Origin of the sequence: Cytobacillus sp. S13-E01 (genome assembly GCF_029193815.1) — a bacterium.
Classification (GTDB): domain Bacteria; phylum Bacillota; class Bacilli; order Bacillales; family Bacillaceae_L; genus Bacillus_BV.
In genome coordinates this window covers 57672-115342 of the sequence record NZ_JARFVC010000002.1, presented here as the reverse complement: position 1 = coordinate 115342, position 57671 = coordinate 57672, and the positions used below count along the sequence as shown (strand labels likewise).

Here is a 57671-nt window from a genome sequence, read left to right as displayed (position 1 = left end):
ATCACATGCCAAATAGTAAGTAAAATAGCACCCTAAATTGCACGATGACAATATCCATTGTCAAGGTGTTATTTGGGGTGCTTTTTGCTATGCTATTTTAGTATTACTATCTTATAAACATTGATAAAACAACATAAACAACCATTCGTTTTATGTGCTAAAAGGTATGCTAACTCATATGCCATTTACAGTGTTTCTCCAAGAAAACTGAACTACTTAGTAAAATATGGGTGGCTTTTTTATTGAAGCAATTGGCGAGGTAATGAATCTAACAACGATGATGTTAATTGTAATTGGTGTGAAATTTGGAATTATTGGGGGAAGTATTCCTGGATTTACAATTACAATGGCTATACTTGTTGCCTTTCCATTTACTTTTGCAATGGATCCAATCAACGGTTTGGCCGTTATGATAGGGGTATTTGTGGGTGGGTATTCTGGTGGCTTAGTTTCGGGGGTTATGCTGGGAATACCAGGCACACCATCTTCAATAACGACGGTCTACGACGGTTATCCGATGGCCACTAAAGGAGAACCTGGACGAGCGCTTGGCATAGGTGTAGCAGCCTCGTTTATTGGTACAATCCTGAGTGTTATTGTGTTAGTTGTTTTTGGACCTTTAATCGCGAAATTCAGCATGAATTTTCGTCCTTGGGAAATTACAGCATTGATTATTTTTGCTCTAACACTCGTTGCAAGTTTATCAAATGGCGCCATGATCAAAGGAATAATAGCGGCAGGATTCGGTTTATTTATTGCAACAATTGGGCTGGATCGAAGTGGAAATATACGTTTTGACTTTGGTATTCCTGAATTTGCTGGAGGGTTTGAAATGCTTCCAGTTATGATAGGTGTGTTCGCATTTGCTCAATTGATGGAAAATGTCCCGTCCTCATTGGTTCTATTTATGTTAGTCTCTTTGTAAGTGCTATTGTAATGCTTGGCTCACAGTTTCTATTAATAAGGTGGTTTGCAAAAATTTCCCTAGTGCCCCAACAAGTGTTGGTTCCTATTGTTTTAATGCTTTGTGCAGTTGGAGCCTTTGCACTAAATAATAATGTATTTGATATTTGGGTTTTATTTGTTTTTGGCATCATTGGTTATTTACTAGCAAAGGCGAAAGTTCCATTAACCCCATTAATTCTTGGAGTTGTACTTGGTAACAATCTAGAAAATCAAATATTTCGTGCACTTGAACTAGATCCAAGTTGGTTAACATTCTTTACGAGGCCGCTTTCAGCGTTGTTCTTCTTGTTTGCTTTGGCCTCTATAATTGTATCAATTAAGCAAAATAGAAAGATAAATCGATCTAAAATATAGATTAAGAAGTACGAATAAGGTTTGAAATGTTCCAATTAAACATTGCTAGCAACTACAGCTTTATAGATAAGGAGATTATAATTGTGTTGAATTTTGATTCTTTATACTACCCTTTTCCATCCAGAAGGATGACAGTATTTGGAGGGCGTGGCATGGTAGCGACTTCACAGCCGTTGGCAGCTCAAGTAGGACTTGATATTTTAAAGAAAGGAGGAAATGCAATTGATGCGGCAATCGCTACTGCTGCAACATTAACCGTTGTTGAACCGACATCCAATGGCATCGGGGGAGATGCATTTGCCATTGTCTGGATAAAGGGTGAAATCCATGGTTTAAATGCTAGTGGACCTTCACCACAGGCTATTTCTATAGATGCTGTTAAAGAGCGAGGCCATGTGGAAATGCCAAAACATGGATTAATTCCTGTCACAGTCCCAGGGGCTCCAGCTGCTTGGGCAGCGTTATCTAACCGCTTTGGAAAGCTCACATTAAAAGATGTATTAGAGCCTGCGATTGAATATGCGGAAAAAGGGTATCCAATATCACCTGTTTTAAGCCATATGTGGGAAGAAGCATATTCTCAATATATACAGAAAAAAGGAGAAGAATTTAAACCATGGTTCAAGACATTTGCACCTGAAGGTCGTTCACCAAGGGTGGGTGAAATATGGCATTCAAGAGATCACGCCCGGACTTTAGAGTTAATTGCTGAAACAAATGCGCAATCCTTCTATAAAGGAGAGCTTGCAGATAAGATAGATATTTTTTCAAGACAGAATGGAGGTTTTCTAAGGAAAGAAGATCTTGCTTCATATTCAACTGAATGGGTGGATCCTATTAAGGTGAACTATAAAGGTTATGATGTTTGGGAAATCCCTCCAAATGGATCAGGAATGATTGCACTCATGGCACTAAATATACTAAAAGAACTAAATATTGAAGAGAAAGACTCGATTGATACGTATCATAAACAAATTGAAGCAATGAAACTTGCCTATGTAGACGGATTAAAATACATAACTGAACGACATCATATGGGCGTTACGATTGAACAATTGTTATCTGATACCTATGCAAAAACAAGAAGGAGTCTTATTACCGAAGAAGCTATTAAACCTCTGCCAGGTACTCCTTTACAGAGTGGAACAGTATACCTTGCAACAGCCGATGATGAAGGTAATATGGTATCTTACATCCAGAGTAACTTTAAGGGATTCGGATCTGGTATTGTGGTACCAGAAACAGGAATTAGCCTACAAAACAGAGGATGGTCCTTTTCTCTAGATAAAAATCATTTTAACCGCCTTGAGCCTGGAAAAAAAACATATCATACTATTATTCCTGGCTTTTTAACCAAAGATAACCAACCAGTAGGTCCTTTCGGTGTGATGGGAGGCGCTATGCAGCCTCAAGGACATGTACAGGTGGTTATGAATCTGATTGATTTTAACTTGAACCCTCAGGCAGCCTTAGATACTCCACGCTGGAAATGGGTTAGTGACAACACGATTGAAGTTGAGCCTCACTTTCCAGACCACATAGCACAGGGGTTAAGTCGAAAGGGTCATCGGATAGTAAAAAAGGTTGATAGTCTTAGTTTTGGAAGAGGACAAATTATCATAAGAGATCCAGAGACAGGGGTGTTATCAGGTGGCTCAGAGCCTCGAACAGATGGAACAGTTGTTGCTTGGTAATATAAAAGGAAACTTAATAAATTAATATAAAGAAAACACTCCTTATCATAGTTGATTTTGAACTATGATAAGGAGTGTTTTCAATTTTTTGATTTATTGTAAGCAATTTGGAATACTGTCTTTTTTAATAATGAAAATAGGATAGATAAAACTATACCAATGAGCAAACCAAAAAATATGTCAACTAACAATGTACCAATAAAAGTGATGATGAAAATGAATGCATCGAAAGGCGTTGTTCTAACCAGTAAAACAAACTGTTTGAATTCAATCAAATTTGTAACAGCAACGATGATTATGGCTGCTAATGCCGCCTTTGGTAAATAAAAAAAGAAAGATGTAAATAACAATAAAGTAGTAAAAATTAGTAATGCTGTTATCAATGATGATAGGTTTGTTTTTGCTCCTGATTGATAGTTCACAGCGGTCCTAGACAGCGCACCTGCGACGGGGATTGAGCCGACTAAAGTACTTGTTATATTAGCGAGCCCGATTCCTACTAATTCATGGTTTGCGCTAAGTTGGGCATTATCCTTTTCTGCAACCGCTTTTGCGACAGCATACGATTCAAGGAATGAAATGAAAGCAATTGCAAAGGCAGTTGGTAGTAATAGCTGAAGGTCTTGTATAGATAAGATTGGGAAAGTAAACTCTGGTAAGCCTTTTGGGACATTCCCAACAATTTTCAGCCCTGCTTGATGTAACTGAAAGGTAGCAACAAATAATGTAGAGATTGCTATAACAAGTAAGGGTCCTAATGCTAATTTCAGATATTTTTTAAAAAGAACCAATAGAACAATGCTCCCCAGACCAATTCCAGTACTATAAAGGTTTAGTAGCGGAAGTTTAGCCAAGATTTCGCTTATAAACACATCGAAGCTTTTGTAAGATGATAGAGTGATACCAAGGATTGAATCAACTTGATTAACGGCTATAACAATAGCAGCTGCAGATGTAAATCCACCAATGACAGCGTGAGAAATATGATTGAAAAGATATCCTATATTAATTAAACTCATGAATAACTGAATGAATCCAACCATTAAACCTAGGGCAATAATGAAATTAATTAACTGTGTTGAATTAGGTTCAGCGATTGCTGCAACACCTGAAAAAGCAAGAATAGAAACGATTGAAACGGGGCCAACAGATAGGTGTCTAGAGGTCCCAAATATCACATAAACAAGTAGCGGAAAGGTCCCTGCATATAATCCTATAACTGGAGGGACTCCAGCAATAACAGCATAGGCCATACTTTGAGGAATAAATAAAATAGCAACAATTATACCTGCTGTTATATCGCCAGTTAAATAGCTCCGGCTGTATTGAGTAAGAATATTTAACCCTGGTAATAGTTTAGAAATCAATAAAATACCCTCCAAATCAAAAATATCATCTCATATACTTGTATATTTTTATAATTACTAGATTATTCACTAAGAGTGGCAATTGACTATTCTTATTAACTTTAAATAAACATTAATTAATTTTACAAAAAAAATAAAAAAACACTATTATTTTCTGAAATATCTAATAAAATGATGGTATACATACTAACCGTTTGGTATGCTAAAAATAGAAACAACAAATGAATGGGGATGATTTCATGTATTTACGGTTAACAGAAGAGCAACGGATGGTCCAAAAAACAATTCGCAAGTTTGTTGAAAATGAATTAATGCCTCTAGAAAATGATGTTTTAAGAAACGAAAGAGAAGGAAAACCAAGTCTACCTAAAGGTAAGATCGAAGAATTGCAGCTAAAAGCAAAAGAATTTGGTTTCTGGGGGATTAACACACCAGACGAATATGGGGGAGCTGATCTTGGCCAAATGATGTTAGCCATTGTCATGATGGAAACATCAAAAACCTTTGTTCCTTTTCAATTTGGAGGATCTGCAGACAACATCCTTTATTATGCAAACGAAGAGCAAAAGAAAAAATACCTCCTACCTACAATTAACGGTGAGAAAAAGTCATGCTTTGCAATGACAGAACCGGGTGCAGGTTCTGATACGAGAAACATTAAAATGACAGCTGTAAAAGATGGTAATGAATGGGTATTAAATGGTGAGAAAACGTTTATTACAGGTGGTAATGAAGCAGATTTTGTAATGGTTATTGCGATAACAGATAAGGAAAAGCATCAAGCAACTGGGAGAGATGGAGCTACGTGCTTCATAGTTGACCGTGATATGGGCTGGAAATCAGAATATATTCATACAATGGGTGAATGGGGCCCTGCTGGGTTAGTGTTTGATAATGTTCGAGTTCCAGAGAGTAATATATTAGGTGAAGTGGATGGTGGATATAAGCTTGGACTTGAATGGATTGGGTTTGCACGGTGGATCGTTGGAGCGCGTGCAGTTGGTGCAGCAGAACGTTTATTACAAATGGCAATCGATTATTCGAAGGAACGTGTAACCTTCGGGCAACCAATATCTGAAAGACAAGCCATTCAGTGGCAAATTGCCGACTCAGCAACAGAAATTGAAGCAGCAAAATGGCTCGTTCTTAATGCTGCATTTACACTAGATGAAGGGGAAGATAACCGCCACTTAGCGTCCATGGCTAAACTATATGGTTCAAATATGGGCAATCGTGTAGTGGACCGCGTCCTTCAAATCCATGGTGGAATGGGCTATACAAGAGAACTTCCAATCGAGCGCTGGTACCGTGAAGCCAGGCTTTGGAGAATCTATGATGGTACAGATGAAATTCAACGTTTAATTATTGCTAGAAATCTATTAAAAGGAAATGTAAAACTGGGACAATTTATCTAATAAGTAGGAATCCCGTGCAGGTACGTCGAATGGTTGTAGTACAGAAGATTACTAAGGAGGAACAGATCATGACAGGAAGATTTTCAGGGAAAGTTGCATTTGTTACTGGTGGAAGTAGAGGTATTGGACTAGCAATTGTTGAACAATTTGCCCAGGAAGGTGCAAAAGTAGCTATTATTGATATAAATGAGGAAGCATTAAATCAGGCTACGACTGAATTATTGGATAAGGGCTATGAGGTATTTTCAAAGGTTGCCAATGTTGTTGATGCAAAACAGATAGAAGCAGTAATGGAAGAGGTTGTTACGGAATTTGGTTCTGTTGATATCCTTGTTAATAATGCAGGGGTTATCAGAGACAATCTTTTCTTTAAAATGACGGATTCAGATTGGCAAACTGTTATGGATGTGCATTTAAAGGGTTCATTTAATGTTGCACGTGCAGCACAAAAATATATGGTTAAAAACCAATATGGAAGAATAATTAATATCTCTTCTACATCCGCACTAGGAAACCGTGGGCAAGCCAATTATGCAACTGCAAAAGCTGGTTTGCAAGGGCTAACCAAAACACTAGCAATCGAACTTGGTAGATATGGAATTACCGTTAACTCTGTAGCGCCAGGCTTTATCGAAACAGAGATGACAAAAGAAACCGCAGCAAGAATCGGTATACCTTTTGAGGAGTTAATTAAAGCGAGTGTAGCGACAATTCCAGTTGGTCGAAGCGGGAAACCAGCAGATATTGCGAACGCAGTGGCGTTCTTTGCGGATGAAAAGTCATCGTTTGTTAATGGCCAAGTTATCTATGTTGCAGGTGGACCAAAAACGTAAATCCTAAAGATGAGGTGATTACATGTTGAAAGAATGTATTGGAAAGAGATCGAATAAAGTTAAAAACATCGTAGAAAGTGGCGCTGTAAAAAAGTTCACTGAAGCGATTGGTGATTTTCATCCTATTTATACTGATGAAGAAACGGGTAGAAACTCAAGGTATAAAAACAATATTGCGCCACCAACCTTTCCTAGGGTATTCGATTACGGTGAGATTGAAGACTTAAAACTTCCTAATAAAGGGTTAATTCATGGAGAACAAATTTATCATTACAACAGACCTTTGCTTGTTGGTGAGGAAATAGTCTGTTATTTTGAAGTGAAAAATTTCTTTGAAAAAAAGGGAAGTAATGGATCAATGTTGTTCTTGGTTTTAAAAAGATATGGTGATGATGAACAAGGTAACAATATCTTTACAGAAGAAATGGTCGTCATCATCAATGAAACTGTTAGAAAGGTGATGGGACTGTGAAAAATGTAGAATTACTTCAAATTGGAGATTCACTTGATGATGCTGAACTATCACCAGTATCTAGAATAGATTTGATTAAATATGCTGGTGCTTCGGGTGATTATAATCCGATTCATACAATCGATGATGAAGCCATTAAAGCTGGTTTACCTGGCATTATTGCTCATGGAATGTGGACAATGGGAAATTTAGCAAAGCTTTTCACTCCTTATTATGAACAGGGGTTTATCGAAAACTATACAATCAGATTTAGAGGGATGGTATATCTAAACGATGTTATTACACTAAAAGCAAAAGTGCTCGAAACGGATGAAACTCGAACAAATTTTGCAGTAGTAGCAGTGAATCAGGATGACAAGGAAGTTATTAAAGGTAATGTTTCGTTTAAAAAATATTAAATGAAGCGTCGTTGCACTAATGTATTCGAAATTTAAGGATATAAATTCTAAAATAACCAAAAAAAGCGAGTGGTAAACTCGCTTTTTTTCTTTGTTTAGGAAATTACAAAATTGTAAGGTTGTGTATAACTTCGAGTCTTTGTCTATCTACGTCCAGCTCCAGGCGCCACCCGGCTCTATGGTATAAGCCTGTCTAGCTCCAGCGCCTAGAAACGAGGGGAAACTTCAACTCCTCCTACAGAAGCAAAAAACGCTTCTTTCGTCGGAGTCTCCAGTTTTATCGTTTCTGACCAAGGCGCTTACGCATTTCGAACAATCCGTCCGAAAGGTTAAAGAAGAACCTTCCAGCCGGCTTGTCTTATGCTTGTCGCCGATAAGCGGGCGCCTTGCGCTTTTGTTCATTGGTTTGCTTCATTCCAATCTGTAAACATACCACTTCCATAACACCCGGAACATTCGATTGGCTCTGAATAGTAGTATTCATACATTGAAAAGGAACTAAAGCCTTTCCCATTACAAATTGGACAACGACCTAAGTTTTCCATTTCCTGCATTCTCTTTTCATGTCGTGAAGAAAACCAATCAGACATAGAATTTAATAAACCCATAATAACACCTCTTTTTTATCCAGTTCTAAAAATAAACGAATGGTATGGTCCTTTATCTATCTTATGTTGTGGAAAATAAAGGGTTTTTATTCATAAAAGTAAGTATAAATTTTTGTTTAAACGACTATCCAAGTACTTAAAAAAGTGAAACAATAAAGAATTGGCCAAATCCTACTACGGTTTTGGTCTTATTTTGCTTCCAATATCTTTGTAATATGAATTCCGAAACTTTTCTCGTTTTTTTCCATTAATACTTTTTCAATAAAAAAAGAAACATAAGTGTGTAACATTACAAATCGAGTTAAAGGAGGCGTCAATATTGATAAAGAAAAAGATACTCATTACCATTACCATTACAAGCATCCTGTTTATTGGACTTGTGGCTTGTAATAATAATGCGGACAATGCCCTAGATGACAATATGAATAATGGATTTGGTGCCCTGGAAAACAGATACAACGATAACGATGATATACTTAACACAAGAGATAATAATGGTTTGATTGGCGATAGGCACGATGTTACTGATAATGACAGGTTGTTTGGTACGAGGAATACAAATAGTGATGATGGTATGTTTGGAACACGTAACAACAATATCGCTAGAAACAATGGAGATAATGGATTATTTGGTAACACTGACCGAAACAATGGAAATAATGGGTTATTTGGTAACAATGACCGAAATAATGGTGACGATGATGGATTATTTACAAATAATGCACGAAACAAAGGACAAGAAAACGGCAGAACTTTCACTTTCAATGACAGAGATTTAGGTGATAATTTCTTAACAGGTGACCAAAATCAAAATGGTACAATCTCAAGTGACAAGACACATATTCCAAGTTCGAAATACCCACATACAAAAGCAGTAAAAGTTCAAGAAGCAAAGTATAAATTTATAAAGCATGGTAAAGGAAACGATCAACAAAAAAACTTTTCATTTCAACGGCAAAAACAAAACAATAATACTGAACAACAACAATCTCAAGCACCAGCGCAGCAGCAACCTGCACAACCGAAGCAACAGGAACCAAAGCAACAACAGCAACCTGCCCAGCAACAAAAAGCGCCAACTGAACAGAATCAACAACAACAAGGTGGGGGGTCTGCTACTCCTTCAAAACAAACAGCTCCTGCACAAGGTATCAGTGCGGCAGAAGCAAAAGTTATTGAATTGACAAACGCAGCAAGACGTAAAAACGGCTTGCCAGATCTACAAGCAGACACTACTTTAAGTAATGTTGCTCGTGAAAAATCAACTGATATGCAAAAAAACAATTATTTCTCACATACCAGTCCATCATACGGATCTCCGTTTGATATGATGAGGGATTTTGGTGTGACATATAAAACTGCTGGTGAAAATATTGCACAAGGACAACCAACACCAGAACAGGTAGTACAAGCTTGGATGAATAGTGAAGGTCACCGCAAAAATATATTAAGTAAAGACTTCACACATATTGGTGTTGGCTACCAAAAAAGTGGGAACCATTGGACACAGATGTTCATAGGGAAATAAGAAAAATGGAATCGGTATTATTTTTACCGGTTCTTTTTCCTGAGATTTAATAAGAGAAATTGCTAAAATGAATGCATATGTACGAAGGAAGATGGTGACCATCCTCTCTTCAAGGTAAGCTGATTAATAGGTTTATAAATATAATCGTCTAATAACATAATTTTAGATGAATGGGTATAATGCTCTTCATATGATTGTAGCAGTTCTTGATGAATTGAAACAATAATGCCAATATTATCTATCGTTTGTTTTGAAATCAGAATTTTTGGCAATTGGTTTCACGAAAATTGCCGACTATTTAATCTCAGAAATAAAACGAAGTGAGGTTAAGCCAATTGCTGCTGCAGGAAATTATCCTCCTAACAAAGGATTATTCTTAATTCATAGTGTAAAAGATGGTGCGATTCCGTATAATCAATCACAGCGTATTCATGAGAGTTCGCAAAATAGTGAATTATGGATACCTCCAAAAGGTGGACATATCCGTACCTATTATTATTTTAAGGAAGAATATGAAGAAAAGGTTTTATTGTTTTTAGACAATTACTTTATTAGGGAAAACATCTTAGATCGTCCCTATTTTATTATAACATAATGCAAAAAATGCGGGTTTTACAAAGGTCTTAGTAGAAATAAATTACTAAGGTCCTTTTTTTATTAAATTTGAATTCTTATTTCATGTAATAAGAATGACAAATATTTAATTAAAGACTACTTATACTAAAGCTATAAAAAGAGAATTCGGCCAAGTTGTCATAAAGGAGACTTAAAATGGATCAATTAACCTCACTGTATCCAAATGCAGTTGAACATACGAAAAGAAAAGCGTTGGAAGACATGGAACATTATCTTGCCATTCAAGATGTACTCCCTCCCATTGAACAATTTCTTATAGACAGGAAACATTATCTTGATCAAATATGGATAAATGTATGGCTAAATAAAGTGACAAATGGAGTGTCAAAGGACGAAAAGAAATCATACCTTCAAGGAATTGGTTATGAAGTAGAAGGTGTAGACAGAAAACTTCTTACCAAATTATTTAGAGTTGAGATGAGAAAGTATCATCCTTTTAATGTAATTGAATGGTTAAATTCTTCAGATTATCTTAATCAAAACAAATGGGAAGACCAATATGAGAAATTTAGGAAAATCTATTTAAAACAAGAAGGGGAACGTGAACTTTTAGAGAAAACGGCTCGTGTAAAACAACGGACATTACAAATTGCGCAAAATCTTTTACGCCCAAATCAGACAGAGTTGTATCTTCATCTTAGATTCTATATCGCAAAACAACTTGTAGGTGATCTTCAACAGAAAACAAAATATCAAAAAATAGAGACTTTTAGAATTGAGGAAAAATTAGTAGAAGAAAACCACTTTGAAGCAGCAGACTATAAAATTGTTGATGAGTTTTTGTATGAATTAACTGGAGATATTCATAAAGTCTCTTTAGATTGGGAACCAAGACATTATGAATATGAAATGTTTTATTATGTCTACGAAAGGGTGGTATCAGATTATCTGTATGATTTTGTCCCCAAATGGATTATCGAGAATATTTCGTCTACCTTTCAAAACGACTTTAAAAAAACGGTGGGTGAAGAATTATCAGGTGATATACTGAAGGAACTGATCGCTTTGCCCCTGTACGATTTTATTGAAGAAGCTTTTGTAAAGATACAAAAAGAGTATATGTCAGACCTAGTAGTCCTAGCAGAGATACCATTTGAGTTAGCTGAACACCACGAAATTTATCTGAATAATCTCGAAGATCTAAAACGAAGAAAAGAAGAAGAATTGGCCGAAATCGAGCGGAAAAAAGCAGAAGAAGAACGGATGCTTGAAGATATATTTGGACGTGAATATAGTCCTCCGGCTGGAAGGAATATTCGTTATATTTTACATATTGGTGATACGAATACAGGCAAAACCTATCAAGCATTAGAAAGAATGAAAAAGGCAAAAAGTGGATTATATTTAGCGCCACTTCGCCTCTTGGCACTAGAAGTATATGATAAATTGAACAGTGAGGGGTTTCCATGTACCTTAAAAACGGGTGAAGAGGAAAAAGTCGTACCAGATGCTAGACATATATCCAGTACGGTAGAAATGTTTCATGAAAAGGACTTTTATGATGTAGTTGTTATTGATGAAGCACAGATGATAGCTGATAAAGACCGGGGGTTTTCTTGGTACAAGGCCATCACGAAAACAAATGCAAATGAGGTTCATATTATCGGAAGTAGGAATATAAAACAGATGATAATTCAATTGCTAGGGAATTCAGATATTGAAATCCATGAATATGAACGAGATACTCCGTTAGAAGTTGAACAAAAAAATTTTAAAATAACACACACAAATAAAGGCGATGCTCTTGTTTGTTTTTCACGCAGAAGAGTGCTTGAAGTAGCTGCTCACCTTCAAAATAATCGGCATTCGGTTAGCATGATTTACGGTAGTATGCCGCCGGAAACTAGAAAGAAACAGATGCAGCGGTTTATTAAGGGTGAGACTACCGTAATCGTCTCAACAGATGCAATAGGAATGGGATTAAATTTACCAATAAGACGTATCGTATTTTTAGAAAATGAAAAATTTGATGGTACGAGGCGGAGACGTCTGACCTCACAGGAAGTAAAACAAATTGCAGGACGCGCTGGAAGGAAAGGCCTTTATAATATCGGAAAGGTTGCTTTTACAGACGATAGTAAAAGGATGAGCAAACTTCTTGAAAAAGAAGATGTATTAATTTCCACCTTTGCTATTGCACCAACAAGCTCCGTACTAGAACGTTTCCAGAAATACTCCCGTAGACTAGGGACGTTCTTTGAATTGTGGGAGAAGTTTGAAAGCCCAAAAGGAACAAAAAAGGCATCTCTTGCGGAGGAACGTGAGCTTTACAGAGCAATACAAGATACCGAAATTGAAGCACGTCTCTCTATATCTGACCTATATGGCTTTTTACATTTACCGTTTTCTCCAAACGATCCAGGTCTTTTAGATCAATGGCGCGATACGATGTATGCCATTGTTAATCGTCAAGACCTACCGGAACCCATTATAAAAACCGGAAGTCTTGAGGAACTAGAACTTTCTTATAAAGTAGTGGGACTTCACTTACTGTTTTTGTATAGATTAGAGCGACAAACAGAAGCACTCTATTGGGAAAGGGTAAGGGAAGAAGTAAGTGACGGGGTTCATGAATCCTTAAGTACGGAAGTAAAAAACATAAAGAAGGTATGTAGAAATTGTCGCAAACCACTCCCTTGGAACCATTCCTTCCAAATATGTGACTCATGCCATTCGGATAGGGGAAGGAATAGGCATAATGTATATTACCATAGATAGTGTTGGTAAAATGTGTTAAAGATGGTAATGATAGGACGATATCTTAAATATCGTCCTATTTTTAAAAGATAAGTAAGTATAAAAATTTGTACCTAGTTTTAGTGTCCAGCTCCGGGCGGCCCTGCGCTTTTCTTATTAAGAGAAATATTTAGTAAAGGTGGGAAGAAAGATTAATAATACCATGAATCTAACAATCATCTTATTTTTCTTTTTCAGTACATACATGAATGGTCTAGATCAAGCAGTTGATACAAGTGTAAAGCCGGTATCATTGTCGATGCAACTTAATCAACTTCTAAAAAACGAGCCAAGTTTACAAGGTGCCATTGCAGGTGTGAGTATTCGTTCGGCTGAATCGGGTGAAATCATCTACAATTATAATGGTAATATTCGGTTGAGACCTGCCTCAAACATGAAATTGCTAACTGCAGCTGCAGCACTGTCGATACTTGGTGAGGGGTACAGATTTAAAACAGACATATTCTCTGACGGAAATGTTAACCGCAGAATGTTGCAGGGGAACCTGTATATAAGAGGAAAAGGAGATCCGACCCTTTTAAAGTCTGATTTTGATAAGGTGGCAGCAGAGCTAAAAAAACAAGGTATTGCGATTATTTGTGGAAATCTTATTGGTGATGATTCTTGGTATGATGATGTTAGATATTCGGTTGACCTACCATGGAGTGACGAAACAACCTATTATGGTGCCCAGGTTTCTGCCTTATCAGCTTCCCCAAATACAGACTATGACGCTGGTACAGTCATTATCGAAATTGTTCCTGGTAAGAAACTTGGTGAGAAAGCAACAATAGCATTAGTACCAAATACAAACTATATAAAAGTTATTAGCAATGTAAAAACTGTTTCAGAAGAGGAACAAAGAGAGATTATCGTTGAACGTATACATGGTACTAACACCGTTAGTCTTGAAGGGAGTATTCCTATCAATACACCAAAAGTCAAAGAATGGGTTGCGGTTTGGGAACCAACTGAATATGCTCTAAACTTATTTAAACAGTCATTAAAGGAACATGATATAAAATTGCTAGGGAATATAAAAGTAGGGAAGGCTCCAGAAAAAGCTACTATTCTAGCTACACTTCAATCAATGCCGCTAAAAGATTTATTGATTCCTTTCATGAAATTAAGTAACAATGGCCATGCAGAGGTCCTTATTAAGGAAATGGGAAGGGTCATAACAGGAAATGGAGATTGGGATAACGGGCTTGATGTGATGAGGTCAGAAATCACGAAGCTAGGAGTTAATACTAACACATTGGTAGTAAGAGACGGTTCAGGAATCTCCCATATTAACTTAATTCCAGCTAATGAAATTTCACAGCTTTTATTTTCAATTCAAAAAGAAGATTGGTTTCCATCCTATTTTAACTCTTTACCTAATGGAGGTAATAGTGAAAGGTTGGTAGGAGGAACACTAAGGAACCGTTTAAAGACAATTGATAATGTAAAAGCGAAAACAGGATCAATCACCACAGTAAGTACATTATCAGGATATATTGAAACAGCACATGGTGAAAAGCTGATTTTTTCGATACTATTAAACAATTTGATGGACGATTCAAAAGGAAAAGGAATCGAAGATAAAATAGTGGAAATCATTGCGAGCCGGTAGCAAAGGATTTTGTTGGTGCAATGTAAGTTGGTTTTTCAAATTTAGAAATAGAGGTGCCTTATGAAAGAGTATGGATCGATTTTGTATGCCTCTTTTGGTATATTGGAAAGGATATACTAAATGTAGAAAGGTTATTGAACAGTAAAGTTCATACATAATGGGTGACTAAATGGAAGAACAATTATTAAGTATACTTAGGGAATATGAAAACTATGCCATTATTATAAGTATTATGGTGAGTATCCTTGTTGCACTGCTTGGTGTCGTACCAAGTGTATTTGTTACAGGAGCCAATGTTCTATTTTTTGGATTTACTTTAGGCACGCTTATATCCTTTATAGGTGAAGTCGTAGGAGCGATTATAGCATTTTATTTGTACAGAAAAGGATTTCAAAAAGTATCACAGAAGCAAATGAACAACTATCCGAAAATTAAGCAACTGGTAGAATCTGAAGGGAAGGAAGCCTTTTTTCTTATTTTATCGCTCAGGCTCTTGCCATTTGTACCGTCTGGTTTGGTAACATTTGCGGGTGCAATTGGGAAAGTATCACTCATGCTATTTGCTTTAGCGAGTACAGTCGGAAAAATTCCTGCACTGCTCATTGAAGCCTATTCTGTATACCAAGTGATGCAGATGGGTTGGCAAGGGAAAGTGATATTAACACTTTTAGCTGTCGGAATGCTTTTGTGGGTTGTAAGAAAATTGCGATTTAAAAGCAATCGGTAGAGTCTATAGATTTCGCGGGATAACATAGTTAGCAATAAGGGAATTGAGTGGAAATAACAAGTTATTCAAAATGAGACCGTCAAAAAGGGGAATTTACCCTAATTTGTGGATTTCTATTAATTATAAGTACTTATAAGCATATTATTGATTCATAAACGGGCAAACTAAAGGTAATTATGTGAATTTAGGTGAATACAATGAAAATGTTATGCATTGATGGTGGTGGCATAAGAGGTGTGTTTGCTATTGCCATTTTACAATCACTAGAAGAAGAGTATGGTCACCCTATTGGAGAGCTATTTGACGTAATTGCAGGTACTAGTACAGGATCAATCATTGCAGCATCTGTAGCGCTAGAGTTAAAAATGGGGGATGTCCTTAAGAGTTATAAAAAGTTTGGTGAAAAAATATTTGTCCGTCAAGCAAAGGTAGGACTTTTTAAAAGTGTATATAGTGATAGGCATTTACGGCGGTACTTGAAAAAAGCATTTGGAGAATTAACATTATCAGACATAAAAAAACCGCTACTTATTCCAGCGGTTGATGTAACCCATGGGCGACCATATGTCCATCGCTCTAATTATCGTCATCATGGAAATGACGACTTAACTATTAAGCTCTGGGATGCAGTACTTTCTTCATGTTCGGCACCCATTTATTTTCCCCCAAATAATATAAATAATAAATATTTATCAATAGACGGTGGTTTATGGGCCAATAACCCATCGTTGGTTTGTGTAACAGAGGCATTACACCACTTCAATAAAAGGCTGAGTGAAATAAAAATCCTCTCTCTCGGTACTGGAATACAAAACATTAACTTTGCCATAAATGATGACAAAAATTGGGGAGTAAAACAATGGTTACCGTTTGAATTTCCATCGCTAAAGGTCACACCAAAGTTACTAGATCTTGCTCTTCACTTATCTTCTGAATCAGCTTCCTATCATTGCAGCCATTTTCTTGGAAACAACTATCTTCGCTTAAATAAAGAACTGGGTGAAGAAATTCCATTCGATGAAATAACATCAATGGACGAGCTAATCGAATTTGGATCACAGGTCTTTAGAGATCAATTAGAAGAGGTAAACCACTTTTTGAAGTAAAAGCGAGAATATAATTTAGCTACCTAACACTCAGTGTGAAGAAATACACTGAGTGTTTATTTATTGAAAGATAAAATTTTACCTAGTTTTGGTGTCTGGTTCAGGGTGTCCTTCATTTCGGTTTTGAAAAAAGCAATCCATCTTACTCCTAAAAGAAAAAAAGCTAAGGTATCCCACTAATTTCTTTGCTACAGGAAAGCATTATAGCTTTACATGACACTCTTGAAATAGTTTCCAAGGTTATTATATTATTAATTCAGAATAGTAATAATTTTTAGTAAAGGGAGGAAATTAGATGGATGAAAAAGTGATAAACAATACTCAAGTAGTAGAGGAAGACTTTTTCCCGGTAAAAGAAGTAGACTATTTAGAATTGTATTCAGGAAATGCAAAACAAGCTTGTCATTATTTCTGTACTGCATTTGGCTTCAAGCCTGTAGCCTATTCAGGCTTAGAAACTGGAAATCGAGAAACGGTATCCTATGTCCTTCAACAACGTCGAATTCGTCTTGTTATTACTGGTTCACTAAAAGCAGATAGTCGAGTTGCTTCTTTTGTTAAAAAGCATGGTGATGGTGTAAAGGATGTTGCTTTAACTGTTGACAATGTTGAAAAGGCTTACAATGAAGCGGTTAAAAGAGGAGCCATTGCAATTACCCCACCTTTTGAACTTAAGGATGAACAGGGAATTGTAAAGAAAGCGGTTATAGGTACATATGGAGATACAATCCATACATTAATTGAACGTAAAGCCTATAAAGGTGCATTCATGCCAGGATTTCAACCTTTAGTAACCACTATTCCATTTGAAGATGCAGAGTTAATCGCGATTGATCATGTTGTTGGAAATGTAGAGCGCATGGAAGAATGGGTTAACTATTATGCAAATGTGATGGGCTTTAAGGAAATGAAGCACTTTACAGATAAAGATATTAATACGGAATATTCAGCATTAATGTCAAAGGTTATGCATAATGGCGGACGAATTAAATTCCCAATTAATGAGCCGGCTGAAGGGAAAAGGAAATCACAAATCCAAGAGTACCTAGAATTTTATAACGGAGCGGGAGTACAACACTTAGCAATCTTAACTGAAGACATTTGTAGCACAGTTGCGACACTTAAAAAGAACGGTGTAGAGTTCTTATCAACACCTGATTCTTACTATGAAATGCTGTCTGAACGTGTGGGAGAAATTGATGAGGAGATCGATCGAATTCGCGAGCTAAATATTCTAGTAGACCGTGATGACGAAGGCTATTTACTACAGATCTTTACAAAACCTATCGTGGATCGACCTACCTTGTTTATTGAGATTATTCAACGGAAGGGTGCGCGAGGTTTTGGGGAAGGTAACTTTAAAGCATTGTTTGAATCAATTGAACGTGAGCAAGAAAAAAGAGGAAACTTATAGTAAAGACCAACTATTTATTAATTGTTAAGAGGGAGATTAGTTCTCCTTCTTTAATTTAATTATTATTACCAAAACTGTAATGCACAAATAAGACTAGGAAAGCGGGAAGATAGTCAGCTTCTAACTATAGTATTTGTTCAGCTCATTAAAGAAAGTGTGGTGTAAGCGTTGGAAATTAAACCGGAAACACTTGAATGGAAAGACGCATATAAATTGCTTGTAGGTTCTATTTTGCCGCGTCCGATTGCATTTGTTACGACGATCGCTGCAGATGGAACTGCTAATGCAGCCCCGTTTAGTTTTTTTACAGCGATTTGTGCAGATCCAATGATGATTTGCTTTTCACCGATGAGAAGGGGTACAGATGGGGACAAGAAAGATACCCTTGCTAACATCGAAAAAAACAGGGAATTCGTAGTCAATATTGTAAGTGAAAATATTGTCAAACAAATGAATGATTGTGCGATTGAATATCCTTCAACTGTTGATGAACTTGAGGCTTCAGGACTCAAGAAGGAGCCAAGTGCTACTGTAAAACCCCCTAGAGTAAAGGAATCCGCTGTCCATCTAGAATGTGAGCTCCACGAAGTCTTGCATTTTGGAGACCATCCTGGTGCAGGCAGCCTAGTGATTGGAAAAGTAAAACATGTTCATGTTTCGGATGAACTCTATGAGCAGGGACGAATCAATACTGAAAAGCTGAAACCGATTGGACGACTTGCTAGACAAATGTTCACCAACCCAATAGCTGATACATTTGAGTTAATTAGAAAAACGGAACCAAGGTGATGCTATGAGATTTATAACATTTGAAAAAAAAGATAAAACTGTTCGTGCTGGCTGGCTAGTAGATGAAAACCACGTAATTGATATGTTTGAAGCTACAAAAGGTGTGCTTCCCCAGAGCATGCTAGGATTTATTGAAAATCAAGCATTTTATTTCGATTTTATTGCTTCCGTTCCGACATTTACATCGGAAAATACCGGTGTATATCCACTTAGTGACGTAGTTTTGAAAGCTCCGTTACCAAACCCAAGAAGTCTACGAGATTTTTACGCGTTCGAACAGCATGTAAAAACAGCGAGGGAAAAGAGAGGACTTGCGATGATACCTGAGTGGTATGAAATTCCTGTATTTTATTTTTCTAATCCTATGACAATAAAAGGGCCAAATGATGACATACTACGACCAAAGCAATGCAATTGGCTAGATTATGAATTAGAAATAGCCTGTATCATAGGAAAACAAGGATCAGACATAAAATCAAATGAGGCAGAAGACTATATTTTCGGGTATTGCATCATGAATGATTGGAGTGCAAGGGATTTGCAGCAAAAAGAGATGAAGGTAGGTCTTGGGCCTGCAAAGGGGAAGGATTTTGCTACATCCATAGGTCCGTGGATTGTGACCAAGGATGAGCTTGAAAGCTTTCGAACTGAAAAAGGATATGATTTAAATATGGCTGCAAGGGTAAATGGTGTAGTCCTTTCTAAGGGAAATCTAAAGGATATTCACTATTCATTTGCTGAAATGATTGAAAGGGCTTCAGCAGGCGTTACCTTGTATCCTGGTGAGGTTATAGGTTCAGGCACTGTTGGTAGCGGCTGTATATTGGAACTGGGGACAGCTGTTCATCGATGGCTTGAGCCTGGTGACAAAATAGAATTAGAGATTACAGGCTTAGGTGCGCTGCAAAATAGAATTGGAAGTGAATAGGGAGAAGGTGAACAAATGTATTACCGCCAAATGGGGAATATTCCACACAAACGACATACGGCTTTTAGAAAAGAAGATGGTAGCCTGTTTAGAGAGCAGGTTATGGGAACAAAAGGTTTTTCTGGGACACAGTCAATACTTTATCACCATTACATGCCGACAGCGGTAGCTAAGTCAGAATTAATTGGCAAATACCTACCTGAATACGAAGAACAGCAATCCCTTAATCACCGTCATTTTTATACCGACAATCTTTTAAATAGCGGTGATGCATTAGGCGCTAGAGAATACCTCTTAGGTAATAACGATCTCTTAATAGGGGTAATGACTGTAACTGATGAGATGAACTCCTATTACCGGAATGGTGACGGTGATGAGATGTTATTCACCCATTATGGCACTGGTAAAATCGAAACAATGTTCGGTACAATTATGTATAGGCCTGGTGATTATGTCATTATTCCTATCGGGACAATATACCGAGTTATTCCAGATAAGGCTAGTAGAACAAAGGTATTATTCATAGAATCCTTTAGCCAAATAACAACTCCTAGAAGATATCGAAATGAATATGGTCAATTACTTGAGCACAGTCCTTTTTGTGAGAGAGACATTAGAGGACCAGAACAACTAGAAACCTTTGATACTAAAGGGGAATTTGTAGTTATAACGAAGACAAGAGGATACTTGCATTCTCACGTTCTAACTCACCACCCTCTTGATGTTGTAGGCTGGGACGGTTATTTATATCCATGGGCCTTTAATATTGAGGATTTTGAGCCAATTACAGGCAGGGTGCATCAACCGCCACCAGTCCATCAAACCTTTGAAGGACATAACTTTGTTGTTTGTTCTTTCGTTCCAAGGCTTTTTGATTATCATCCAGAAGCAATTCCTGCACCTTACTACCATAGTAATGTAAACAGTGATGAACTCCTATATTATGTGGAAGGTAACTTTATGAGTCGAAAAGGGGTAAAGTTGGAATCGATAACTCTTCATCCCAGTGGGATACCACACGGACCACATCCGGGTAAAACTGAAGCTAGTATTGGTAAAAAAGAAACCCTGGAACTAGCTGTTATGATCGATACCTTTAAACCTCTTAAGGTGTTCAAAAAGGCAAGTGAACTAGAAGATAAACAATATATGTTTACTTGGGTTTAATAAACTGAGGGTGTCTTAAGAGTTCGATTTGAGACACCCTTAATTTTGTTAAGGGGACTCTAAGCCAATATAGACATCAAATCAACTCTTCTGGAATGGGCTTATTGCTAAATATGGTCCAATCTTTAACTGAAAATGGAACTAAGGTTACAATTTCTAACATTAGGCCGGCTGTATTGGATGTGTTTGAGCTTCTTCAACTTCCTGAAATTATAGGTGAAGGGGTATTTATATGAAAATCTATTTATGAAAGTCGAAATTTTCTTATGAAGGTGTGTATTCTTGATAAATATTGAACAACTGTTGGCAAATTTTAATTCTAGTATTTTTTCTCCGATTCTACTATTGTTATAGCAAGGAGTTGATACTATGAAATACTATCCGATTAAAGAAGTTGAGAATCTTTATCATATAGAAAATGTACTGGAGAATTCACGTTTATTATGGTATAAACTTGCTGAAGGCTTTGAAATAATTCCGACTACCTATTTAGATTTTGTCGGGCTAATTTCAAGGAATGAAAAAAATGTTTTACATGAGTGGAAACTTACGGTAAAAAATGACGGATCTCTTTCATTAATACGAGGTATTAAAAATGGAAGTATTTTCATTGAAATAGATAGAAACGGTAAAGAAACATATAAAATTTTACCCATTTGCTAACTAACCCAGACCATTAATCTGGGTTTTTATTTTTTTGAAAACAGGAATATGTTTTTATTAACGGGACAAATTATCTAGGTAATAAAAATATACTTTTTGGAGGTCTTTTTATGATGATGAATCAACAGCTAGGCGCACACGAGCTAATGGAAATACATGAAGTCTTATGTGATACAATTGATGGTATAAATCAGTTCCAACTTTATCAACCACACTGTCAGGATCCACAGCTTCAGAACATTCTACAAAATCAAATTAACTTTATGACAAATGAATACAATTCAATGGTTAACATGTTAAGTAACGCTACTGCATCAGGCAATATTAGAACAACGCAAGCAAAATTAAATGTGAGCCCTACATATGGTTTAAACAATCCTGCACCAAACCAGCCAAATACATCAATGAATCAAATGAACGATCATGATGTAGCATCAGGTATGTTAGGATGCGCTAAATCCTCTGCCGTGCTAAGAATGCATGCAGCATTAGAATGTGCAGATCCGCAAATTAGAAATAGTATCGTACAAGGTGCTAAGAACTGTTCAGAACAGGCATATGAGATTTGGCAGTATATGAATGAAAAGGGCTACTATCAAGTACCAACATTAAAAGACACTACAGCCCAAACGTTTGCAAGCATGTATCAGCCAACTACAAGCTTTAATCAGCAAAACTTTCAATCAAACCAACAAAATTTTTAATAAGATACCTTAAAAAAGACCCTCCACACTTATGCGGTAAGTGGGGGGATATTTGTGTTAGTAAAGTTTAATTAATTGAAGAAATCTGGATAGAAGCATAATTTTATGAGAGTGGTCGTCGAGCTAAAAACGCCATGATAAATTTATTATTTTTGCTTTAAACAACCATGTATTAGTTAGTGATAAGAGTAGGTCTTAAGTTCTGTTTTTTCTATTATAAATATTGATTTGACGTATATTCCGTAGAAAACATGACACTTGTCATGTTTTCTACATGACACCTATGTCTTCACTAGTTTAACAAGCTCTACTATTATTAAGATAACAAATGAATTGATGAAAGGAACAAAAAAATGACCAATCATAATCATAAAGCTCTACGGAAGCAAATTGCTCCCTATGAAAAATCAAATACTAGAGACAGCGTTTTTCAACTTATTAATACACTTGTACCATTTATCGTACTATGGTTTCTAGCTTATCAAAGTTTAACGATTTCTTACGCTCTTACTTTTGTAATTAGCTTGGTTGCAGCAGGGTTTCTAGTACGAACTTTTATAATTTTTCATGATTGTACTCATCACTCGTTCTTTAAAAATCGGAAAGCTAATAAAATTATTGGCACAATAACTGGGATTATTACTGTCTTTCCATACGGCAAATGGGGACATGAACATTCTGTACATCACGCAACTAGTTCGAACTTAGATAAACGTGGAACAGGGGACATATGGGTGCTAACTGTCGATGAATATCTTGAAGCGTCTATTTGGCGGAAGCTCGCTTATCGTATTTATCGAAATCCAATTGTTATGTTTATTCTTGGACCTATTTTTGTTTTCCTTATTGAAAATAGATTTAACAGAAAAGGTGCTAGGTTAAAGGAACGTCTTAACACTTATATAACAAACATTTCAATCGTTTTATTGTATTCATTTATGGGTTGGGCTATTGGTTGGGAGTCATTTCTATTAGTTCAAGGGACAATTTTCTTAATTTCAGGTTCTGCTGGTATCTGGCTGTTTTACGTACAGCATACTTTTGAGGATACTTACTTTGAAGAAGATAAGGACTGGGAATATGTAAAGGCAGCAGTTGAGGGAAGTTCGTTCTATAAGCTTCCAAAACCTCTTCAATGGCTTACGGGTAACATCGGCTTTCATCATGTACATCATTTAAGCCCGAGGGTACCAAATTATAAGTTGGAAGAGGCTCATAATAACACACTCCCATTACAAAACGTGCCAACGATTACATTATCAACAAGTTTACAATCACTTAAATTCCGCTTATGGGATGAGGAAAGTAAAAACTTTGTAGGCTTTAAGGCAGCTAAAGTTCTAGCGGCAAAGCAAAAAGCCCATAAAGAGTTCGTTCCTATTAAAGTAAAATCACAAAGGTAGATAAGGAAATATAACCTCTTGTGAAAAATCATCTAAAAATGAGGACTGCCAAGGTACTTAGTTACCTAGGGAATTATTGCTTTGGTAGACCCTTTTATTTGAACAAGTGTCTAGATAGCTTACCTGTGATAAAATAACAATTATGCAGGTTTCTAATACTACAAAAGAGGTTTACAATATGAAAAAAAGATTAATTCTCTTTCAAAAGAACTGGGGGATCTCTCCTTATATATGGAGTGTTTTTAGCATCCTACCGTTCTATTTTATTTTCCAAGACTCATCGACGATTGAAAGTATTGTAGGGATTATCCTTACGATTATTTTCTTTATTTCGTTAAGATTTGCTTTTCTTTCAAGGGAATGGCCAGTTTATTTGTGGACATCAATCTTAATTGGAATTTCGACAACTATGGCAATACTTTTCCAATTTATTTATTTTGCTTTTTATATTGCTTACTATAATGGCAATATAAAAAATCGTGCCGCTTTTTTAACGTTATATATTATTCACTTAGTAAGCACGACCATCTCAATTAATTACAATATTGTCATGCAAGAACCTATATTCCTAAAGCAACTTCCATTTATAATCATTATTTGGATAAGTGTGATCCTTTTACCAATTAGTATATATAATCGAAAAAAACAAGAGAAACTAGAAGAACAACTAGAAGATGCCAACCAAAGAATTTCAGAGCTTGTTAAGCAAGAGGAGCGTCAACGGATTGCACGCGATCTCCATGATACATTAGGTCAGAAACTTTCGCTAATTGGCTTGAAAAGTGACCTCGCTAGAAAATTAATTTATAAAGATCCTGAACAAGCCCGCACTGAAATGAAAGATGTTCAACAAACAGCAAGAACGGCTTTAAATGAAGTAAGAAAAATGGTATCCCAAATGCGTGGCATTAGATTGAAAGAGGAACTCGTCCTTGTGAAGCAAATTCTTAATGCAGCGCAAATAGAGATGAAATATAATCAAGAATTGTCCCTAATAAATGTTTCTTTGTTTCTAGAAAATATCCTAAGTATGTGTATGAAAGAAGCAGTCACAAATGTTGTTAAACACAGTCAGGCCTCGATATGCAAAATAAAGATTGAGCAAAAGTGGAACGAAGTCTGCATAACTGTTCATGACAACGGTATTGGCATGAAAGAGAAGCACGATCTTAATAACGGAAGCGGTTTGCTAGGGATCGAAGAACGTCTAGATTTTGTTAATGGAACACTTGATATTATAGATGATAACGGTACAAAAATTGTGATGAAAGTACCAAACGTTGTTAAGCAGTTGGATAAGGAGGAACAACAATGATCCGGATTGTCATTGCCGAAGACCAGAGAATGATGTTGGGTGCCTTAGGGTCACTTCTTAATCTAGAAGACGATATGGAAGTTGTAGGGAAGGCAAGTAACGGTCAAGAAGCTATTACTCTCGTTAATCAATATCAACCTGACGTTTGTATCATGGATATTGAAATGCCAGAAAAAAGTGGCCTTGAGGCAGCCGAAGAGCTAAAGGGCTTAGCTTGCAAGGTCATTATTTTAACAACATTCGCTCGGTCTGGTTATTTTCAACGAGCATTAAAAGCTGGCGTAAAGGGGTATTTATTAAAGGATAGCCCAAGCGAGGAACTAGCAAGCTCGATTCGTAGCGTTATTGCAGGAAAACGAGTGTACGCACCAGAACTAATGGACGATGTGTACAGTGAGGAAAATCCATTAACTGAACGTGAAAAGGAAGTACTAGAACTCGTTGCTGATGGAAAAAACACAAAGGAAATTGCTACGGAACTCAGCATTAAAACCGGAACCGTCCGTAACTATATATCGACAATACTAGAAAAGCTTGAAGTGAAAAACCGCATAGAAGCCATTACTCAATCGAAAGAAAAGGGTTGGTTTAAGTAAAAAAGGTTATGTCCATAGTGAACATACCTTTTTTTATAGTTAGAATCTATTTCATTTTACTTATCTCTTCAGTAACGACAAAAGCTAAATCATCATTGCCAAATAAAGATAATACACCTAGCAATGTATCGTTATGTATCGCTCCTGCTTCGTCTTTACCCACTGTTAATTCAATAGCTTCTTTCAAATTGTTATTTGACGACTGTGTGGGATAGGCACTCAGGTATAATTCTTCTGGATTTAGGTCATGATTAACACACCATTGGGCAAATATAAGAATCATCATATTCTCGTCATTTTGATAGTTTTCAATGATTTTACTTTCTAGCTCTTTTGAACTCATTTACAATTCTCCTTTTTAAGGTAGTTTATTTATTATAACGTATGTGGGTGCTTTTCATTTAAAAAATGTGGTTAATAAGTTATCATTCATTATGATACTAGAAATACATGTTTAAAACGAGTAAGGAGAATTATCGATGAAATTAGTATCTTGGAATGTAAATGGCATTAGGGCTTGTGTCCGTAAAGGATTTTTAGATTATTTTAATGAGGTAAACGCAGATATTTTCTGCATTCAGGAATCGAAATTACAAGAAGGACAAATCTCTTTAGAGCTGCAGAATTATCATCAATACTGGAATTATGCTTTAAAGAAAGGGTACTCTGGTACGGCGATTTTTACAAAGATGAAGCCTATTTCGGTTTCCTATGGGATAGGAAGGAATACCTCAGAGCCCGAAGGTAGGGTGATTACACTTGAATTTGATAAATTTTATTTGTTAAATGTATATACTCCTAATTCTCAGCGAGATTTAGCGCGGTTAGGCGTAAGGCTTGAATGGGAAGAAAATCTCCGAAACTATATGCTTGAATTGGACACCATCAAACCCGTAATCCTATGCGGCGACCTTAATGTAGCTCACGCGGAAATAGACTTAAAGAATCCAAAACCAAATAATGGCAACTCTGGTTTCACAGAGGAAGAACGCAAAAAGATGACCAAGCTGTTAGAAGCAGGCTTTGTCGATTCTTTTAGATATCTTTATCCTGAAAAAACAGATGCATATACATGGTGGTCCTATATGACTAAGGTTAGAGAAAGAAACATAGGGTGGCGAATAGATTATTTTATTATGTCCACTAAACTAGCAGATTTATTGAAAGATTCACAGATTCATTCGGATATTATGGGAAGTGATCATTGTCCGGTTTGTATTGAAATTAAACTATAAGAGTGGACGAAACATGAAAATAGAGATATTATTTGGGAATACTAATACTACCCTAGTTTTTTTAAGATAAGAAAGTATACAAGTTTGTACCAAGTTTTAGTGTCTAGCTCCGGGCGCCACCCGGCTCTATGGTATAAGCCAATCCGTCCGGAAGGTAAAGAACAACCTTCCAGCCGGCTTGTCTTATGCTTGACTTGCACAGGATGTGCTGATGTCGATGTTCGCCACAGGACGTGGCGGGTTTTAATCGACGCTCAGGTAGGCGGGCGCCCTGCGCTTTTCTTATAAGGAGGACAATTAATGTTAAAAGCGAAAATAAAAGAAAAGATATCGGCAGGTACTATCGAGCTTTTTAAAGAGGAAAAAGAGTTTGCAGAAAAGCATCAATTGATTACTGAGAAAAGTAACGTAGTGGAGAAAAGTTCTAATTCTCGTTTCACAGATGCCTATATTGGAAGATATGATAAAGAAACTGAAGACGTAATAGCTGAGGAGTCCTCAACATTTCTCCGTCAACCAATCGAATATCTAAAAAAGCATAAAAATGAATTTCTATACTTAGAATCTGATTGGCTTGATCTGATTGGAGTCGATGCTGTTTCACTGGAACTGGACGACGTATTTGGGACATACGGAGTGTTGTTGGGTCTAAAGCAAAAGAAAAAGGTGGAAAAGTCTCTAAAGGAAAATTTAACGAACGTATTTCAAGGTGATTCTTTAAATTATTCTTTAATGTTCGATGGTGATGAAGGCTTATGGAATCTTAATTTTGCCCTAAACTTCATTGTTGGTTTTAAAGAAGATATTTCAATCGAAGAAGCATATAATCTAATTTATGGAATGTTATTCAAACTTGTTGAAACAATCGAAGAAGCTGAGTAAATTGACACCTGAGAATGAACATTTAATTATGTTTCATTCTTTTTTTATTGTTTACTTTTTCACTTGCCTTGCATAGTTTTTTCTCCGAAACATACTTAGGACAAAAAACCTTATAAATAGGTTTGGCGGTCTTGTCTTAAATAATCAGTTTGAATTAATATCCATTTTCAAGGTAGTTTACTTGGTGTGAGGATGAAGTTAGTAACAAATTTGGCTATTTCTATGAACTAAAAAAGAACACCAAGAAATTCAGGTGTCCTGATTTCGCGATTTTAACAAATTGTAATTGATGTTTTTAATTAGTTACTTTTATAGACCTACATCATCCTCCTATTCTCCGTATGATTAATTCTCGATAGGTTGTTCTTCGCTAGGTTGACCCTCTTGTGGTTGATCTTCTGTCGGCTGTTCTTCTATTGGTTGATTCTCGATCGGTTGTTCTTCACTAGGTTGATCTTCTTGTGGTTGATCTTCTGTCGGTTGTTCTTTTGTTGGTTGATTCTCGATCGGTTGTTCTTCGCTAGGCTGATCTTCTTGTGGTTGTTCCGCCTTCAGCTGCTCTTCTTTTTGTTTAGCCAACAATGTTTGCACTGTTACAAATTTATATCCTTGCTTTTGTAGGTCATCGATGATTCTTGGTAGAGCCTCCACTGTACCATCCAAAAGGCGGACGTTAGATTGAAAGTTATGCTGTAAAACTATCCCACCAGGAGAAATTTGTTCGTGGACAATCTTTACGATTTCATCTCCTGATAAACCACTCCAATCTAGAGTATCTACTGACCACATGATGTTTCTCATTCCTATTTCATTCAAAACTCTTATATCAGCTTTTGTCAGGGCACCATATGGAGGACGAAAAACATCAGGTTTTCTTCCAACAACTTTTTGCATTTCTTGCTGTGTTGATTGTATTTCTTCCCTTACCTTTGAGGACCATGTATATCTTAAATCCGGATGGCGCCATGAGTGGTTTGCAATCCCATGCCCTTCGTTAACTATGCGTTTCATTACCTCTGGAAAACGAGTTATTTGTCGTCCAACAACAAAAAATGTTGCTGGTACTGCTTTTTCTTTTAAAATATCCAGGATCATAGGTGTATAATAGTTTTCCGGTCCATCATCAAACGTGAGAGCAACAAGCTTTTTTGCAGTAGTAGCCTGCTCTATTATATTGGGCTTTATGGAAAGATTCGTTGTAATAAATGTTCGATTAATTTCTGGATCATACCTAACATTCATCCCTAATTTTTTTGCAACATCAAGAATAGGAACAAAAGCCGTTCCATTAAACTCAATTGCTTCAGTTGAAATTGTGCCTCTTTTCCATGTACCTGTTCCTCTATCATAGTCATCTGTAAATTTTTTTCCGAGGGGTACAGCGAACTTCTTATCATTTGCTTGAAATACAACAGAACGATATTGCTCGTTCCAATCTACAAGGGATCCTGTATGCTTTAAAAAAAGGGCTGGCACGAGCAAATGTCCCTCTCTCATAATGTATTTCGTGTTAATTGGATTCTCATCAATAAAGATTGGTGCTTCTGGTAATCTTGATTCTTGAGCATGAACATTAATTGATGCCAAAGAAAGTAGTAGAATCATTAGACAGTTGCAAATATATAGCTTTTGTTTGAAAGAACCTTTTATCATAGTACAACTCCTTTTAAATTTTAATAAACAGTAGTTTTTCCTAACAACGGTTTTTTTACAAGTTTTTTTAAGAAATATCAGAAAACCTAAATAAACTCACATTTTAACCTCAAACTCCTGAGCGCCTTCAAATCTCTTGTTTTATTTTAGAAAGCTACCGCATAAATTGTACAAGTTAGCTGGTACAAGTTATATATCGCGGTAAATAAAATATGTGGAGTTGGGGAGTATTGGGAATTGGTATTTTTTTAAGTTATATTTTCTTAGGTTTAAGTTTGGCTGCACCTATTGGTCCGGTAAATTCTGCAAGATTAGATAAGGGCCTTAAAAATGGATTTTGGCATGCTTGGATAGTTGGTGCAGGATCAATGATTGCCGATGCGATTTTTATGTTACTTGTTTATTTTGGTGTTGTTCACTTTTTAGATTATCCACCGGTCCAAACGTTTCTATGGCTTTTTGGTTCATTTATTCTTTTATATAGTGGAATCGAAAGTATAATAAGTGCCAAAGATATATCTATTTCACATGACAGAAAAAAGGATAGCTTGTTTAAGTGCTTTATGACCGGATTTCTTATGTCTATTTCAAGTCCGTTGTCAATTCTTTTTTGGTTAGGAATATACGGCTCAGTTCTGGCAAAAACAGCAGCTAGTTATGGTACCAGTGAACTTCTCATGTATAGCGCAATGATTTTTATTGGGTTAACACTTTGGGATATATTTGTAGCGGGGTTAACTAGTGGCTTTAGAAAGTATTTAACTTCTACTAGTATCATAGTGATTCAAATACTTTCTGGATTATCTTTAATTGGCTTTGGTGCATATTTTGGTTATCAAGGCATTCTCGCGTTATTTGGATAATATTGTATGGCTGAACCGACAAAACCTAAGTAATAACACTTTTATATTAGAAATTTTGTAGAAGTAGGAAAATTATAATCAAATACGAATTTTCATCAATGTTCTGTTGGTATTGTTGCAGAGGAATTACTAACTAGGAGTAGCTATTCATAAAGTCTGTTCATAAATCGTTGAAGAATCAGACTTTTCTTGTGGTAATATGCTTAATTCGAAGTAATTGATTATACTCATACTTAATTGTTTTATCTAAAATAAATATTACACTAGAATAATTAATATAAATAATATTATAAATATTTAGAATATTAATATAAATTTAAAAGGATATCGCTATTATTTATAGAATATAATGTTTGAGTGTTTTATTAGAAAGCGTTTACAGCTAGTTGTCCCGAGAGGAGGAAAAAATTTGGGGATATTAGAAATTAACGATGTAACATTACGTTTTGGAGGTGTTACTGCTCTAGATCATGTTAGTTACGAGGTACAAGAAGGGGAAATTTTTTCCCTTATAGGACCAAATGGTGCTGGAAAAACCAGTATGTTGAATTGTATAAGTGGCTTATACCGTCCATCTAAAGGAACCATTTCCTTCAGAGGAGAAGAGATTACTAATTTAAAGCCCCACAAACGTACTGCGTTAGGAATTGCTAGGGCTTTTCAAAACATCGAGTTGTTCCCCCATTTGTCTGTGTTGGACAACTTGATGCTTGGACGACATGTCAGAATGAAAACAGGTGTTCTTTCAGGTGGCCTGTTCTGGGGGAAAGCTCTACGAGAAGAAATAGAGCATCGGGAGAAAGTGGAGGAAGTGATCGACTTTCTTGAAATTGAACACATCCGAAATACCCCTGTTGGCAGGTTGTCATATGGATTACAAAAACGAGTTGAAGTTGGTAGAGCGTTAGCTTTGGAGCCAGAGCTATTATTATTAGATGAACCGATGGCAGGTATGAATAGCGAAGAAAAAGAGGATATGGCTCGTTATATTATTGATATTCATGCTGTAAAAAAGACAACGATCATCTTAATTGAACATGATATGAGGGTTGTAATGGACCTTTCTGATCACATAGCTGTTCTAGACTTTGGAAAATTAATTGGGTATGGAACACCTAACCAAATTCAAAATAATCAAAAGGTAATTAATGCCTATTTAGGTGAAGATGAAGCAGGATAAAATAAGAGGGAGGAGGTATTTAATGTCCAACATGACATTTCCTCAAGTTCTAAGGGAGAAAAGTAAGTTGAATGGCTCCAAAGTTGCCTATAGGGAAAAGGACTTTGGAATATGGAATGAAGTAACATACCAAGAATACTTTGACCATGTGAAGGCGTTTAGTTTAGGTTTAGCTAAACTAGGACTAACACGGGAAGAAAAACTCGCTATTATCGGCGATAATCGTCCAGAATGGGTCATTAGTGAATTGGCCGCACAAAGCTTGGGTGGAGTGGCTGTAGGGATTTTCCAAGAGGCACTCCCTACTGAAATTGCCTATATTCTACACAACTGTGAGGCAACAATTGTTGTAGTGGAAGATCAAGAACAAGTTGATAAATTATATGAAATTAAAGAGAAGATTCCGAAGGTTAAGACGATTATCTATTATGATTCAAGAGGAATGAGAGAATATAAGGATGAAAATCTCTTTTTCTTTGATGATGTACAGGAACTTGGAAGAACTTTCGATAAAGAAGTACCCTCTTATTTTGAAAATGAAATAAACAAAGGAGTATACGAGGATACGGCTATATTATCCTATACATCGGGAACCACAGGTAACCCAAAAGGAACAATGCTTTCCTATAGGAATTTATTTGATATGGCGCGAAGTCTTTCCTCATTTGACCCCTTATCTGAAAGTGACGAATATCTTTCATTCTTACCTTTAGCTTGGATTGGGGAACAAATGATGACGATAGCGATGGGCTTATATAGCGGGATGACAATAAACTTCCCTGAAGAACCATCAACTGTGTTAGAAAATCTACGTGAAATTGGACCTCACGTTATGTTTTCACCTCCAAGAATTTACGAAGATATGGTTTCTAAATTTCAAGTTAGAATCCAAGATGCCGGTTGGCTAAAGCGAAAGGTTTATGATTGGTGCAAACCAATTGGAGAGAAAGTTGCTAGAGCAAAGTTTAATAAAGAAGAACTTTCCCTCACCACAAAAATGAAATACAAAGTCGCGGATTACTTTTTGTTTAGTGCAATTAAAGACCACTTAGGTTTATTGCGTGTTAAACGTGCTTATACCGGTGGGGCACCACTCGGACCAGATGTCTTTACATTTTTCCATAGTATCGGGGTAAATGTTAAAAGTATATATGGACAGACCGAGGTATCAGGAATCGCGATTGTTCATCGCGATGGGGATATTAAGCTTGATAGTGTTGGAATTCCTATTCCTGGAACAGAAGTGAAGGTATCAGACAAAGGTGAAGTGCTTATTAGAAGTTCTAGTGTATGCAAAGGATACTACAACAATGAACAATCCACTGCAGAAACAATTGAAAATGGATGGCTTCATACTGGAGATGCTGGCCGATTAGATGAAGAAGGGCACCTATACATTATTGACAGGTTAAAGGATGTTATCAGATTAAAAACCGGCGAAATGTTTTCACCCCAATTTATTGAGAATAAATTGAAGTTTAGCCCATATATTCAAGAGGCTGTTGCAACAGGTAGGGATCGTCCTTATGTAACTGCAATTATTAATATAGATATGGAGAATGTTGGTAGATGGGCAGAGAAAAACCAAATTGGCTACACAACGTATACGGATCTTTCATCAAAGGCTAAAGTTCTAGAATTGATCCAGGAACAGGTAAATGGAGTTAATCAGACTTTACCAGAAAAAGCTCGGATTAAAAAGTTTGTGCTTCTTTACAAAGAACTAGATGCAGATGATGAAGAATTAACTCGTACGAAAAAAGTCCGGAGACAATTTGTTGCTAAGAAATATGAGAAATTAATTGAAGGAATTTACTCTGAAAATAACCAGATCGATGTTGAAGGCCGTATTAGGTATCGGGATGGGAATGAACAATTGATTCAAACTACACTTCGCGTAATCTTTATGGACGAAGGAGAGGGGGCAGCTTAATGACGTTTTTTTTACAGATGTTAGTTACGGGAATAGTTGTAGGTAGTGTGTACGCACTTGTTGCCCTAGGCTTTGTATTAATCTATAAATCTAGTGATGCAATAAATTTTGCCCAGGGTGAATTTTTATTAGTGGGTACATATGTCTGTCTTACACTAATTACAGCATACAATATTCCATTTATAGCAGCAGTACTAATCGCACTCATATTTAGCGCCATTCTTGGTTTTGTGATTGAGCGAATAGTTCTAAGGCCTTTTATAGGAGAACCAGTCATTTCGATGATCATGGCGACCATTGGTCTATCAAGTGTATTAGCCGGTGTCGTACATATTTTATGGGGAAATGAAACTCGTGTATTTCCAAAAATATTTTCAGAAGAGCCTGTTCAGTTTGTGGGAGTAGTGGTTGCTCCAGTTTATCTTTGGTCACTTGTAATAGTCGTTTTCATGCTTCTTATTTTCACATTGTTTTTTAAGTATTCAAAGCTTGGAATTGCAATGCGGGCGACAGCAGATGATCAACAAGCAGCTATGTCAATGGGGATTAGTGTGAAAACGATATTTGCTGTCGCATGGGCAATTGCAGCGATTGTTTCAGCGGTAGGAGGGATTTTACTTGGAAACATAAATGGGGTTAATGCTTCTTTGTCAGCAATTGGGTTAAAGGTATTACCTGTGGCTATTCTAGGCGGGCTAGACAGTATTCCTGGTGCAATTGTCGGGGGATTAATCATTGGAATCATTGAGAGCATGACAGGTGGATATTTAGATCCGTTAACAGGTGGTGGTTTAAAAGAAGTTATGCCATTTGTGCTTTTAGTGTTCATTCTTATGTTTAAACCATACGGCTTGTTCGGTAAAAAAGAAATTGAGAGGGTGTAAAAAATGCGAAATCCATTCGTAATGGATTGTGGTGAATTCCATGTTAACTATAAACAAGACACGAGTATTTGGAAAATTACCCGAGTAAGAATGCGGATTTTCGCTATTGTAGCTTTGTTTGCAGTTTTCCCTTTCATTTCTTCGGAGTATGTAGTGGGAATAGCCACATTATGTGGAATAGCGGCGATTGGTGCAATCGGGCTAAATATTTTGACAGGTTTTACAGGACAAATTTCAATTGGAGTAGGTGCGTTTTTAGGAGTTGGCGGGTATACATCTGCTGTCTTAACGGCTAAGGTCGGATTGAGTTTTTGGGCTGCAATGCCAATGGCAGGACTTATTACTGCCATTGTAGGTGCTCTATTTGGGATACCATCACTACGTTTAAAAGGTCTATATTTAGCAATTGCAACCTTGGCTGCACAAGTGATAATTTTGTTTGTCATTTCAAGATGGGACAGTTTAACTGGTGGTACTGCAGGGCTAGTCCTACCAAGGCCTAGTATTGGTAGCTTTGTATTTGCAAGTGAAACTAGCTATTATTACTTAATGTTTTTCGTTTTATTATTTACTACCATATTTACACTAAACCTCTTTAGGTCTCGAGTCGGGCGTGCGTTTATCGCTATAAGGGATCGTGATATTGCGGCTGAAGTAATGGGGATTGATATATTTAAATTTAAGTTGCTCGCATTCTCAATTAGCTCATTTTTCGTTGGTGTCGCAGGTGCTTTATTAGGACACTATACGATGATAGTTAGTCCAGAACTGTATAGTATTACTGTTTCAATCGAATTCCTGGCAATGATTCTAGTAGGTGGGTTAGGTAGTGTCTTTGGCTCTATTTATGGAGCTGTATTTATTACGTTATTACCAATCTTTCTTCGTTCTGCAATTGATGTGATCAGCGGAATAATTCCGGAAATAGCCAGTGTTTTAATTGGGCTCAAAGAAGTAGTGTTTGGGTTAGTCATTATCTTATTCCTTATATATGAGCCAGAAGGACTGGCGAAAATATGGAAGAATATAAAGGATTACTTTAAGCTTTGGCCGTTTTCTTATTAATTGTAAGATGAGAGCTAACTAAAAAAGGATAAAAAGGGGGAGAAGTATGAGAAAAAATCGGTTTTTAGTATTCGTTATGGTGTTAGTGCTTAGTATAATTGCAGGCTGCTCAGGTGGTGAGGAAGCTTCTGGTGATGAAAAAGGAACGATTAAAATTGGTGGACTATTTGATTTGACTGGAGGAACTGGTGATGTAGGAACGCCATATGCAGAAGGTGAAAAAGCATACTTTGAATTTTTAAGCACACAAGGTTTAGTAAATGGATACAAATTAGAATTAATTGGTGAGGACTATGCTTATAAGATTCCTGAAGCACAAAAGCTTTATCAAAAGTATAAATCAAAAGATAAGGTTTCTGCTATTTTAGGTTGGGGTACTGGTGATACGGAAGCACTTCGTCAATTAGTTGCAGCAGATAAATTACCGTTCATTTCTGCTTCTTATTCAGAAAACCTTAAAAATATCGATGAAAGTCCATATAACTTCTTGACAGCGGCATCATATTCAGACCAAGCACGTTCTGCGTTGAAGTGGATAAAGGATAATCATAGTGGTGGAGACCCTACTGTTGCTCTCCTTTATAATGATACAGCATTCGGTAAATCACCAATTCAAGATGCGAAGGATTTTGCGAAGGAAATTGGTATCGAAGTGGTTGATGAGCAGGTTGTAGATTTAAGTGCGTTAGATGCAACATCACAATTACTAAATATGGAAAAGAAAAATCCAGACTATGCAATTATTCAACAAACTTGGGGTGCGACAGCAACTATCTTGAAGGATGCAAAAAAATTAGGTATTGATACACAATTTATCGGTTTAAACTGGGCAACAGGTGAAGGACTTCTTCCTATTGCAGGTGACGCTGCAGAAGGTTTTATCGGAGTTGTTACACATGCCTTCCCATATGAAGACCTACCTGGCATGGCTGAGATAAAGGATTATTTAGAAAGTAAAGGTGAGAAGTTAGAGGATAAAGATCAAAAATTCGTTCAAGGCTGGGTAGCTGCAAAGATTATGGTGGAAGGAATTAAGCTTGCGGATGATCCAACAACTGGTGAGGGAATTCGAAAAGGGTTAGAAAAGCTTAAAAATCTTGACTTAGGTGGATTGGCTGCACCAGTAACATTTACAGCAGATAATCATGCTGGAACGAATCAAATACGTTTAGCCGAAGTTAAAAACGGTAAATTTGAAATCTTTACAGACTATATTGGTTATTAAATGAGCAGGGGGGAGTATTTTATCCCCCATTCTTACAAAAATAGAACGTCTATATTCTTATTCAAGAGTATAACGCTAATTTGAGCTTCTTAGATAGGGGGGTACTTTGTGCTTACATTAAACAATGTTGAGGTTGTGTATGACCGTGTTATTTTAGTATTAAAAGGCTTGTCGATGGTTGTACCAAAGGGAAAAATTGTTGCCCTATTAGGTAGCAATGGTGCTGGAAAAACAACGACTTTAAAAGCCATTTCAGGGCTTTTAAAAAGTGAAAATGGGGAAGTAACAGATGGCTTTATTGAGTTAAATGATGAGCGAATTGATAAAAACGGGGCCGATATGATTGTTAAAAAAGGTATTTTTCAATGTATGGAAGGCCGGCGTGTCTTTGAGCATTTATCAATTGAAGATAATTTAATAGCTGGGGCCCATACACGTAAAGACCGTAAAAATATTAAAGACGATATTCAAAAGGTTTATAACTATTTTCCTAAACTAGAAATGCTAAAGCATCGTCAAGCAGGTTATTTATCTGGCGGAGAACAGCAAATGTTAGCAATTGGTAGGGGAATAATGGCAAAGCCAAGTGTATTGCTATTGGATGAGCCCTCACTTGGGCTTGCACCACTTCTAGTAAAAGAGATCTTTTCTATCATAAAGAAAATCAATGAAGAAGAAGGAACCACTATTTTAGTAGTTGAACAAAACGCTAAGGTTGCCTTATCGATTGCACACTATGGCTATATTATGGAGAATGGGCGAATCGTTATGGAAGGCGAGGTCGAAAAGCTATTAACGAATCAAGATGTTCGTGAATTTTATCTTGGTATAGGCGATAAAGGTGCAAAAAGCTATAAAGATATAAAATCTTATAAAAGACGAAAGAGGTGGCTCTAATTGTCATCCATTCAAGAAATGGTTTCTTATGCATTCGAACATGCAGAGGGCTTTAAAAAACTTATGTTACATGCTGGATTATCTCCGGAGGAAATATCGTCAGAGTCAGACCTAGAAAAAATACCTGTTCTTAAAAAAGATAGGTTACCAGAGCTACAAAGTGATTTTTCTCCGTTTGGTGGGTTTTCGACGATCCCCTCTTCTAAGATGGCAAGAATTTTCATGTCACCGGGCCCTATTTATGACCCTCAAACAAAGGAAGATGATTTTTGGAGATTTTCAGAGGCTCTAGAAGCTGCAGGCTTTGACGAAGGTGATATAGTGCAAAATACCTTTTCATATCATTTATCTCCGGCAGGGTTTATGTTCGATTCCGCCCTTCGGAAATTAGGAGCAACGGTTATTCCAGCTGGTACGGGAAACAGGGAATTGCAAATTCAAGTGATGAAAGACCTTCAGGTAACTGGCTATGTTGGTACACCGAGCTTCTTTGCTATTTTACTAGATGCAGCTGTGGAAAAAGGGTGGACCATTGGTAATGAACTTGTCGTTAATAAAGTATTTTTTACGGCAGAAATGACCACATCGGAAATGAGAAGAAAATGTTCTGAACATGGAATCCAGGTTTATGAAGGGTATGGAACGGCAGATTGTGGTTGTATTGCGTTTGAAGATAAAATAGGTCCTGGATTAAAGGTGACAGAATCAGCTATTGTTCAGATTTGTGATCCTCACTCTGGTGAAACGGTAAAAAGTGGGGAGGGAGAAATAGTAGTAACCTTGTTTGATAAAAGCTATCCTCTGATCCGCTTTGGCACAGGCGACCTATCATGTTGGGTGGATGGGTATGAAGGTAAGCGAATTGAAGGTATTCTTGGTAGAGTAAGTGATGGTGTAAAAGTAAAAGGGATGTTCGTTAGGGAGAAACAGCTTGCTGCTGTATTAGAAAGTGAAGGACTCCGTTCATTTCAGGCAATTGTTACGAGAAGTGGTAATCAAGACCAATTGGAAATAACCATAGAATCTAATAATGAGCTCAATGACGAGCTAGTCTCCAGACTACAAGATGTAATTCGTGTAACCCCTGTCATTAAAAGGGTTAGCATTGGCTCAATCAATAAAAGTGAAAAACTACTAGTTGACCAACGAAAGTTTACATAGTCATTTGAGTGATAAGGTACGTATTGTACCTTATCATTTTTTCCTGTTTAGAATTAATAAATGGGGTTAGAGAATCTATAACCCTGTAAAATGGTATCCTTTTCCTTTTATTTCTTTAATTAATTCAGGTAGTACATCAGCTGTTTGTTTTAATTCATGCAGTAGGATGATGGCTCCATCTTCTAAATGATCTGTTACATTTGTGATTATTTTTTCTGGCTCGTTTTTTAGCTCCCAGTCCAAAGAAGCAATTTTCCACATAATAGGTGTTAAGTGAAGTGCTTTTGCGACCGAAATAGTATCAGTATTATATTGACCAAATGGTGGACGGAAGAATTTAACTTTCTTCTTTGTAATGTTTTCGATATGGGTAACACTATTAGCTATATCGTGAAATTGTTTGTCATAAGTTAAATTTGTTAAATTAAGGTGTTTCGTAGAATGGGTACCAATTTCATGGCTTTCACTCAACACTCTTTCCCAGGGACGTTCCGCAAAAAGCAATTTTGACTGCCAAAAAAAGGTAGCAGGGACGTTTTCTGCATATAATACATCAAGTATTCGCGGTAAGAGTTTACTAGGTCCATCATCAAAGGTTAATACCACCGACTTTTTATGTTGTGTCTTAACCGTTGTGACGACATTGGAATCAGTTGAGTCGTACACGACTCGATTTATAACCACTCATGGGCTTTTTAACATAACAAAGCACTCCTTTATTTGTGCTTGCTTTTTTTGTACTAAGAAAGAAAGCATGAAAATTTTGTAACTAGGTTTAGTGTCTAGCTCCGGGCGCCGTGCTTTAATTTAAGACATAAGATCTTCTATGTGCCCCATACGTATCAACATAGGCTTCTTCACTGAATTCCTCTGGTTTCCCATCAAAAATTAATTCTCCATTTTTTAAAGCAAGGATTCTAGTAGCATATTGTTTTGCGAGTGTAACATCATGTACATTTATAACGGTTAATAATTTATGGCGTTGATGTAGTTCTTGTAGTAATGTGAAAATGAGATTGGCTGTTCCAGGATCGAGACTTGCTACAGGCTCATCACCAAGAAAAACTCTCGGCTCCTGTAGTAATGCTCTTGCAATACCAACCCTTTGTTTTTGTCCACCACTTAATTGTTCTATTCTTCGCTCTATAAAATCGGAAAGTCCTACATCAGCTATCACTTGTTTAGCCTGGGCTATTTCTTCCTTTGTAAACCATCCAACCAAATTCTTAAATGTGTTCCGATAACCAAACATACCTGTAAGGGCATTTTGTAGAACAGTTAAGCGGGGGATAAGGTTAAAATGCTGAAAAATCATTCCCATTTCCCTACGAACTTTTCGCTCTTCTTCTGAATTCATGCTTGATAATGGCTTCCGATCCCAATAGACATCCCCATTGGTTGGTTTTTGTAATCCATTCATGCAACGGATAAGAGTTGATTTTCCAGCTCCACTTTTCCCTAAAATACAAACAAATTCTCCCTCTTTGAGCGTGAGATTCATCGCTTTTAGTGCTTGATTATTAGTTCCCGGGTAACGAACAGATACATTTTTTAGCTCGATCATATACTCTGCTCCTTTTAGATTAGGCTGGTTTCATAAAATTTGGTGCTTTTTTAATACCTTTTATATAAGTCTCTAGAAACTTAGTTTTGTGGTATCTTTTTTTGACATTTTAAATATATATTCGCTTATTGTTTTCATTTGCAGAAAAGGGGCTAAATTACTTTATTTCTAACATAACTGCCGAAAAAATCAACCATGACAACAATGATCATAATGATTAGTACATCAAGCGAGACAGAAGAGTATTGAAAGGTTTTAAAATCATTAAATAGACGTTGGCCAATACCACCACCACCTATAAACCCAAGTATTAGTGATGTACGAATCGCTACTTCAAATCGGTAGAAATAATGTGACAAGACGTTTGGCCAAATTTGTGGGATGATACTAAAAATTGATGCAAGCCAATTTTTAGCTCCTACTGCTCTCATTGCCTCATGTGGGCCTGGTTCAGCAGATTCTACTAATTCTGAAATCAATTTGCCGAGTACGCCAATATTGTGGAACATAATAGCTAAAACAGCAGGGAAGGGACCAAGACCAAGTGCTGTTAATAATATTAAACCAAACACAATTTCAGGGATTGATCGAACAAAGCTTAAACCAACCCTAGATGTGTGAAATAGTAGGTTCGATGGTGATGTATTGCGGGCAGCCATAAAGCTTATAGGAAGTGCAATTATAAGTCCAAAAAAGCTACCAAGGAACGCCATTGCTAATGTTTCAAAACTGTCCTCAAGCATCTTAGGTAACGCAGAGAAGTTCATCGGAAACCATTGTGATAGAAAGTCAATCATATTTCTGAAATCTCTAAATTTTGAAAGGTCAAATTCTGTTAACTTCATGCTTATAGAGACCGCAATAGTCAGCAGAATGATGGTAAAGATACTACGACGTTTAAACCACACTTTTAATCAGCTCTATTCGTTAATAATTCCCTGTTTAATTGCAGCTTGCCTTATACTTTCATAATCTTGGTTTGAGGCAGTTGTAAAACCGGTCGCACCAAATGCAGCTACAATTTCTTCGTCCTCAATGGCTATAAATGAATCTTGTAGTTGTTTTATTGTATCTGGATCGGTATCCTTAGAAACAGCCCATGGATATTGGAATAATTTCTCAGATTCCCAGATTATTTTAAATTGATCACCATCAATCTTTCCTGATTCAACAAGCTGATTATAAATTGCACTATCAATCGCGCCTGCATCAACTTGCTTATTTTGAACCGATAAAGCAGTAGCGTCATGGGAACCTGTGAATCGAACTGTATTAAAAGCATATTCATCAACAGATTCGTAAACACCTCTGTCTTGTAGTTCAATTGACGGGATAAGAGAGCCTGAAGTCGAGTTGATATCACCAAATGCAAAATCAGTTTCACTAGCATTATTTACCAATTCTTCAATCGAATTCAATGGATTGTCTTTGTGTGTAATAATATATGAATGGTAAAATGGTTCACCATCTATTAATTGAGTAATAATAGCCTGCGCTCCGCTTTTTTCATTTGCCACGACATATGTTAATGGACCGAAAAAGGCCATATCGATTTTGTCATAATTCATTGCCTCAACAACACCGTTATAATCTGGATAAACTTCAACAGATACATTACGATCTAAATCCTTAGATAATATAGATTGCAATTTATCCATTGCACCTTCCATTGATCCTTCAGTTTGTGAGGGAATAACGCCAATTGTGAAGGTCTCTTCTTCCGTTTGAGTTGGTTCATTGTTTTCTGTTGAATTATCCTCACTGCAGGCTGCTAAAAATAGGGTTAGAAATAATGTGAAGATAATTAAAAAAATTTTTTTCATCGTCATTTCTCCTCTTCAAATGAAAATTGGACTGTATTAACCCTTGACAAATACCTAATAAAGCCGATTACTCTTATTTGAAAAAAGGACTCTGTTCGAGTCCTTTTAGTTTACTCTAATACACCCAGGCGCCTCATTTGTTACTTCTCCAATAATGGAAGAAGGGACATTTTTCTCGTGAAGTCTGCGCTGTAGTCCTTCAGCTTCAGCCTCAGGTACAGAGATAAGTAGTCCTCCAGATGTAATCGCATCACAAAGGATCAGCTGATCAATCTCACTAATACTAGGATCATATTCAATTCTTCCTGAAAGCCACTTATGATTCTTTCTAGTTCCACCTGGAATAATATTTTGTTCTGCAAGCTCTTTTGTTCTAGGTAAAATAGGAACGTCCTTACTATTAATTGTAACGCCAACTTTACTACCTTCAGCTAATTCAATCGTGTGTCCAAGTAATCCAAAACCAGTCACATCCGTACAAGCATTTACATTGAAGTCTTCCATTGCTTCAGCAGCATCTTTGTTTAAGGTTGCCATTAGAGTCATTACATTATCTAGATCTTCTTTTTCTAATAAGTCTTTTTTTATGGCAGTTGTTAGAATTCCAACACCAATTGGCTTTGTTAAAATGAGGCGGTCACCAGGTTTTGCACCAGCGTTTGATCGAATTCTGTCAGGATGAACAATTCCAGTTACGGATAAACCAAACTTTGGCTCTTGATCATCAATGGAGTGTCCACCAACCAAGGCAGCACCTGATTCTCTAACCTTGTCTGCAGCGCCAACGAGTATTTGAGCTAAAATACTCTTATCAAGAGTACTTATTGGAAAGCCAACAATATTCATTACAGTGATCGGTTTTCCGCCCATGGCGTATACATCGCTTAATGAATTTGCAGCGGCTATTTGTCCAAACATATAGGGATCATCAACAATAGGTGTGAAAAAATCTAATGTTTGTACGAGAGCAGTGTCTTCGTTTATTTTATACACACCAGCATCATCTGATGTATCTAAACCGACAAGTAGATTTGGATCTGGTATAGCTTTTGGTAAATGACGCAGAACTTGCGTCAGGTCCTCAGGACCAATTTTGCATCCTCAACCACCTTTAGTTGATAAAGAAGTTAACTTAACAATCTCTTCTTTTTTAGACATATAACTCACTCCTTCTTACACTATATGAAAAATTCTTTGGGAGTAATGAAAACGAACATGATAAGGGACCTCTCATTAGGTTATATTGAAGTTAAATCTGAATAAATGTGCGCGTATTATTTTTGCGCATATTTATAGATTTTCACTAATGTATCAATTTCGTAAGAATTCGAATGATATTTAGCAATATAACTCTGGGCATACTCTCCAAGATTTTCTCTTACTTCGTTATTATTAACTAATTGCGCTGCATAATCAAGAAATTCGATCGGTTTACTATAAACAAAGCCAGTTTCTTTATGTGCTACAAGACTTAAGTTTCCTTCATTCGCTGAAACTAAAACAGGTAACCCATAGCCCATTGCTTCAATAATGGCAGTTGACTGACCTTCTGAAAAGGAGGTGTTAAGCATCGCGTCAGCATTCCTATAGATAGCGCCCATACTTTTATGTGGGACTTGTCCTATATATTGTACCCACTCCTTGTTTTTTTCAACTAAATCCTCTACAAGTTTACCTTCATCCTCTTCAATTATAGGACCTACGATTAAAAGGCGAATATGTGGGTATTTTTCGTATAGAGTCGTAAGCATATTGATTGCAAATGGAATGTTTTTTACTTTCCTTATCCCAGCGGGGAGAACAAATAAAAACGTGTTAGCTTCTTTGTTAATCGCTAAATCTGTATCATTAAGTTCACTTGTCCCTTGGGGTATTACGTATATTTTTTCTGCGACAGAGGGTACTTCTTTTGTCAACAAATTCTTTGCATTGTCGTTAAAGACGTGGATAACCTTTGCCTGTGTAACCGATTTAATCACATCCGCACGTTTATGGCTATCAAATAAATCATGATTCAAATCTGTGCCTGTAATGGTTAACACATACGATTCAATCGGGTCTTCTAGCCCTTCAATAAACTTAAAAAAGCGATAGGCATGAAAGCCATGAACCACATCTGCACGTGGTAAAGTACGTATCTTATGGTCTTCTGTTACTGAAATAATTTCCGTTTCAATCTTTTGATTTTCCAATTTATCCGCAATGCGCTGAACAGTTACAGTGTTTCCGCGCGGTTGATGAAAATTGGGTGTTACTAATACAACCTTCATACTGTCACTCCTACTAAAAAACTGTGTCACCCTGCATTTTAGAGTGTGTGTAAATTATCACAGATTTATTTGTCGTTGTCACTTAGAAAGATTGGATTTTTCAAGGGGTTTAAATGATGCATGGTCAAAAAAATTGGTGGTAATTATTACCTTAACTAAGAAAGTCTCTTATGTAGTTTGATCATCACATTTACTATGCTTATTCGTTGATTATCTTTTTATGTGTTAGAAAAAGAGAACAAAAATTATCTAAAGATTTCGGTTTAAAAAGTATGGGTAATGGACTCTGTCGAAGGAAAAATAAGTGATGCAGAATTTGGTCAGAGGTTTCTTTTAGTATTAAAGAGCCAAGTCAAGTTTATACATGAAACTTGACTTGGCTCTTTTCAATTAAACCTTAACTGTGTCATTACCAGATCATAAAAAGCCACAAAAATAGTGACATTTCTGACAAACCGATCAACTCAGCTCTAAGGCTGCTGTTTACAAAATTTGACTTAAAAATCTCTGAGTCCGCTCATGTTTAGGAGCATTAAAGATTTCATCCGGATGTCCTTCTTCTATTATATTACCGTCAGCAAGCATGATCACACGGTCAGCGACTTCTTTTGCAAATCCCATTTCATGAGTGACGATTACCATCGTCATTCCTTCTTTTGCTAAATCCTTCATGACTTGTAGTACTTCTCCAACAAGTTCAGGGTCTAGTGCAGATGTCGGTTCATCGAATAGCATGACTTTTGGTTCCATTGCCAGTGCTCTTGCAATGGCGACACGCTGTTTTTGGCCGCCAGATAATTGATCGGGGTAGAAGCTTGCTTTATCCACTAGTCCCACTTTTTCTAATAGTTTCATAGCCTTCGAACTAGCATCAGCTTTTGATTCACCTTTTACAAAAATAGGGGCTTCAGTAATATTTTCAAGCACTGTTTTATGTGGAAATAGATTAAAATGTTGAAATACCATTCCGACTTTTTCTCGGACTTTATTCAATGAAGTTTTAACAGGATTCACTTTTTCAGAGTCAATAGTGATCTCACCACCTTGTGCTAACTCTAGAAAGTTCACACAACGGAGTAGGGTACTTTTACCAGAACCACTGGCACCTATTAACACAACAACTTCTTTTTCCTCTATGTCTAGGTCGATACTTTTTAAGACTTGAAGGTCACCAAAGGACTTGGATAAATTTTTAATACTAATCATGCGATTTTTGCCTCCTTTGGTTTACTTACGTCCATCTTTTTCTCGATGCGATTAGCAATTCTTGTGAAGATGAGAACAATAACTAAGTAATAAAGTCCTACAACAAAATAGGTTTCAAATGGCATATAGTTTTCACCCTGAACACTTAATGCGGTACTATACAAATCGGTTACAGCAATATATGCGACCAAGGATGAATCCTTTAAACCAATAATAAATTGATTAGCAAGTGGGGGAATGGATCTTTTAAAAGCTTGTGGAAAAATAATCCTTCTCATCGCAAGAGAATAAGGCATTCCCAAGGATCTAGCAGCTTCCATTTGACCCCGATCAATTGATTGCACCGATCCTCTGAAAATCTCAGCTATATACGCACCCGTGTGGATACCTAGTGCCAATGCACCTGCTGTAAAACTATCTAATGTAACAATATTTGCAATACCATAATATAAAAACATAATCTGGACAATTAGCGGTGTACCTCGGATAACTCCGATGTAAAGATCTGCGATCCGATTTAAAAGCTTATTAGTAGATAATTTAAAACCAGCAACGATGATTCCGATAACCGTTGCAATGAGAAGGGAAACAATAGTGATTGATATAGTCATCCATGATGCTTTTAAGAATGAAAGACCATGTTCGTTTATGATGCCGATGATATTTTGCATAAAAGTCATGATGTCTTATAAAACCTCCTTAGATGATGTTTAGTTATGTTTAAAGGGTCAAACACCCTTCCCGAAAAACAGAAACGAACAAGGTAAAGCTTGTCCTATCTGTTTTAAGAATGGGGAAGGGGTCTGACCCTTTCAAAGAAAGATAAGAAAGGATATATAAAATTTTACCTAGTTTTATTGTCTAGAGCCCCGGTGCCGTGAGCTTTTCTAATCCCTCTTAACTATTGTTTATCCATAATATTTTCGTTGAACCATTTCATACTAATTTCTTCATATGTTCCATCGTCAATCATAGATTGAATTGCTTCGTTAATCTTTTCTGCTAGTTCTGTGTTGCCATCATTTATAGCTACACTTACACGGTCCTCGTTTAATAGATCGCCAATTGCTTTTATTTCTAAGCCCTTTTCGTTTTTAGCATTTACCCCAACAATTTTATCAGTGATTACAGCGTCTAAGCGACCTAATGCCAGATCTTGAAGCGCATTTACATCACTTGGGTATCCCTTTACACTATCTGATAGCTCATCAGCCATGTCCTTCCAAGTACTTGATTGAATAACTCCAATCGTTTTACCTGCTAAATCTTCTTTTGATAGAATGTCATTATTACCTTCAGCAACGAAAATTTGAGCCCCTGATAGGTAGTAAGGGTTTGTAAAGTCAACCTGTTCATCACGTTCAGGAGTAGCAGTCATACTCCCGATAATGGCATCATATTTATTTGCTTTTAATCCTTGAATGATTGTTTCCCATGGGTTAGTAACAGGGTTTGCTTCAAGACCAATTCGTTTGGCGATCTCTGTCCCAATTTCTACATCAAATCCTGTTAACTGTCCGTCTTTCTTAAAATTTAACGGTGGATATAATCCACTCATAGCAAACGTTAATGAACCATCTTTTACTAGATTTAAGTTTCCATTTTCTTCGTTCCCCGTGCTTACACTTTCTTTAGTGCCGCAAGCCGATAAGATGATAAGACATGCAGCAATTACCATTACAATTCTTTTTTTCATTTTGTTTTCCCCCTTTGTTGTAAATAAAAAACACCGTCTAAATTGAATAGACGGTGTAGTGTTAACCCTCATTCCAAAAGCTCGTGAAGATAGTTCTCCACAATTCAAGTGAATTGTGACAGTGCTGCATCTATTTGAACGCAGCCCCAGCTCTCTGAAAAGAAAGTGATTTCAGAAGCTTCGGCGATTTATCCTTTTTCCTATTTTCATAGAATTCACTCATTCTCGAATAGGATACTGATATAAACCGCGACCTCTACCTCATCAAGCTTTTAAAGATGAGGATTTATGTATTTAGTTTATTGAAACAAATCTTATTATATAAAAGCCTTTTTATGATTGCAACCATAATTTTATTGGATTTATAACCCAGTAAAAAACACTTGACGTATATTTAGATTCTGAGATACATTTTTGTACAATACTAATTTACTAGAAAAGGGTGTCAAATTCTATGTTGGAATGTCGTAACGACGTATTAGCTTTTACAAAACAACTCGTGAATATAGAAAGTATTGTTAACACGGATGGAGAGAAAGTAATTGCCCATTCTTTATACACCTTAATTTCTTCTTTTCCATATTTTACAAAACATTCTTCTTACATAACAATGGAACAAACGATTAATGATGATCGTGAACGTTACAATGTACTAGCGTTTGTAAAAGGTACTAAAGGTACTAGTAATCGAACAGTTATTTTAATGGGGCATATGGACACAGTTGGGATAGATGACTTTAACCAATTAAAAGACCAGGCATGTTCTCCAGACGAATTGATGGAGGCACTTCACCATGAAGAACTTCCATCGTTGGCAAGAGAACATTTACACTCAGGTGACTGGTTATTTGGACGTGGCGTACTCGATATGAAAAGCGGAGTAGCTAGTCATCTTTATCTCATAAAATATTACTCTGAACATCCAGAAGAATTAGACGGAAACATCGTTCTCTTAGCAGAATGTGACGAGGAAGATAGCTCCCATGGTGTGCTTTCCGCATTAAAAACGTTAAAAACCTGGAAAGAAGAGCATCTTTTTGAATATGTGGCTGCAATAAATGCAGATTTTGTGTCACCACGTTTTGAAGGGGATACAAATCGCTATATTTATAAGGGGACTGTTGGTAAGCTTCTTCCGTCTTTCTTTATTACTGGGGCAGAAACCCATGTAGGCTCATGTTTTGAAGGATTGGACCCAAACTTTCTTGCAGCTGAATTAACAAAACAAATTAATTATAACCCGGAACTATCAAATGAAGCTTTCGGTGAGACGACGGTTCCACCAGTCTCATTAAAACAAACAGATTTAAAACCATCTTATACTGTACAAACAGCCTTGTCTGCCTATGTATATTATAACTTTTTCATTCATTCATGGTCACCAAAAGATGTAATAATAAAGTTGAAGGATCAAGCAACAATAGCATTTAACAATGCCCTCTCCTCATTTGACGAAAGATATAGGCAGTATTGTGCTATGAGTGGTGAACCTTATAGAAATTTACAGTGGGGACCAAGAGTTCTTACTTACGAGGAAATGGAAGAAATGCTGATTGCTGAAAATGGGGATTTGTTCATCACTCATATCAATCAGTTTAAAAAGACACTTTTACTAGATACGGAACTAGATACACGAATGTTTGCAGCAAGAGTGGTTGAAGAGGCTTGGAAATGGATGAAGGATAAAAACCCTGCGATTATTTTATTTTATTCATCCCTTTATTCTCCAAGGATAGAGCTTACCGGCAAAAACAGCTATGAACAAGCGTTAATCGCTGCTTTGGATCAAGCAGTGGAAACTGTTCAACCAATCTATGATTTTCCAATTGTAACAAGAAACTTTTTCCCTTATATTTCTGATATGAGCTTTGTAGCGCTAAGTGATGATGATGAGGGTATAAAGGCTGTTTCTAAAAATAACCCTGGTTGGGGGACTAAACATTATGTGGAGTATCAAGATATTCGTGAATTAAATGTGCCCGTTATAAATATAGGTCCTTATGGGGTGGATGCTCATAAGAAACTAGAAAGAATGGAAATGAAATATTCGCTAGAAGTGGTTCCTAATTTAACGAATAATGTTATTCAAAATCTATTAAAATAATATTTAAAATGGAGGGTTGGTCTGATGTTCAGGCTAGCTCTTATTTAATTTGTAGCATGTGCCCGTTAACGCACGGGGAAAAGCGACACGGTAACCAAGAGAGTGATCAGGTGCCCGTTTTTTCGTGAAAATCTAAAAACGGTAACCAAGAGAGTGATCAGGTGCCCGTTTTCTGAAGAAAAGCTAAAAACGGTAATCAAAAGAGTGATCAGGTGCCCGTTTTCTGAAGAAAAGCTAAAAACGGTAACCAAAAGAGTGATCAGGTGCCCGTTTTCTGAAGAAAAGCTAAAAACGGTAACCAGAAAAGTGATCAGATGCCCGTTTTCTGAAGAAAAGCTAAAAACGGTAACCAAGAGAGTGATCAGGTGCCCGTTTTCTGAAGAAAAGCTAAAAACGGTAATCAAAAGAGTGATCAGGTGCCCGTTTTCTGAAGAAAAGCTAAAAACGGTAACCAAAAGAGTGATCAGGTGCCCGTTTTCTGAAGAAAAGCTAAAAACGGTAACCAGAAAAGTGATCAGATGCCCGTTTTCTGAAGAAAAGCTAAAAACGGTAACCAAGAGAGTGATCAGGTGCCCGTTTTCTGAAGAAAAGCTAAAAACGGTAATCAAAAGAGTGATCAGGTGCCCGTTTTCTGAAGAAAAGCTAAAAACGGTAACCAAAAGAGTGATCAGGTGCCCGTTTTCTGAAGAAAAGCTAAAAACGGTAACCAAAAGAGTGATCAGATGCCCGTTTTCTGAAGAAAAGCTAAAAACGGTAACCAAGAGAGTGATCAGATGCCCGTTTTCTGAAGAAAAGCTAAAAACGGTAACCAAAAGAGTGATCAGATGCCCGTTTTTCACTTTGTGTTGATCCTTAAAAGGAATTATTAATCGATAAGGCGAATACAGTAAAGATGTAACTTTTTGGAGGTAAATCAAATGACAATGAATGTAACGCAGAGTGAAATACCAGTTATTAAAACATCGAACTTTGTACTAAGAGGAATGACAGTAGATGATGCTGAAAATATGTTTGAATCCATGTGTGATAAAGCAATGATGAAATATATTACTTCAGAAGCTATTAGAAAAATTTGGTTTCCATAAAGAAGGTGTAGTACGGCAAACCGACTTCGATGGAACTAGATTTCAGGACACGGTTGTATATTCATTATTACATTCGGAATATATGAAATAGTTAATCGTATTGTAGGCAACAAGTACTATGCTTACCCGAGATTACATTTTACCCAAATAAGTTAACCCTGATCCGATTAGTTATGCGATAATTTTAAAAGTATTCGGAAAGTGGGTTCTAAACCTTAGCTCTTTAATGTAGAATGAAATCGCAACAACACATACTAACCGGTTAGTCTGCCTGGCGATTAACAAATAATGAATACGCTTACAAAAAAACTAATTGTACCCAACAAGTGCTACAGATTTAGAGATTTGTAGATTATCTGGACCAACTGCCCGCTACTAGCTCTGGAAAAGTGTTACGAAGACTGTTAAAAGAACCATAAGGAAAGGAAGTATAAAGATGACAGATCAAATAAGGGATGTAGTTAGAGATTCATTAGAGGACTTGTTAAAGCGGAAAAAACGTGCCAAACTAGGCGGTGGTATCGATAAAATTAACCGCCAGCATGAATCTGGCTTATATACTGCAAGAGAACGAATTGATGTGTTAGTAGACAAAGATTCTTTTATGGAACTAGGTATGCTTAATCATTCCGATATGGTAGGGTCAGAGAGAAAAAGTGCGGGTGATGGCCTAATTGTCGGTCTTGGAAAGATAGACGGAAGACCGGCTGTTGTGCAGGCGGGTGATAAAACCGTATTCGCTGGGACTGAAGGTGCAGTTCATATCAGAAAGGCAAAAAAGGTACATGAGTATGCATTAAAACGAGGCTTGCCAATGTTTAATCTCCATGAAGGTGGAGGATTACGAATGCCTGACGGGATGGGCTCGGACGGTATTAGCGATAAACTTTTTCCAAATGAAATGCTTACACATAATCGTCAGGTTCCTTCAATCACAAGTATTTTAGGTGATAGCTTTGGGGGGCCAACCTGGACAGCAGTATCATCTGATTTTGTAACCCAACTTAAAGGAACCTGTATGGCAGTTGCTGGCCCAAGAATGCTAGAAATGGCAACGGGACAGCAAGTATCAACAGAAGAACTTGGCGGTTGGAAGGTACATGCATCTCAAACAGGGCAAATCGATGCCTATGGCGAATCAGAGGAAGACTGTTTAAAGCAAATGAAGGAGTACTTTAGTTATATGCCACTTAACGCAACAGAAGAAACTCCATTTAAGGAAACAAATGATGATCCATATAGACTTGTAAATCATGTGTTAGATATTTTACCTAACAAAGCTAACAGGGCTTATGATATGAAAAAAATCATCAACGAGCTTGTTGATGATCGTCAGTATTTTGAATATAAAGAGTTGTTCGGGCCTGCGCTTTTAACAGTATTTGCTAGGTTGAATGGTAGGACAGTTGGGATCCTTGCAAGTCAACCAATGAAGTATGCAGGGGCAGCTGGAGTACAAGAATGCGAAAAGGCAACAGACTTCATTTGTTTATGTGATTCATTCAATATTCCGATGGTATTTTTACATGATACACCAGGATTCCGTATTAGTAATGAAGCTGAAAAGTTAAAAATACCTACTAAAATTATGGTATGGAATCAAGCACTCGCACAATCAACAGTTCCGAAAATATCAGTGGTTATTCGAAAAAGTGTTGGTGCAGCATACGGTAACATGTGTGGCCCAACAATGGGAGCAGACCTTGTCGTTGCCTGGCCAACAGCCGAAATCAACTTTACTGGTCCTGAAGTAGGAATAAATGTGGTCTATGGTCGTCAGTTACAAGGTGCCGAAAACGTAAAAGAAGTTCGGAAAGAGCTTCTTGAGAAGTGGGCTTTTGATAGCTCACCATATAAAGCAGCAGCTAAACATCTCATCGATGATGTCATTGACCCACGAGAAACTCGTAAATTTTTATGTAAAGCACTAGAGTATGCTTGTGTAAAAAATGGTTCGAAAAGCGAACGTAGATTGGCGAATTGGCCAACTGGGTTTTAATAGAAAAATGGCAGTGGGGTTGTAAAAAATACCCACTGCTTTTTAAATGTATAAAAGAATAGGGTAATAGTTTTTTTGAAGGATTTCCGACAATGTCTCTTGAATAATTAAATATATTCGGATTAACGTATTAAAAACTTTATGAACTATAGATCATGTCGAGAGGAGAAATAAAGTTGACTAGCATCGAGCAACGTTTACAAGATTTAGATATTCAATTACCAGAAGCAATCCCACCACTTTATCATTATGTTCCTGTTATGATTCATCAAGGGGTTGCTTATATTAGTGGTCAAGTACCAAGAGTTAATGGGGAAGTCCCATACACTGGTAAAGTAGGTAGAGAGGTTACGATAGAACAAGCGAGGGAACTAGCCGAAATATGTGTACTAAAAGCACTAAGCGGTTTAAAAGCATCACAAGGTAGCCTTGACAGTGTCGAGCAAATTTTAAAAGTTACGGGCTATGTTCAGTCTGCACCAGGGTTTTCTGAGCAATCGAAGGTCCTCGATGCTGTTTCTGAATTACTTGAAAAGATATTTGGAGAAAAAGGGCGTCATGCTCGCACAGCTGTTGGAGTGGCGGAGCTTCCAGGTAATACTCCAATAGAGGTTGACTTTATCATTGCTGTGAAACCGGATGGGGGGAGCGAAAGATGATTTCCCTAAAAGATATTCAAGCCGCTAGAGAACGAATTGCAGACATCACGTATGTAACGCCAATTTTAAAATCAGAACAACTATCACAGATTTGTGGTAATCAACTCTTTTTAAAGTCAGAGCATTTGCAAAAGACTGGTTCGTTTAAGATACGTGGAGCTAGTAATAAAGTGATTCAAGCTGTTCAAGATGGTGCGAAATATGTAACAGCAGCATCTTCAGGTAATCATGGTCAAGCAGTTGCGTATATAGCGAATAAATATGGAATTCCTGCGACGATTGTCGTTCCAAAAGATGTTAGTGTCTGTAAGGTTAATGCGATTAAAGCTTATAACGGAAAGATAGAAATGTGTGGCACGACATCTGCGGAACGTTTACCAAGAGCAAAAGAGATTGCAATCCAAGAAAACGGATTATTTATCCCACCTTATGACGATCCTTACATAATGGCTGGACAAGGGACTGTTGGATTAGAAATAATAAATCAGCTTCAAGATGTTGATGTAGTCATTGTTCCTATTGGTGGAGGTGGCCTCATTTCTGGAGTACTAACAGCAATAAAAGAGAGTAATCCGAAAATAAAAGTGATTGGCGTCGAGCCTGAGATTGCGGGTGATACATACCTGTCCTTTCAAACTAAAAAGATAACAGCAATTCCTGGTACTTCAACCATTGCTGATGGATTACGAACAAACCAGCCAGGGGATCTAACTTTTCCTGTACTTATGAAATATCTTGATGACATCGTTCTTGTTAGTGAAGATGAAATTAGATTAGCTTTTAGTTTTGTAATGGAACGAATGAAACAACTAATAGAACCATCAAGCGCTACAACAGTTGCTGCGGCAATGTTCAATAAATTACCTTTTCAAGGAAAAAAAGTGGTTACCGTTATATCTGGTGGAAATGTGGATTTGGATAAGGTCCCTAATTTTATCGTAGATACAAATAGATTGTAATAGAAAAGTTCCCACCCTTTTTAAAACTATGAACATAATGTTGTTTGGATAACGACCCAGCAAATTATAAATCAACCTGAGGTACCAGTTTACTTGAAGGAAAATATTAAACTAGTTGATAATCTTTTATCAGGCGTTTCGTTATAGTAGCAATCGGGATGGAGTTCTGAGCTAAAGAGATCCAAAACATAGCAGCTAAAATATATAGGTGTCTGCCTTGTCCAGTATAGTTGTAGAAAACTATACTGACGAGACGGACACCTTTTTTTAATGTAGTGAATTGGGTTTTCTAATAATGATAAAAGATATTTTTCGAATGAAGTTTGGGAAGGTGCTTTTTATTTATTTGTTCATGGTAAAGATGGTTCATCCACAAATAACATTGTACAATTATCAGGCTTAGGATAACCCAAATCCCACTATTGATGATGATTTTGTCTAACCATAATAGACCCTTTAAGTGAGTTTCAAGTAGCTTTGAAAATGTAAATAACATACAGAATGTGAATATTCTCGACCATTGTGAAACATGATAAATCCATATTCCGTTCTTAAAACCAAAAAGCTTAATTCTTTTGATCAATCTATAAATTTCAATTACTTCAATCAAGAGAAAAACCAGTATTGCACATATCCAAATAAACGTTAAAACTGATAGTGAAATTGTATGTGAAAATAAACCAGCAAGACCTGTTATCGATAATGCACCATGCAAGATGCAATTTGTGTTGGTCCAATCATGTTCAACCTGCCATTTTTGAGTAAAGTATCTTTGCACAATGAAAATAGTGCTAATGAAGTAAAAGCATAGTCCTATTAAGATAAGTATTAGATTAATAACCTGAGGGGATTCGCTATTAACACTACTATTTAATAAAACAATTGACTGTGTGCTAACAGTTGTTAGCAGAATAACCCCATGAACCGTTTTTGAATGTTTCGTTTTAACTATTTCAAAAAAGGTCCTAATACAAATCAAAACATATACTAGCCAAAAAATAAAATTTAGATAGCTAAAAGCTTTTGCAATGATAGTCCAATGGGTAAAAGTATTACTTAAAAGGATAATCGAAATGGATGTACCTGCAACCCAGGTTCCAATACCAAACCGATTAATTGGATTACTAAAATGAACTTCTTTAAACTTTTTATCTAGTAATGATTTAAAAATAGAGAAAGCAAAACAAATCCATAAAGATACGACAATTAAACCAATTTCTTGTTCAAACAAAAAGTTTGGACCAAAAAAATTTGCTAATACACCTCGTGTAAAGATCCCAAAGGCCATAACAATAGCCATCGTATTTGTTGCAATGTGGACTCTGTTAATTAGAATAAGGTAAATAAGCATAAGAGTGAAAAGACCAAGCATAATCTGAAACATGATATCACCATCTAAAAGTATAATAGATTTATTTTACCATATTTAAAACTTCATAAAATGCTTATTTCCTATATAGTTAATCTTTATTCCCATCAGTAATGCCTCTTACCCAATTGAATCATATTCATGAGTTATGTAAAATAGTGTCATAAACAAATTCGTAATGGAAAAAGGTGTATTTTATGCAAAAATATATTGTCATAGGTGGGGGTATCCTTGGAGCATCTACTACTTACCACCTTGCAAAAGCGGGAGCAAATGTAACGTTGATAGATCGCCAAGATCCAGGTCAAGCGACAGATGCTGCAGCTGGGATTGTGTGCCCATGGCTATCGCAGCGAAGAAATCAAGCCTGGTACAAGCTAGCCAAGGGTGGGGCCAGGTACTATTCATCTTTGATTGATGAACTGGAAGCAGATGGTGAAACGGAAACAGGTTATAAAAAAGTAGGAGCAATCAGTCTACATACTGACGATAGTAAACTAGATAAAATGGAAGAACGTGCTTATAAGCGGCGTGAGGACGCACCAGAAATTGGTGAGATTACCCGCTTGTCTCCAGCTGAAACAAAAGCTTTATTTCCAACATTAGCTGAAAATTATGGTTCTGTACATATAAGCGGGGCTGCTCGTGTAAATGGAAGGGCACTGAGACAGTCATTGGTGAGTGCCGCAAAAAAGCATGGAGCAACATTTCTCCATGGAGATGCATCATTAGTCTTTAGTGATAACAAGGTACTTGGTGTAGAGGTTGAAGGTGAAACTTTACTAAGCGATAAGGTTATCGTAACAGCGGGTGCGTGGGCAAGTGAATTATTGAAGCCACTAGGTGTGGAATTTCTAGTTACAGCTCAAAAAGCGCAAATTGTTCATCTTAGCGTGATGGATACAGATTCTACTGATTGGCCTGTTGTCATGCCGCCTAACGATCAATATATTCTCGCGTTTGACGAAGGTCGAGTTGTTATAGGTGCAACACACGAGAATGATGTTGAACAAAACGATATACGTGTGACAGCAGGGGGACTCCATGAAGTGCTTGATAAAGCCTTGAATATAGCTCCAGATTTATCGAATAGCACCGTACTTGAAACTAGAGTTGGGTACAGACCGTTTACACCAGGATTTCTTCCAGTCATTGGGCCTTTACCAAACTACGAGGGAATAGTAATTGCAAACGGACTCGGTTCATCAGGATTAACAGTAGGACCATTTCTAGGGCGCGAGCTAGCTAAGCTTGCTATAGGATTAAACACAGAAATTGAACTGGAGCTTTATGATCTTGCAAATGCAATTGAGTAAAATACATAGAAAATTGGCTTTTCGATAACGCGTATGGTAACATAAATCTCTAAACAAACAGAGGACGTGATGATGTATGATAAAAATTGAAATTCCTACACCTGATATTACCATTACAGAGCGTAAACAAATTCCAAAAGAAAATGAGCCCGAGATAAAAGATATATATGGATTCATTGATTTCCACTTAATTCCTAGAGATAAAGGTGGTATATTCATGTTTTACAATATCAATGATGAACTTCTCTTTGTTGGTAAAGCACGGAAATTACGCCAGAGAATTAAGAAGCATTTTGAAGACACTGTTTCACCATTAAAAACGCACAGAGATGAAGTGCACAAAATTGAGATATGTATAGTAGAAGATCCAACAGAAAGAGAAATTTATGAAACATATATTATTAATGAACTACATTCGAAATATAATGTAGATAAAGTGTTTTATAAATAATAATGTAAAAAATGACCTTGGTATAAAAAACAGGGTCATTTTTAATTGAATTCAATTCGGAATCAAGTCCACATAGTAAAACCGATTCTTACCTGTATAAACATCCTTAGCAACAGTATTTTTATCTGAAATAGAAAAATCAATCTTTTCATTAAAAATAGGGCCATCAAGTACAAATGTATGAAACTCGCCATTTTCCCCACATGGATCCACATTACTAGGAAGCATGCTAAGAAACTCTTTATCAACTATTTTACCAACGAAAGATGGATTTAACTGTTCGCTATCTATACATGTAACAACTGTTTTATAGCCGAGAGTTAAGAATTCATCAATTAATGTCGTTGAACTTTCATTCCATAACGGAAATACTGGCGTAATCGATGTGTTTGCTAACATGTTCTCTCGGTATGTTTTAACATCTACCAAGAAAATGTCACCGAACATCATGTGAGTAACTCCGTCTTCTACTAATTGTTTATTTTCTTCACTCATGATGTTCTCATACATCTCATTTGAACACGGAGCGGGTATGAAAACCTTTCGTAGTGGAATCCCGAGTGAGAAAGCCTGTGCCTCTAGTAGACTTTCCCTAACACCATGGATACTAGACCGTCTGTGTTCTTCATTTACCGTTGTTAACAATGAATCAATTTCCCATTCACCTGCTTGAATAATCCGGTGCAAAGCAAGAGTAGAATCCTTTCCGCCGCTAAACGATATCACAATGCGTTTTTTTGCCATGAAAATCACCTCTA

The 57671-nt window shown here is 36.7% G+C and carries 56 protein-coding genes and 1 riboswitch; of the genes, 41 read left to right on the top strand and 15 right to left on the bottom strand.

All coding sequences use genetic code 11. The features are described 5' to 3' along the window. Positions 1 to 262 precede the first annotated feature (262 nt). The 3 genes from PY093_RS02450 (at position 263) to ggt (ending at position 3014) form a co-directional block, all read left to right on the top strand. Positions 263 to 925 carry a tripartite tricarboxylate transporter permease gene (locus PY093_RS02450; protein WP_275644283.1) on the top strand — a complete coding sequence of 221 codons (663 nt, stop codon included), beginning with the start codon at positions 263 to 265 and terminating at the stop codon, positions 923 to 925. 11 nt (positions 926 to 936) lie between these two features. Then, positions 937 to 1320, top strand: a complete 384-nt coding sequence (locus PY093_RS02445; RefSeq protein WP_275644282.1) for a tripartite tricarboxylate transporter permease — start codon at positions 937 to 939, stop codon at positions 1318 to 1320. 128 nt (positions 1321 to 1448) lie between these two features. Then, complete coding sequence (gene ggt, locus PY093_RS02440; RefSeq protein WP_275644460.1) at positions 1449 to 3014, top strand: gamma-glutamyltransferase; 1566 nt, start codon at positions 1449 to 1451, stop codon at positions 3012 to 3014. A gap of 80 nt (positions 3015 to 3094) precedes the next feature. Here ggt and PY093_RS02435 read toward each other — a convergent pair whose 3' ends face one another. Beyond that, entirely contained in the window at positions 3095 to 4381 is a 1287-nt protein-coding gene (locus PY093_RS02435; RefSeq protein ID WP_275644281.1) for a SulP family inorganic anion transporter, read from the bottom strand. A gap of 239 nt (positions 4382 to 4620) precedes the next feature. On the opposite strand from PY093_RS02435, the gene PY093_RS02430 reads away from it, so the two are divergent. The 4 genes from PY093_RS02430 (at position 4621) to PY093_RS02415 (ending at position 7499) form a co-directional block, all read left to right on the top strand. Then, positions 4621 to 5796 carry an acyl-CoA dehydrogenase family protein gene (locus PY093_RS02430; RefSeq protein WP_275644280.1) on the top strand — a complete coding sequence of 392 codons (1176 nt, stop codon included), beginning with the start codon at positions 4621 to 4623 and terminating at the stop codon, positions 5794 to 5796. A gap of 68 nt (positions 5797 to 5864) precedes the next feature. Continuing rightward, positions 5865 to 6629 carry a 3-oxoacyl-ACP reductase FabG gene (fabG, locus tag PY093_RS02425; RefSeq protein ID WP_275644279.1) on the top strand — a complete coding sequence of 255 codons (765 nt, stop codon included), beginning with the start codon at positions 5865 to 5867 and terminating at the stop codon, positions 6627 to 6629. Between the two features lie 22 nt (positions 6630 to 6651). Beyond that, positions 6652 to 7101 (top strand): MaoC family dehydratase N-terminal domain-containing protein, encoded by a 450-nt coding sequence (locus tag PY093_RS02420; protein WP_275644278.1) that lies wholly within the window; start codon positions 6652 to 6654, stop codon positions 7099 to 7101. Beyond that, positions 7098 to 7499 (top strand): MaoC/PaaZ C-terminal domain-containing protein, encoded by a 402-nt coding sequence (locus tag PY093_RS02415; protein WP_275644277.1) that lies wholly within the window; start codon positions 7098 to 7100, stop codon positions 7497 to 7499. The genes PY093_RS02420 and PY093_RS02415 overlap by 4 nt, the downstream gene beginning before the upstream one ends. A gap of 398 nt (positions 7500 to 7897) precedes the next feature. On the opposite strand, the gene PY093_RS02410 is transcribed toward PY093_RS02415, so the two are convergent. Then, positions 7898 to 8107 (bottom strand): methionine aminopeptidase, encoded by a 210-nt coding sequence (locus PY093_RS02410; RefSeq protein WP_275644276.1) that lies wholly within the window; start codon positions 8105 to 8107, stop codon positions 7898 to 7900. 319 nt (positions 8108 to 8426) lie between these two features. Here PY093_RS02410 and PY093_RS02405 point away from each other — a divergent pair, with 319 nt between their 5' ends. The 16 genes from PY093_RS02405 (at position 8427) to PY093_RS02330 (ending at position 25434) form a co-directional block, all read left to right on the top strand. Continuing rightward, positions 8427 to 9635: a CAP domain-containing protein gene (locus tag PY093_RS02405; protein WP_275644275.1), complete on the top strand. Its 1209-nt coding sequence runs from the start codon at positions 8427 to 8429 to the stop codon at positions 9633 to 9635. Positions 9636 to 9900: 265 nt separating this feature from the next. Then, a complete protein-coding gene (locus PY093_RS02400; RefSeq protein ID WP_275644274.1) occupies positions 9901 to 10230 on the top strand; it encodes an alpha/beta hydrolase family protein in 330 nt (109 codons plus the stop codon). A gap of 176 nt (positions 10231 to 10406) precedes the next feature. Then, on the top strand, positions 10407 to 12989 hold the full coding sequence (locus PY093_RS02395; RefSeq protein WP_275644273.1) for a helicase-related protein: 2583 nt from the start codon (positions 10407 to 10409) through the stop codon (positions 12987 to 12989). A 181-nt stretch (positions 12990 to 13170) separates the two neighbouring features. Continuing rightward, complete coding sequence (dacB, locus tag PY093_RS02390; protein WP_345774210.1) at positions 13171 to 14622, top strand: D-alanyl-D-alanine carboxypeptidase/D-alanyl-D-alanine endopeptidase; 1452 nt, start codon at positions 13171 to 13173, stop codon at positions 14620 to 14622. A 169-nt stretch (positions 14623 to 14791) separates the two neighbouring features. Then, entirely contained in the window at positions 14792 to 15349 is a 558-nt protein-coding gene (locus PY093_RS02385) for a TVP38/TMEM64 family protein (protein ID WP_275644272.1), read from the top strand. Positions 15350 to 15546: 197 nt separating this feature from the next. Continuing rightward, positions 15547 to 16455: a CBASS cGAMP-activated phospholipase gene (locus tag PY093_RS02380; protein ID WP_275644271.1), complete on the top strand. Its 909-nt coding sequence runs from the start codon at positions 15547 to 15549 to the stop codon at positions 16453 to 16455. Positions 16456 to 16750: 295 nt separating this feature from the next. Then, positions 16751 to 17869, top strand: coding sequence for a 4-hydroxyphenylpyruvate dioxygenase (gene hppD, locus PY093_RS02375; protein WP_275644270.1), 1119 nt, complete (start codon positions 16751 to 16753; stop codon positions 17867 to 17869). A 168-nt stretch (positions 17870 to 18037) separates the two neighbouring features. Further along, complete coding sequence (locus PY093_RS02370; protein WP_275644269.1) at positions 18038 to 18658, top strand: flavin reductase family protein; 621 nt, start codon at positions 18038 to 18040, stop codon at positions 18656 to 18658. 4 nt (positions 18659 to 18662) lie between these two features. Beyond that, entirely contained in the window at positions 18663 to 19586 is a 924-nt protein-coding gene (locus PY093_RS02365) for a fumarylacetoacetate hydrolase family protein (protein ID WP_275644268.1), read from the top strand. Between the two features lie 15 nt (positions 19587 to 19601). After that, positions 19602 to 20753 (top strand): homogentisate 1,2-dioxygenase, encoded by a 1152-nt coding sequence (locus PY093_RS02360; protein WP_275644267.1) that lies wholly within the window; start codon positions 19602 to 19604, stop codon positions 20751 to 20753. An 80-nt stretch (positions 20754 to 20833) separates the two neighbouring features. Further along, a complete protein-coding gene (locus tag PY093_RS02355; RefSeq protein ID WP_275644458.1) occupies positions 20834 to 20989 on the top strand; it encodes an STAS domain-containing protein in 156 nt (51 codons plus the stop codon). Between the two features lie 133 nt (positions 20990 to 21122). Next, on the top strand, positions 21123 to 21416 hold the full coding sequence (locus PY093_RS02350; protein ID WP_275644266.1) for a hypothetical protein: 294 nt from the start codon (positions 21123 to 21125) through the stop codon (positions 21414 to 21416). Positions 21417 to 21526: 110 nt separating this feature from the next. Further along, on the top strand, positions 21527 to 22120 hold the full coding sequence (locus PY093_RS02345; protein WP_275644265.1) for a spore coat protein: 594 nt from the start codon (positions 21527 to 21529) through the stop codon (positions 22118 to 22120). Positions 22121 to 22473: 353 nt separating this feature from the next. Beyond that, positions 22474 to 23523 carry a Delta(5) desaturase DesA gene (gene desA / locus PY093_RS02340; RefSeq protein WP_275644264.1) on the top strand — a complete coding sequence of 350 codons (1050 nt, stop codon included), beginning with the start codon at positions 22474 to 22476 and terminating at the stop codon, positions 23521 to 23523. A 178-nt stretch (positions 23524 to 23701) separates the two neighbouring features. After that, positions 23702 to 24838, top strand: coding sequence for a sensor histidine kinase (locus PY093_RS02335; protein WP_275644263.1), 1137 nt, complete (start codon positions 23702 to 23704; stop codon positions 24836 to 24838). Next, the gene (locus PY093_RS02330) at positions 24835 to 25434 is read left to right on the top strand and encodes a response regulator transcription factor (RefSeq protein WP_275644262.1); all 600 of its coding nucleotides are present in this window, start codon (positions 24835 to 24837) and stop codon (positions 25432 to 25434) included. The genes PY093_RS02335 and PY093_RS02330 overlap by 4 nt, the downstream gene beginning before the upstream one ends. Before the next feature lie 46 nt (positions 25435 to 25480). Here PY093_RS02330 and PY093_RS02325 read toward each other — a convergent pair whose 3' ends face one another. Then, the gene (locus PY093_RS02325) at positions 25481 to 25777 is read right to left on the bottom strand and encodes a hypothetical protein (RefSeq protein WP_275644261.1); all 297 of its coding nucleotides are present in this window, start codon (positions 25775 to 25777) and stop codon (positions 25481 to 25483) included. Between the two features lie 136 nt (positions 25778 to 25913). On the opposite strand from PY093_RS02325, the gene PY093_RS02320 reads away from it, so the two are divergent. Both PY093_RS02320 and PY093_RS02315 read left to right on the top strand, forming a co-directional pair. Next, on the top strand, positions 25914 to 26669 hold the full coding sequence (locus PY093_RS02320; protein WP_275644260.1) for an exodeoxyribonuclease III: 756 nt from the start codon (positions 25914 to 25916) through the stop codon (positions 26667 to 26669). Between the two features lie 300 nt (positions 26670 to 26969). Beyond that, positions 26970 to 27551: a branched-chain amino acid aminotransferase gene (locus PY093_RS02315; RefSeq protein WP_275644259.1), complete on the top strand. Its 582-nt coding sequence runs from the start codon at positions 26970 to 26972 to the stop codon at positions 27549 to 27551. A gap of 345 nt (positions 27552 to 27896) precedes the next feature. Here PY093_RS02315 and PY093_RS02310 read toward each other — a convergent pair whose 3' ends face one another. Further along, the gene (locus PY093_RS02310) at positions 27897 to 29204 is read right to left on the bottom strand and encodes a polysaccharide deacetylase family protein (RefSeq protein WP_275644258.1); all 1308 of its coding nucleotides are present in this window, start codon (positions 29202 to 29204) and stop codon (positions 27897 to 27899) included. Positions 29205 to 29434: 230 nt separating this feature from the next. Here PY093_RS02310 and PY093_RS02305 point away from each other — a divergent pair, with 230 nt between their 5' ends. The 8 genes from PY093_RS02305 to PY093_RS02270 all read left to right on the top strand — a co-directional run bounded on the left by PY093_RS02305 (position 29435) and on the right by PY093_RS02270 (position 38412). Continuing rightward, complete coding sequence (locus PY093_RS02305) at positions 29435 to 30067, top strand: LysE family transporter (RefSeq protein WP_275644257.1); 633 nt, start codon at positions 29435 to 29437, stop codon at positions 30065 to 30067. A gap of 409 nt (positions 30068 to 30476) precedes the next feature. Further along, positions 30477 to 31247, top strand: coding sequence for an ABC transporter ATP-binding protein (locus tag PY093_RS02300; RefSeq protein WP_275644256.1), 771 nt, complete (start codon positions 30477 to 30479; stop codon positions 31245 to 31247). Positions 31248 to 31269: 22 nt separating this feature from the next. After that, positions 31270 to 33180, top strand: a complete 1911-nt coding sequence (locus PY093_RS02295) for an AMP-binding protein (RefSeq protein ID WP_275644255.1) — start codon at positions 31270 to 31272, stop codon at positions 33178 to 33180. Then, positions 33180 to 34064 (top strand): branched-chain amino acid ABC transporter permease, encoded by an 885-nt coding sequence (locus tag PY093_RS02290; RefSeq protein ID WP_275644254.1) that lies wholly within the window; start codon positions 33180 to 33182, stop codon positions 34062 to 34064. Before PY093_RS02295 ends, PY093_RS02290 begins: the two co-directional genes overlap by 1 nt. A 3-nt stretch (positions 34065 to 34067) precedes the next feature. Then, positions 34068 to 35129 carry a branched-chain amino acid ABC transporter permease gene (locus PY093_RS02285; RefSeq protein WP_275644253.1) on the top strand — a complete coding sequence of 354 codons (1062 nt, stop codon included), beginning with the start codon at positions 34068 to 34070 and terminating at the stop codon, positions 35127 to 35129. 46 nt (positions 35130 to 35175) lie between these two features. Continuing rightward, positions 35176 to 36354, top strand: coding sequence for an ABC transporter substrate-binding protein (locus PY093_RS02280; RefSeq protein WP_275644252.1), 1179 nt, complete (start codon positions 35176 to 35178; stop codon positions 36352 to 36354). A 108-nt stretch (positions 36355 to 36462) separates the two neighbouring features. Further along, complete coding sequence (locus PY093_RS02275; protein ID WP_275644251.1) at positions 36463 to 37251, top strand: ABC transporter ATP-binding protein; 789 nt, start codon at positions 36463 to 36465, stop codon at positions 37249 to 37251. Next, the gene (locus tag PY093_RS02270) at positions 37252 to 38412 is read left to right on the top strand and encodes a phenylacetate--CoA ligase family protein (RefSeq protein ID WP_275644250.1); all 1161 of its coding nucleotides are present in this window, start codon (positions 37252 to 37254) and stop codon (positions 38410 to 38412) included. 75 nt (positions 38413 to 38487) lie between these two features. Here PY093_RS02270 and PY093_RS02265 read toward each other — a convergent pair whose 3' ends face one another. From PY093_RS02265 to PY093_RS02225, 9 genes are all read right to left on the bottom strand, one after another. Further along, a complete protein-coding gene (locus PY093_RS02265) occupies positions 38488 to 39096 on the bottom strand; it encodes a polysaccharide deacetylase family protein (protein ID WP_275644249.1) in 609 nt (202 codons plus the stop codon). 118 nt (positions 39097 to 39214) lie between these two features. Continuing rightward, positions 39215 to 39976: a phosphonate ABC transporter ATP-binding protein gene (phnC, locus tag PY093_RS02260; RefSeq protein WP_275644248.1), complete on the bottom strand. Its 762-nt coding sequence runs from the start codon at positions 39974 to 39976 to the stop codon at positions 39215 to 39217. 152 nt (positions 39977 to 40128) lie between these two features. Then, the gene (gene phnE / locus PY093_RS02255; RefSeq protein ID WP_275644247.1) at positions 40129 to 40884 is read right to left on the bottom strand and encodes a phosphonate ABC transporter, permease protein PhnE; all 756 of its coding nucleotides are present in this window, start codon (positions 40882 to 40884) and stop codon (positions 40129 to 40131) included. Between the two features lie 12 nt (positions 40885 to 40896). After that, complete coding sequence (phnD, locus tag PY093_RS02250; RefSeq protein WP_275644246.1) at positions 40897 to 41799, bottom strand: phosphate/phosphite/phosphonate ABC transporter substrate-binding protein; 903 nt, start codon at positions 41797 to 41799, stop codon at positions 40897 to 40899. 105 nt (positions 41800 to 41904) lie between these two features. After that, positions 41905 to 42957 carry a selenide, water dikinase SelD gene (gene selD / locus PY093_RS02245; RefSeq protein WP_275644245.1) on the bottom strand — a complete coding sequence of 351 codons (1053 nt, stop codon included), beginning with the start codon at positions 42955 to 42957 and terminating at the stop codon, positions 41905 to 41907. Positions 42958 to 43073: 116 nt separating this feature from the next. Next, positions 43074 to 44069: a glycosyltransferase family 4 protein gene (locus tag PY093_RS02240; RefSeq protein WP_275644244.1), complete on the bottom strand. Its 996-nt coding sequence runs from the start codon at positions 44067 to 44069 to the stop codon at positions 43074 to 43076. Positions 44070 to 44552: 483 nt separating this feature from the next. Next, a complete protein-coding gene (locus PY093_RS02235) occupies positions 44553 to 45275 on the bottom strand; it encodes an amino acid ABC transporter ATP-binding protein (protein WP_275644243.1) in 723 nt (240 codons plus the stop codon). Continuing rightward, positions 45272 to 45955 (bottom strand): amino acid ABC transporter permease, encoded by a 684-nt coding sequence (locus PY093_RS02230; protein ID WP_275644242.1) that lies wholly within the window; start codon positions 45953 to 45955, stop codon positions 45272 to 45274. Before PY093_RS02230 ends, PY093_RS02235 begins: the two co-directional genes overlap by 4 nt. 221 nt (positions 45956 to 46176) lie before the next feature. After that, positions 46177 to 46971: an ABC transporter substrate-binding protein gene (locus PY093_RS02225; protein ID WP_275644241.1), complete on the bottom strand. Its 795-nt coding sequence runs from the start codon at positions 46969 to 46971 to the stop codon at positions 46177 to 46179. An 82-nt stretch (positions 46972 to 47053) separates the two neighbouring features. After that, a riboswitch (Lysine riboswitch) is annotated at positions 47054 to 47238 on the bottom strand. Between the two features lie 187 nt (positions 47239 to 47425). Between PY093_RS02225 and PY093_RS02220 the strand changes: the two genes are divergently transcribed. The 6 genes from PY093_RS02220 to PY093_RS02195 all read left to right on the top strand — a co-directional run bounded on the left by PY093_RS02220 (position 47426) and on the right by PY093_RS02195 (position 53777). Further along, on the top strand, positions 47426 to 49075 hold the full coding sequence (locus tag PY093_RS02220; protein ID WP_275644240.1) for a M20/M25/M40 family metallo-hydrolase: 1650 nt from the start codon (positions 47426 to 47428) through the stop codon (positions 49073 to 49075). Between the two features lie 102 nt (positions 49076 to 49177). Then, positions 49178 to 49924 carry a hypothetical protein gene (locus tag PY093_RS02215; RefSeq protein WP_275644239.1) on the top strand — a complete coding sequence of 249 codons (747 nt, stop codon included), beginning with the start codon at positions 49178 to 49180 and terminating at the stop codon, positions 49922 to 49924. 68 nt (positions 49925 to 49992) lie between these two features. Continuing rightward, a complete protein-coding gene (locus tag PY093_RS02210) occupies positions 49993 to 50160 on the top strand; it encodes a GNAT family N-acetyltransferase (protein ID WP_275644238.1) in 168 nt (55 codons plus the stop codon). A 436-nt stretch (positions 50161 to 50596) separates the two neighbouring features. Further along, positions 50597 to 52159: an acyl-CoA carboxylase subunit beta gene (locus PY093_RS02205; RefSeq protein WP_275644237.1), complete on the top strand. Its 1563-nt coding sequence runs from the start codon at positions 50597 to 50599 to the stop codon at positions 52157 to 52159. Positions 52160 to 52335: 176 nt separating this feature from the next. Then, entirely contained in the window at positions 52336 to 52818 is a 483-nt protein-coding gene (locus PY093_RS02200) for a RidA family protein (RefSeq protein WP_275644236.1), read from the top strand. Continuing rightward, positions 52815 to 53777, top strand: a complete 963-nt coding sequence (locus PY093_RS02195; protein WP_275644235.1) for a threonine ammonia-lyase — start codon at positions 52815 to 52817, stop codon at positions 53775 to 53777. Before PY093_RS02200 ends, PY093_RS02195 begins: the two co-directional genes overlap by 4 nt. Positions 53778 to 54066: 289 nt before the next feature. Here PY093_RS02195 and PY093_RS02190 read toward each other — a convergent pair whose 3' ends face one another. After that, complete coding sequence (locus tag PY093_RS02190) at positions 54067 to 55161, bottom strand: TDT family transporter (RefSeq protein ID WP_275644234.1); 1095 nt, start codon at positions 55159 to 55161, stop codon at positions 54067 to 54069. 182 nt (positions 55162 to 55343) lie between these two features. Between PY093_RS02190 and PY093_RS02185 the strand changes: the two genes are divergently transcribed. Continuing rightward, the gene (locus PY093_RS02185; protein WP_345774209.1) at positions 55344 to 56462 is read left to right on the top strand and encodes an NAD(P)/FAD-dependent oxidoreductase; all 1119 of its coding nucleotides are present in this window, start codon (positions 55344 to 55346) and stop codon (positions 56460 to 56462) included. 76 nt (positions 56463 to 56538) lie between these two features. Beyond that, positions 56539 to 56913, top strand: a complete 375-nt coding sequence (locus PY093_RS02180) for a nucleotide excision repair endonuclease (protein ID WP_275644232.1) — start codon at positions 56539 to 56541, stop codon at positions 56911 to 56913. Positions 56914 to 56964: 51 nt separating this feature from the next. On the opposite strand, the gene PY093_RS02175 is transcribed toward PY093_RS02180, so the two are convergent. Next, positions 56965 to 57657 carry a Dph6-related ATP pyrophosphatase gene (locus tag PY093_RS02175; protein WP_275644231.1) on the bottom strand — a complete coding sequence of 231 codons (693 nt, stop codon included), beginning with the start codon at positions 57655 to 57657 and terminating at the stop codon, positions 56965 to 56967. Between the last annotated feature and the right edge of the window lie 14 nt (positions 57658 to 57671).

What these genes read in the sequence shown, in the direction of transcription:
- PY093_RS02190 (WP_275644234.1), bottom strand. Translation starts at nt 55,161, where the DNA reads ATGTTTCAGATTATGCTTGGTCTTTTCACTCTTATGCTTATTTACCTT.
- PY093_RS02445 (WP_275644282.1), top strand. Translation starts at nt 937, where the DNA reads ATGCTTGGCTCACAGTTTCTATTAATAAGGTGGTTTGCAAAAATTTCC.
- PY093_RS02385 (WP_275644272.1), top strand. Translation starts at nt 14,792, where the DNA reads ATGGAAGAACAATTATTAAGTATACTTAGGGAATATGAAAACTATGCC.
- PY093_RS02395 (WP_275644273.1), top strand. Translation starts at nt 10,407, where the DNA reads ATGGATCAATTAACCTCACTGTATCCAAATGCAGTTGAACATACGAAA.
- PY093_RS02235 (WP_275644243.1), bottom strand. Translation starts at nt 45,275, where the DNA reads ATGATTAGTATTAAAAATTTATCCAAGTCCTTTGGTGACCTTCAAGTC.
- PY093_RS02360 (WP_275644267.1), top strand. Translation starts at nt 19,602, where the DNA reads ATGTATTACCGCCAAATGGGGAATATTCCACACAAACGACATACGGCT.
- PY093_RS02345 (WP_275644265.1), top strand. Translation starts at nt 21,527, where the DNA reads ATGATGATGAATCAACAGCTAGGCGCACACGAGCTAATGGAAATACAT.
- PY093_RS02280 (WP_275644252.1), top strand. Translation starts at nt 35,176, where the DNA reads ATGAGAAAAAATCGGTTTTTAGTATTCGTTATGGTGTTAGTGCTTAGT.
- PY093_RS02325 (WP_275644261.1), bottom strand. Translation starts at nt 25,777, where the DNA reads ATGAGTTCAAAAGAGCTAGAAAGTAAAATCATTGAAAACTATCAAAAT.
- PY093_RS02175 (WP_275644231.1), bottom strand. Translation starts at nt 57,657, where the DNA reads ATGGCAAAAAAACGCATTGTGATATCGTTTAGCGGCGGAAAGGATTCT.
- dacB (WP_345774210.1), top strand. Translation starts at nt 13,171, where the DNA reads ATGAATCTAACAATCATCTTATTTTTCTTTTTCAGTACATACATGAAT.
- desA (WP_275644264.1), top strand. Translation starts at nt 22,474, where the DNA reads ATGACCAATCATAATCATAAAGCTCTACGGAAGCAAATTGCTCCCTAT.
- PY093_RS02320 (WP_275644260.1), top strand. Translation starts at nt 25,914, where the DNA reads ATGAAATTAGTATCTTGGAATGTAAATGGCATTAGGGCTTGTGTCCGT.
- fabG (WP_275644279.1), top strand. Translation starts at nt 5,865, where the DNA reads ATGACAGGAAGATTTTCAGGGAAAGTTGCATTTGTTACTGGTGGAAGT.
- PY093_RS02330 (WP_275644262.1), top strand. Translation starts at nt 24,835, where the DNA reads ATGATCCGGATTGTCATTGCCGAAGACCAGAGAATGATGTTGGGTGCC.
- PY093_RS02450 (WP_275644283.1), top strand. Translation starts at nt 263, where the DNA reads ATGAATCTAACAACGATGATGTTAATTGTAATTGGTGTGAAATTTGGA.
- PY093_RS02210 (WP_275644238.1), top strand. Translation starts at nt 49,993, where the DNA reads ATGACAATGAATGTAACGCAGAGTGAAATACCAGTTATTAAAACATCG.
- PY093_RS02230 (WP_275644242.1), bottom strand. Translation starts at nt 45,955, where the DNA reads ATGACTTTTATGCAAAATATCATCGGCATCATAAACGAACATGGTCTT.
- PY093_RS02295 (WP_275644255.1), top strand. Translation starts at nt 31,270, where the DNA reads ATGTCCAACATGACATTTCCTCAAGTTCTAAGGGAGAAAAGTAAGTTG.
- PY093_RS02185 (WP_345774209.1), top strand. Translation starts at nt 55,344, where the DNA reads ATGCAAAAATATATTGTCATAGGTGGGGGTATCCTTGGAGCATCTACT.
- PY093_RS02335 (WP_275644263.1), top strand. Translation starts at nt 23,702, where the DNA reads ATGAAAAAAAGATTAATTCTCTTTCAAAAGAACTGGGGGATCTCTCCT.
- PY093_RS02420 (WP_275644278.1), top strand. Translation starts at nt 6,652, where the DNA reads ATGTTGAAAGAATGTATTGGAAAGAGATCGAATAAAGTTAAAAACATC.
- ggt (WP_275644460.1), top strand. Translation starts at nt 1,449, where the DNA reads ATGACAGTATTTGGAGGGCGTGGCATGGTAGCGACTTCACAGCCGTTG.
- PY093_RS02365 (WP_275644268.1), top strand. Translation starts at nt 18,663, where the DNA reads ATGAGATTTATAACATTTGAAAAAAAAGATAAAACTGTTCGTGCTGGC.
- phnD (WP_275644246.1), bottom strand. Translation starts at nt 41,799, where the DNA reads ATGAAAAAAATTTTTTTAATTATCTTCACATTATTTCTAACCCTATTT.
- PY093_RS02240 (WP_275644244.1), bottom strand. Translation starts at nt 44,069, where the DNA reads ATGAAGGTTGTATTAGTAACACCCAATTTTCATCAACCGCGCGGAAAC.
- PY093_RS02290 (WP_275644254.1), top strand. Translation starts at nt 33,180, where the DNA reads ATGACGTTTTTTTTACAGATGTTAGTTACGGGAATAGTTGTAGGTAGT.
- PY093_RS02285 (WP_275644253.1), top strand. Translation starts at nt 34,068, where the DNA reads ATGCGAAATCCATTCGTAATGGATTGTGGTGAATTCCATGTTAACTAT.
- phnC (WP_275644248.1), bottom strand. Translation starts at nt 39,976, where the DNA reads ATGATCGAGCTAAAAAATGTATCTGTTCGTTACCCGGGAACTAATAAT.
- hppD (WP_275644270.1), top strand. Translation starts at nt 16,751, where the DNA reads ATGGATGAAAAAGTGATAAACAATACTCAAGTAGTAGAGGAAGACTTT.
- PY093_RS02350 (WP_275644266.1), top strand. Translation starts at nt 21,123, where the DNA reads ATGAAATACTATCCGATTAAAGAAGTTGAGAATCTTTATCATATAGAA.
- PY093_RS02310 (WP_275644258.1), bottom strand. Translation starts at nt 29,204, where the DNA reads ATGATAAAAGGTTCTTTCAAACAAAAGCTATATATTTGCAACTGTCTA.
- PY093_RS02205 (WP_275644237.1), top strand. Translation starts at nt 50,597, where the DNA reads ATGACAGATCAAATAAGGGATGTAGTTAGAGATTCATTAGAGGACTTG.
- PY093_RS02225 (WP_275644241.1), bottom strand. Translation starts at nt 46,971, where the DNA reads ATGAAAAAAAGAATTGTAATGGTAATTGCTGCATGTCTTATCATCTTA.
- PY093_RS02430 (WP_275644280.1), top strand. Translation starts at nt 4,621, where the DNA reads ATGTATTTACGGTTAACAGAAGAGCAACGGATGGTCCAAAAAACAATT.
- PY093_RS02410 (WP_275644276.1), bottom strand. Translation starts at nt 8,107, where the DNA reads ATGGGTTTATTAAATTCTATGTCTGATTGGTTTTCTTCACGACATGAA.
- PY093_RS02380 (WP_275644271.1), top strand. Translation starts at nt 15,547, where the DNA reads ATGAAAATGTTATGCATTGATGGTGGTGGCATAAGAGGTGTGTTTGCT.
- PY093_RS02220 (WP_275644240.1), top strand. Translation starts at nt 47,426, where the DNA reads ATGTTGGAATGTCGTAACGACGTATTAGCTTTTACAAAACAACTCGTG.
- PY093_RS02195 (WP_275644235.1), top strand. Translation starts at nt 52,815, where the DNA reads ATGATTTCCCTAAAAGATATTCAAGCCGCTAGAGAACGAATTGCAGAC.
- PY093_RS02315 (WP_275644259.1), top strand. Translation starts at nt 26,970, where the DNA reads ATGTTAAAAGCGAAAATAAAAGAAAAGATATCGGCAGGTACTATCGAG.
- PY093_RS02180 (WP_275644232.1), top strand. Translation starts at nt 56,539, where the DNA reads ATGATAAAAATTGAAATTCCTACACCTGATATTACCATTACAGAGCGT.